This is a genomic window from Pseudomonas sp. 65/3-MNA-CIBAN-0223, assembly GCF_040310425.1.
Lineage (GTDB): Bacteria > Pseudomonadota > Gammaproteobacteria > Pseudomonadales > Pseudomonadaceae > Aquipseudomonas > Aquipseudomonas gregormendelii.
Map to the genome: position 1 here is coordinate 56,315 of NZ_JBEOPV010000019.1, position 57,047 is coordinate 113,361.

The 57,047-nt window shown below is 59.2% G+C and carries 54 protein-coding genes (2 of these 54 running past the window's edge); 40 read left to right on the top strand and 14 right to left on the bottom strand.

The features are described 5' to 3' along the window. From dapC to map, 3 genes are all read right to left on the bottom strand, one after another. Positions 1-149, bottom strand: the 5' end (the start) of a protein-coding gene (dapC, locus tag AAEZ09_RS21360; RefSeq protein ID WP_350600691.1) for a succinyldiaminopimelate transaminase. 1,051 nt of this gene lie to the left of the window's left edge; only the first 149 of its 1,200 coding nucleotides appear in the window; its start codon is at positions 147-149; its stop codon lies off the left edge, out of view. A 117-nt stretch (positions 150-266) separates the two neighbouring features. Continuing rightward, positions 267-2,969 (bottom strand): [protein-PII] uridylyltransferase, encoded by a 2,703-nt coding sequence (locus AAEZ09_RS21365; protein ID WP_350600692.1) that lies wholly within the window; start codon positions 2,967-2,969, stop codon positions 267-269. A gap of 44 nt (positions 2,970-3,013) precedes the next feature. Continuing rightward, positions 3,014-3,796, bottom strand: coding sequence for a type I methionyl aminopeptidase (gene map, locus AAEZ09_RS21370; RefSeq protein WP_045060129.1), 783 nt, complete (start codon positions 3,794-3,796; stop codon positions 3,014-3,016). A 374-nt stretch (positions 3,797-4,170) separates the two neighbouring features. On the opposite strand from map, the gene rpsB reads away from it, so the two are divergent. The 23 genes from rpsB (at position 4,171) to ispD (ending at position 30,277) form a co-directional block, all read left to right on the top strand. Beyond that, entirely contained in the window at positions 4,171-4,908 is a 738-nt protein-coding gene (gene rpsB / locus AAEZ09_RS21375) for a 30S ribosomal protein S2 (protein WP_003219330.1), read from the top strand. Between the two features lie 191 nt (positions 4,909-5,099). Beyond that, the gene (tsf, locus tag AAEZ09_RS21380; RefSeq protein ID WP_028622556.1) at positions 5,100-5,963 is read left to right on the top strand and encodes a translation elongation factor Ts; all 864 of its coding nucleotides are present in this window, start codon (positions 5,100-5,102) and stop codon (positions 5,961-5,963) included. A gap of 210 nt (positions 5,964-6,173) precedes the next feature. Further along, positions 6,174-6,917: a UMP kinase gene (gene pyrH / locus AAEZ09_RS21385; protein ID WP_003172271.1), complete on the top strand. Its 744-nt coding sequence runs from the start codon at positions 6,174-6,176 to the stop codon at positions 6,915-6,917. Then, entirely contained in the window at positions 6,914-7,471 is a 558-nt protein-coding gene (gene frr / locus AAEZ09_RS21390; protein WP_045060130.1) for a ribosome recycling factor, read from the top strand. The genes pyrH and frr overlap by 4 nt, the downstream gene beginning before the upstream one ends. A 13-nt stretch (positions 7,472-7,484) precedes the next feature. Continuing rightward, on the top strand, positions 7,485-8,240 hold the full coding sequence (gene uppS, locus AAEZ09_RS21395) for a polyprenyl diphosphate synthase (RefSeq protein ID WP_045060131.1): 756 nt from the start codon (positions 7,485-7,487) through the stop codon (positions 8,238-8,240). Continuing rightward, positions 8,240-9,046: a phosphatidate cytidylyltransferase gene (locus AAEZ09_RS21400; RefSeq protein ID WP_045060132.1), complete on the top strand. Its 807-nt coding sequence runs from the start codon at positions 8,240-8,242 to the stop codon at positions 9,044-9,046. The genes uppS and AAEZ09_RS21400 overlap by 1 nt, the downstream gene beginning before the upstream one ends. Beyond that, complete coding sequence (gene ispC / locus AAEZ09_RS21405; protein WP_045060153.1) at positions 9,043-10,233, top strand: 1-deoxy-D-xylulose-5-phosphate reductoisomerase; 1,191 nt, start codon at positions 9,043-9,045, stop codon at positions 10,231-10,233. The genes AAEZ09_RS21400 and ispC overlap by 4 nt, the downstream gene beginning before the upstream one ends. 56 nt (positions 10,234-10,289) lie before the next feature. Beyond that, complete coding sequence (gene rseP / locus AAEZ09_RS21410) at positions 10,290-11,642, top strand: sigma E protease regulator RseP (protein WP_122837694.1); 1,353 nt, start codon at positions 10,290-10,292, stop codon at positions 11,640-11,642. 74 nt (positions 11,643-11,716) lie between these two features. Continuing rightward, positions 11,717-14,092, top strand: coding sequence for an outer membrane protein assembly factor BamA (gene bamA, locus AAEZ09_RS21415; RefSeq protein ID WP_045060134.1), 2,376 nt, complete (start codon positions 11,717-11,719; stop codon positions 14,090-14,092). A gap of 45 nt (positions 14,093-14,137) precedes the next feature. Beyond that, positions 14,138-14,641, top strand: coding sequence for an OmpH/Skp family outer membrane protein (locus AAEZ09_RS21420; protein ID WP_010462812.1), 504 nt, complete (start codon positions 14,138-14,140; stop codon positions 14,639-14,641). Positions 14,642-14,644: 3 nt separating this feature from the next. Next, the gene (lpxD, locus tag AAEZ09_RS21425) at positions 14,645-15,700 is read left to right on the top strand and encodes a UDP-3-O-(3-hydroxymyristoyl)glucosamine N-acyltransferase (RefSeq protein ID WP_122837696.1); all 1,056 of its coding nucleotides are present in this window, start codon (positions 14,645-14,647) and stop codon (positions 15,698-15,700) included. A 109-nt stretch (positions 15,701-15,809) separates the two neighbouring features. Further along, positions 15,810-16,250, top strand: coding sequence for a 3-hydroxyacyl-ACP dehydratase FabZ (gene fabZ / locus AAEZ09_RS21430; protein ID WP_007907157.1), 441 nt, complete (start codon positions 15,810-15,812; stop codon positions 16,248-16,250). Continuing rightward, on the top strand, positions 16,247-17,023 hold the full coding sequence (gene lpxA, locus AAEZ09_RS21435) for an acyl-ACP--UDP-N-acetylglucosamine O-acyltransferase (protein WP_045060136.1): 777 nt from the start codon (positions 16,247-16,249) through the stop codon (positions 17,021-17,023). The genes fabZ and lpxA overlap by 4 nt, the downstream gene beginning before the upstream one ends. Before the next feature lie 2 nt (positions 17,024-17,025). Next, positions 17,026-18,156 (top strand): lipid-A-disaccharide synthase, encoded by a 1,131-nt coding sequence (lpxB, locus tag AAEZ09_RS21440; protein WP_350600696.1) that lies wholly within the window; start codon positions 17,026-17,028, stop codon positions 18,154-18,156. Between the two features lie 11 nt (positions 18,157-18,167). Then, on the top strand, positions 18,168-18,794 hold the full coding sequence (rnhB, locus tag AAEZ09_RS21445) for a ribonuclease HII (RefSeq protein WP_045060138.1): 627 nt from the start codon (positions 18,168-18,170) through the stop codon (positions 18,792-18,794). A 76-nt stretch (positions 18,795-18,870) separates the two neighbouring features. Beyond that, entirely contained in the window at positions 18,871-22,392 is a 3,522-nt protein-coding gene (dnaE, locus tag AAEZ09_RS21450; RefSeq protein WP_045060139.1) for a DNA polymerase III subunit alpha, read from the top strand. A gap of 150 nt (positions 22,393-22,542) precedes the next feature. Continuing rightward, the gene (locus tag AAEZ09_RS21455) at positions 22,543-23,490 is read left to right on the top strand and encodes an acetyl-CoA carboxylase carboxyltransferase subunit alpha (RefSeq protein ID WP_045060140.1); all 948 of its coding nucleotides are present in this window, start codon (positions 22,543-22,545) and stop codon (positions 23,488-23,490) included. A gap of 100 nt (positions 23,491-23,590) precedes the next feature. Continuing rightward, positions 23,591-24,919, top strand: a complete 1,329-nt coding sequence (gene tilS, locus AAEZ09_RS21460) for a tRNA lysidine(34) synthetase TilS (protein WP_350600697.1) — start codon at positions 23,591-23,593, stop codon at positions 24,917-24,919. A 274-nt stretch (positions 24,920-25,193) separates the two neighbouring features. Further along, positions 25,194-26,825, top strand: a complete 1,632-nt coding sequence (gene pyrG / locus AAEZ09_RS21465) for a CTP synthase (RefSeq protein WP_028622541.1) — start codon at positions 25,194-25,196, stop codon at positions 26,823-26,825. Between the two features lie 5 nt (positions 26,826-26,830). Next, positions 26,831-27,676 carry a 3-deoxy-8-phosphooctulonate synthase gene (gene kdsA / locus AAEZ09_RS21470; protein ID WP_016985082.1) on the top strand — a complete coding sequence of 282 codons (846 nt, stop codon included), beginning with the start codon at positions 26,831-26,833 and terminating at the stop codon, positions 27,674-27,676. A gap of 156 nt (positions 27,677-27,832) precedes the next feature. Next, positions 27,833-29,122 (top strand): phosphopyruvate hydratase, encoded by a 1,290-nt coding sequence (eno, locus tag AAEZ09_RS21475; protein WP_045060142.1) that lies wholly within the window; start codon positions 27,833-27,835, stop codon positions 29,120-29,122. Positions 29,123-29,291: 169 nt separating this feature from the next. Continuing rightward, positions 29,292-29,570 (top strand): cell division protein FtsB, encoded by a 279-nt coding sequence (ftsB, locus tag AAEZ09_RS21480; RefSeq protein WP_008028992.1) that lies wholly within the window; start codon positions 29,292-29,294, stop codon positions 29,568-29,570. Then, positions 29,567-30,277, top strand: coding sequence for a 2-C-methyl-D-erythritol 4-phosphate cytidylyltransferase (ispD, locus tag AAEZ09_RS21485; protein WP_045060143.1), 711 nt, complete (start codon positions 29,567-29,569; stop codon positions 30,275-30,277). Before ftsB ends, ispD begins: the two co-directional genes overlap by 4 nt. 11 nt (positions 30,278-30,288) lie before the next feature. On the opposite strand, the gene AAEZ09_RS21490 is transcribed toward ispD, so the two are convergent. Next, on the bottom strand, positions 30,289-31,185 hold the full coding sequence (locus AAEZ09_RS21490; RefSeq protein ID WP_045060144.1) for a LysR family transcriptional regulator: 897 nt from the start codon (positions 31,183-31,185) through the stop codon (positions 30,289-30,291). Positions 31,186-31,294: 109 nt separating this feature from the next. Between AAEZ09_RS21490 and AAEZ09_RS21495 the strand changes: the two genes are divergently transcribed. The 8 genes from AAEZ09_RS21495 to rpoS all read left to right on the top strand — a co-directional run bounded on the left by AAEZ09_RS21495 (position 31,295) and on the right by rpoS (position 38,428). After that, positions 31,295-32,407, top strand: a complete 1,113-nt coding sequence (locus tag AAEZ09_RS21495) for an S-(hydroxymethyl)glutathione dehydrogenase/class III alcohol dehydrogenase (protein WP_045060145.1) — start codon at positions 31,295-31,297, stop codon at positions 32,405-32,407. An 8-nt stretch (positions 32,408-32,415) separates the two neighbouring features. Continuing rightward, entirely contained in the window at positions 32,416-33,261 is an 846-nt protein-coding gene (gene fghA / locus AAEZ09_RS21500) for an S-formylglutathione hydrolase (protein ID WP_350600700.1), read from the top strand. A gap of 54 nt (positions 33,262-33,315) precedes the next feature. Continuing rightward, the gene (ispF, locus tag AAEZ09_RS21505; RefSeq protein WP_045060147.1) at positions 33,316-33,789 is read left to right on the top strand and encodes a 2-C-methyl-D-erythritol 2,4-cyclodiphosphate synthase; all 474 of its coding nucleotides are present in this window, start codon (positions 33,316-33,318) and stop codon (positions 33,787-33,789) included. Further along, on the top strand, positions 33,786-34,844 hold the full coding sequence (gene truD, locus AAEZ09_RS21510; protein WP_350600701.1) for a tRNA pseudouridine(13) synthase TruD: 1,059 nt from the start codon (positions 33,786-33,788) through the stop codon (positions 34,842-34,844). The genes ispF and truD overlap by 4 nt, the downstream gene beginning before the upstream one ends. Continuing rightward, positions 34,832-35,581, top strand: a complete 750-nt coding sequence (surE, locus tag AAEZ09_RS21515) for a 5'/3'-nucleotidase SurE (protein ID WP_045060149.1) — start codon at positions 34,832-34,834, stop codon at positions 35,579-35,581. The genes truD and surE overlap by 13 nt, the downstream gene beginning before the upstream one ends. A 41-nt stretch (positions 35,582-35,622) precedes the next feature. After that, positions 35,623-36,258 carry a protein-L-isoaspartate(D-aspartate) O-methyltransferase gene (locus AAEZ09_RS21520; protein ID WP_177328563.1) on the top strand — a complete coding sequence of 212 codons (636 nt, stop codon included), beginning with the start codon at positions 35,623-35,625 and terminating at the stop codon, positions 36,256-36,258. Between the two features lie 199 nt (positions 36,259-36,457). Beyond that, positions 36,458-37,315 (top strand): peptidoglycan DD-metalloendopeptidase family protein, encoded by an 858-nt coding sequence (locus tag AAEZ09_RS21525; RefSeq protein ID WP_350600703.1) that lies wholly within the window; start codon positions 36,458-36,460, stop codon positions 37,313-37,315. A 105-nt stretch (positions 37,316-37,420) separates the two neighbouring features. Then, positions 37,421-38,428 (top strand): RNA polymerase sigma factor RpoS, encoded by a 1,008-nt coding sequence (gene rpoS, locus AAEZ09_RS21530; protein ID WP_045060152.1) that lies wholly within the window; start codon positions 37,421-37,423, stop codon positions 38,426-38,428. A gap of 489 nt (positions 38,429-38,917) precedes the next feature. Here the strand turns inward: rpoS and fdxA are convergent, their stop codons facing one another. Beyond that, positions 38,918-39,241 (bottom strand): ferredoxin FdxA, encoded by a 324-nt coding sequence (gene fdxA / locus AAEZ09_RS21535; protein ID WP_045057548.1) that lies wholly within the window; start codon positions 39,239-39,241, stop codon positions 38,918-38,920. Between the two features lie 141 nt (positions 39,242-39,382). After that, a complete protein-coding gene (gene mutS / locus AAEZ09_RS21540; protein WP_045057549.1) occupies positions 39,383-41,962 on the bottom strand; it encodes a DNA mismatch repair protein MutS in 2,580 nt (859 codons plus the stop codon). A 240-nt stretch (positions 41,963-42,202) separates the two neighbouring features. Here mutS and AAEZ09_RS21545 point away from each other — a divergent pair, with 240 nt between their 5' ends. The 3 genes from AAEZ09_RS21545 to recX all read left to right on the top strand — a co-directional run bounded on the left by AAEZ09_RS21545 (position 42,203) and on the right by recX (position 44,315). After that, positions 42,203-42,703: a CinA family protein gene (locus AAEZ09_RS21545; protein WP_045057558.1), complete on the top strand. Its 501-nt coding sequence runs from the start codon at positions 42,203-42,205 to the stop codon at positions 42,701-42,703. 83 nt (positions 42,704-42,786) lie between these two features. Further along, on the top strand, positions 42,787-43,839 hold the full coding sequence (recA, locus tag AAEZ09_RS21550) for a recombinase RecA (RefSeq protein ID WP_045057550.1): 1,053 nt from the start codon (positions 42,787-42,789) through the stop codon (positions 43,837-43,839). An 8-nt stretch (positions 43,840-43,847) separates the two neighbouring features. Next, complete coding sequence (recX, locus tag AAEZ09_RS21555) at positions 43,848-44,315, top strand: recombination regulator RecX (RefSeq protein ID WP_045057551.1); 468 nt, start codon at positions 43,848-43,850, stop codon at positions 44,313-44,315. Between the two features lie 43 nt (positions 44,316-44,358). Here the strand turns inward: recX and AAEZ09_RS21560 are convergent, their stop codons facing one another. Further along, on the bottom strand, positions 44,359-45,477 hold the full coding sequence (locus AAEZ09_RS21560) for an LOG family protein (RefSeq protein ID WP_205893176.1): 1,119 nt from the start codon (positions 45,475-45,477) through the stop codon (positions 44,359-44,361). Between the two features lie 370 nt (positions 45,478-45,847). On the opposite strand from AAEZ09_RS21560, the gene AAEZ09_RS21565 reads away from it, so the two are divergent. Next, complete coding sequence (locus AAEZ09_RS21565; protein ID WP_350600705.1) at positions 45,848-46,042, top strand: hypothetical protein; 195 nt, start codon at positions 45,848-45,850, stop codon at positions 46,040-46,042. On the opposite strand, the gene AAEZ09_RS21570 is transcribed toward AAEZ09_RS21565, so the two are convergent. Further along, complete coding sequence (locus AAEZ09_RS21570) at positions 46,043-46,465, bottom strand: quorum-sensing-regulated virulence factor family protein (protein WP_045057554.1); 423 nt, start codon at positions 46,463-46,465, stop codon at positions 46,043-46,045. Between the two features lie 160 nt (positions 46,466-46,625). Between AAEZ09_RS21570 and AAEZ09_RS21575 the strand changes: the two genes are divergently transcribed. The 3 genes from AAEZ09_RS21575 to AAEZ09_RS21585 all read left to right on the top strand — a co-directional run bounded on the left by AAEZ09_RS21575 (position 46,626) and on the right by AAEZ09_RS21585 (position 48,670). Further along, positions 46,626-47,384, top strand: coding sequence for a tRNA-uridine aminocarboxypropyltransferase (locus tag AAEZ09_RS21575; RefSeq protein WP_236695818.1), 759 nt, complete (start codon positions 46,626-46,628; stop codon positions 47,382-47,384). 197 nt (positions 47,385-47,581) lie between these two features. Next, a complete protein-coding gene (gene erdR / locus AAEZ09_RS21580) occupies positions 47,582-48,232 on the top strand; it encodes a response regulator transcription factor ErdR (RefSeq protein WP_045057556.1) in 651 nt (216 codons plus the stop codon). 75 nt (positions 48,233-48,307) lie between these two features. Beyond that, positions 48,308-48,670, top strand: a complete 363-nt coding sequence (locus tag AAEZ09_RS21585) for a diacylglycerol kinase (protein WP_034149863.1) — start codon at positions 48,308-48,310, stop codon at positions 48,668-48,670. On the opposite strand, the gene AAEZ09_RS21590 is transcribed toward AAEZ09_RS21585, so the two are convergent. Continuing rightward, positions 48,667-49,593 (bottom strand): LysR family transcriptional regulator, encoded by a 927-nt coding sequence (locus AAEZ09_RS21590; protein ID WP_045057557.1) that lies wholly within the window; start codon positions 49,591-49,593, stop codon positions 48,667-48,669. The two genes, AAEZ09_RS21585 and AAEZ09_RS21590, sit on opposite strands and share 4 nt — an antisense overlap. A 122-nt stretch (positions 49,594-49,715) precedes the next feature. Here AAEZ09_RS21590 and fpr point away from each other — a divergent pair, with 122 nt between their 5' ends. Then, entirely contained in the window at positions 49,716-50,495 is a 780-nt protein-coding gene (fpr, locus tag AAEZ09_RS21595; protein ID WP_003443014.1) for a ferredoxin-NADP reductase, read from the top strand. A 159-nt stretch (positions 50,496-50,654) separates the two neighbouring features. Here the strand turns inward: fpr and tsaA are convergent, their stop codons facing one another. The 5 genes from tsaA to rimO all read right to left on the bottom strand — a co-directional run bounded on the left by tsaA (position 50,655) and on the right by rimO (position 54,866). Further along, positions 50,655-51,356, bottom strand: coding sequence for a tRNA (N6-threonylcarbamoyladenosine(37)-N6)-methyltransferase TrmO (tsaA, locus tag AAEZ09_RS21600; protein WP_350600707.1), 702 nt, complete (start codon positions 51,354-51,356; stop codon positions 50,655-50,657). Between the two features lie 146 nt (positions 51,357-51,502). Next, entirely contained in the window at positions 51,503-51,973 is a 471-nt protein-coding gene (locus tag AAEZ09_RS21605; RefSeq protein ID WP_122837713.1) for a YehS family protein, read from the bottom strand. 74 nt (positions 51,974-52,047) lie between these two features. Next, positions 52,048-52,758 (bottom strand): rRNA pseudouridine synthase, encoded by a 711-nt coding sequence (locus AAEZ09_RS21610; protein ID WP_350600709.1) that lies wholly within the window; start codon positions 52,756-52,758, stop codon positions 52,048-52,050. A 187-nt stretch (positions 52,759-52,945) separates the two neighbouring features. Then, entirely contained in the window at positions 52,946-53,419 is a 474-nt protein-coding gene (locus AAEZ09_RS21615) for a GNAT family N-acetyltransferase (RefSeq protein ID WP_350600710.1), read from the bottom strand. Between the two features lie 109 nt (positions 53,420-53,528). Continuing rightward, on the bottom strand, positions 53,529-54,866 hold the full coding sequence (gene rimO, locus AAEZ09_RS21620) for a 30S ribosomal protein S12 methylthiotransferase RimO (RefSeq protein ID WP_350600711.1): 1,338 nt from the start codon (positions 54,864-54,866) through the stop codon (positions 53,529-53,531). A gap of 287 nt (positions 54,867-55,153) precedes the next feature. Here rimO and AAEZ09_RS21625 point away from each other — a divergent pair, with 287 nt between their 5' ends. Then, positions 55,154-57,047, top strand: partial view of a potassium transporter Kup gene (locus AAEZ09_RS21625; protein WP_350600713.1) — the 5' portion only. The gene runs 8 nt beyond the window's last position; 1,894 of the gene's 1,902 nt are visible here — the first part of the coding sequence; its start codon is at positions 55,154-55,156; its stop codon lies beyond the right edge, outside the window.

The window sequence follows — 57,047 nt, forward strand, 5'->3', positions numbered from 1 at the left end:
GCTTGAGCAACAAAGGCGGGCGAGCGGTGCTTGGGCTCGCCGATGGACAGGGCGATAGCGCGCTTGTCCGGGTTTGGCGTGACGCTGCCGAGCAGGGCGCGGAGCTTCTCGAACGGGTAGGGCTGCAACTGGGTCAGGGCGTTGTTCATGGGGGCCTCATTCAATGTAGGAGTGAGCCTGCTCGCGATAGCGTTGTGTCAGTCATTGGCGATGTTGAATGGACGGACGCCATCGCGAGCAGGCTCGCTCCCACAGGGGGGGATAATTCAGATAGTGAGTCGCGACAGCTTTATTTCGGATTCCTGGTTGACGGTCAATTGCTCGACGATCGCATCCTGCAAGCGGCTGCACAGCAACGGGTCGGACAAAGGCTGATTGTTCGCATCGGTGATGAAGAACACGTCTTCCACGCGCTCGCCCAGGGTGGCGATTTTCGCGTTCTGCAATGACAGGTCGAACTCGAGGAAGATGGTCCCGATGCGTGCCAGCAGGCCCGGGCGGTCCGGGGCGCTGAGTTCCAGCACGGTCACCGGGCGCTGGGCGTCGTTGTGGATCGTCACCTGGGGCGCGAACGCGAAATGCTTGAGCTGGCGCGGTACCCGGCGCTGAATGATGGTCGGGTAGTCGTCCGGGTTGCGCAGCGCCTCGGTCAGGCCTTCGCGGATCTGCTTGACCCGGGTCGGGTTGTCGCCAATCGAGTCGCCATCTGTATCGAGCACGATGTAGGTGTCGAGGGTGAACTGGCTGCTCGAGGTGATGACCCTTGCGTCGTGGATGTTCAGGTTGAGCTGGTCCATTGCCGCCACGGTCACGGCAAAAAAGTCGTGCTGGTCGGGGGCATAGATGAAGATCTGGGTACCGCCCTCGAATTCGCGCTGTGTGGTTTCCTTGATCAGCACCAGTGGCCCGCCGTCAGCCTGCTGCTGGAGGATCGCGTCGCTGTGCCAGGCCACGTCGCCAGCGGTGTGGCGCAGGAAGTAGTCATCCCCCAGTTGCGCCCATAGCTGCTCGACGTCGTCCGGATCGGTCCCGCCGCGCACCAGGATGTCCAGGGCAGCACTTTGGGTCTGGCGAATCTGCTCCTCGCGGTCCACCGGGTTTTCCAGGCCGCGGCGCAGGGCCCGCTTGGTCTCGGTGTAGAGCTGGCGCAGCAGGCTGGCGCGCCAGGAGTTCCACAGCGTCGGGTTGGTGGCGTTGATGTCCGCCACGGTCAGCACGTATAGATAGTCGAGATGGGTTTCGTCTCCGATGATCTGCGCGAAGTCATGGATCACTTGCGGGTCCGACAGGTCCTTGCGCTGGGCAGTGGTCGACATCACCAGGTGATTCTGCACCAGCCAGACGATCAGGCGGCTGTCCCACACCGGCAACTGGTGGCGCTGGCAGAACGCCTCGGCATCGACTGCGCCGATTTCCGAGTGGTCGCCGTGCCGGCCTTTGCCGATATCGTGATACAGGCCGGCCAGGTAGATCAATTCAGGTTTGGGCAGCTTGGCCATGAGCTTGCTGGCCAGCGGGAATTTCTCCGACACCTGGGTGTACTGCAGCTTACGCAAGTGCTTGATCAGATTCAGGGTGTGGGCGTCGACCGTATAGATGTGGAACAGGTCGTGCTGCATTTGCCCGACGATAAAGCCGAACTCAGGCAGGTAGCGCCCGAGGATGCCGTAGCGGTTCATTCGGCGCAGGTTGCGATGAATGCCGATCTTGCACTTGAACAGCTCGATGAACAGGCTGGTGTTGCGAATGTCGTTGCGAAACTCATCGTCGATCAGGTGACGGTGCTCGCGCAGCAGGCGAATGGTATCGGCGCGCACGCCCTTGATTTCCGGCTGCTGGGCCATCAAAACAAAGATTTCCAGCATGGCGAACGGGGTGCGGCGGAACACGTTATCGTTGCGCGCCTCGATGTAGCCGTCGTGCAACTGGAACCGCGAGTTGATCGGCTGTGGCGGCGCTTCGTCTTCCGGGGCGAGGATGACTTCCTCGAAATGCTGGATGATCAGGTCGCTGAGCTGGGCGATGCTCATGACCACCCGGTAGTACTGCTGCATGAAGTTTTCGATGGCTTGCTTGGCATCATCGCCTTCAAAACCCAGCAGCCCGGCAATCGTGCGCTGGTGATCGAACAGCAGGCGGTCTTCGGAGCGACCGGCGAGCATGTGCAGGGCGTAGCGCACCTTCCACAGGAACTCCTGGGACGAGGCCAGCAGGGCATTTTCGCTTTCAACCAGGAAGCCTTCGCCTGCCAGCGCCCGCAGGTTCAAGGTGCCGTACTCGCGCCGGGCCACCCACAGAATCGTCTGGATGTCCCGCAGGCCGCCGGGCGAGCCTTTGACGTTGGGTTCCAGGTTGTATTCGGTGTCGTTGTACTTGTGGTGGCGGGCCTTCTGTTCAGCGCGCTTGGCCAGGAAGAAGTCTTTGCTGGGCCACATGTGCGCGGTGCTGGTGACGTCGAGCATGCGCTGGCGAAGACGCTCGGGGCCACTGATGGTGCGGCTTTCCATCAGGTTGGTGACAACCGTCAGATCGGCGCGGGCTTCAATGGCGCATTCGTCCACCGAGCGAACGCTTTGGCCGACTTCCAGGCCAATGTCCCACAACAGCGTAAGAAAGCGCTCGATGGAATCGCGGAAAACTTCGTGATCGGCGCTGTCCAGCAGGACCAGCAGGTCGATGTCGGAATAAGGGTGCAGCTCGCCGCGACCGTAGCCGCCGACCGCCACCAGTGCGATGTCGGCGTCTTCGCTCCAGTCGAATTGTTCCCAGGCCTTTTGCAGGATGTTATCGACGAACCAGGCGCGATCCTCGATCAGGCGCCGAATGTCGCGGCCGCTGCGAAAGCGCCCGTCGAGCACTTCGCGGGCCTGGCGAATGGCCTTCTTGAAGGCGGCAATGGGGCTCGCCTTCAGGGCCAGTTCAGCCTGGAACTGGCCGCGGTCGAAGAGTTCTGGATCCACCTGCGGCATCGATTGGCTTTCCTTTCTATGGACGGGGAGCTGCGCGGGTTGAATCAGGCCGAAACGCGAGGGATGGTGTCATCGGCGCGCAGGGTGAAAATCTCGTAGCCAGTCTCGGTCACGACCAGGGTGTGTTCCCATTGCGCGGAGAGCTTGCGGTCCTTGGTAATGGCAGTCCAGCCGTCGCCCAGCACCTTGGTGTCGGCCTTGCCCTGGTTGATCATCGGCTCAATGGTGAAGGTCATGCCCGCCTTGAGCTCCATGCCGGTGCCGGCACGACCGTAGTGCAGGATCTGCGGCTCTTCGTGAAACACTTTGCCGATGCCGTGGCCGCAGAACTCGCGAACCACCGAAAAACCGTTCTTTTCAGCGTGCTTCTGGATCACTTCGCCAATGTCGCCCAGGCGGCAGCCCGGTTTGACGATTTCGATAGCCTTGTACATGCATTCCTGGGTGACCTGGGACAAACGCTCGGCCCAGACCGGTACGGTGCCGACGTGGAACATGCGGCTGGTGTCGCCGTGATAGCCGTCCTTGATCACGGTCACGTCGATGTTCAACGTGTCGCCATTCTTCAATGGTTTCTCGTTGGGAATGCCATGGCAGACCACATGGTTGATCGAGGTGCAGATTGACTTCGGGTAGCCTTTATAATTCAGCGGCGCAGGAATGGCCTGTTGCACATTGACGATGTAGTCATGGCAAATGCGGTCCAGTTCTTCGGTGGTGACACCCGGTTTGACATGTTCGGCGATCATTTCCAGCACATCGGCGGCCAGTTTGCCGGCGACACGCATTTTTGCGATGTCCTCTGGTGTCTTGAGGTTGACGGTCATACAGGCTCTCTCTGCGCTCGATGGCGCTTCACTAAGTCAAGATGGGCGGTGCGCAAACGATCTTCGCCGCCCTGAAAAACGCGATTCTACCAGACGATCAGTGCAAATCTGAGGCTCTGTGCATTGCTTCCTCATATAGATGGGCGCATTCCAGGGGGATTCCAAGGGCGCGGATAAAGGCGTGCGTCAGGAATTGAGAATCCGGGTTCCGTTTTTGCGAGTCTTATGGTATAAAATGCGCCGCTTTCCGGGGATACCCCGAAAGGCTTAAATCCACACACGTGTCGACACGATGACCTGGGTGCCTTCAGCTGATGCTGCTGGTTGGTCATTGGGATACGTGGAGGCCAAACCCGACTTATTAAGGAACTATCATGTCCCAAGTCAACATGCGCGATATGCTGAAGGCCGGTGTGCACTTCGGTCACCAGACCCGTTACTGGAACCCGAAAATGGGTAAGTACATTTTCGGCGCGCGTAACAAGATTCATATTATCAACCTTGAAAAAACCCTGCCAATGTTCAACGAAGCTCTGACTTTCGTAGAGCGCCTGGCCCAGGGCAAAAACAAGATTCTGTTCGTCGGCACCAAGCGTTCCGCTGGCAAGATCGTTGCTGAAGAAGCAGCACGTTGCGGTTCGCCGTACGTCGATCACCGCTGGTTGGGCGGCATGCTGACCAACTTCAAAACCATCCGTGCTTCCATCAAGCGTCTGCGTGACCTTGAAGTGCAAGCCGAAGACGGTACTTTCGCCAAGCTGACCAAGAAAGAAGCGCTGATGCGCACTCGCGATCTTGAGAAGCTCGATCGTTCCCTGGGTGGTATCAAGGACATGGGCGGTCTGCCAGACGCTCTGTTCGTTATCGACGTTGATCACGAGCGCATCGCGATCACCGAAGCCAACAAGCTGGGTATCCCGGTTATCGGCGTAGTCGATACCAACAGCAGCCCGGAAGGCGTTGACTACATCATCCCAGGCAACGATGACGCAATCCGCGCTATCCAGCTGTACATGGGTTCGATGGCTGACGCTGTAATCCGTGGCCGCAACCACGTTGCTGGTGGCACCGAGCAGTTCGTTGAAGAAGCTCCGGTAGCTGCAGCTGAGTAATTGACGCCTTGGCGTTGACTCAGTAAGCAAAAAGGGGGCTTGGCCCCCTTTTTGCCACCTCGAAAACCATTTGTGTGCAGCGCAGTTGCAGCCTTGTAATGTGCAGCCGCTATCAAATAAGGCTTCGGGAAGAATTGAACGCCCGTTTGCTCGGGTGGAATGGTTGAAAACCTATCCAAGAGGATTTTGAAATGGCAGAGATTACTGCAGCGTTGGTCAAAGAACTGCGCGAGCGCACCGGCGAAGGCATGATGGATTGCAAAAAGGCCTTGACCAAGGCCGGCGGTGACATCGAAAAAGCCATTGATGACATGCGTGCTTCGGGCGCCATCAAGGCTGCCAAGAAAGCAGGCAACGTAGCTGCTGAAGGCGCTATCGCTCTGAAAGAAGACGGTAAGTCGGCCGTTCTGCTGGAAGTGAACTCGCAGACCGACTTCCTGGCTTTGCAGGACGACTTCAAGGCATTTGTCGCATCCAGCGTTGAAAAAGCGTTCGCTGACAAACTGACTGACGTTGCTCCGCTGATCGAAGCTCAAGAAGCTGATCGCCTGGTACTGGTCGGCAAGGTTGGCGAAAACGTCAACATCCGTCGCCTGGCTCGTGTTGAAGGTGATGTTGTTGGTGGCTACCTGCACGGCAACAAAATCGGTGTTGCGGTTGTTCTGAAAGGCGGCGACGTTGAGCTGGCTAAAGACATCGCGATGCACGTAGCTGCGACCAACCCTGAATTCCTGCTGCCATCGGAAGTTTCGGCTGAAGCGGTAGAGCGTGAGAAGGGCGTGTTCCTGACCCTGAACGCTGACAAGATCGCCGGCAAGCCGGAGAACATTGTTGAAAACATGGTCAAAGGCCGTATCAGCAAGTTCCTGGCTGAAGCGAGCCTGGTTGAGCAGGCGTTCGTCAAGAACCCTGAAATCAAGGTTGGCGAACTGGCCAAAAAAGCCGGTGCTGAAATCGTTTCCTTCACCTACTTCAAGGTAGGCGAAGGCATCGAGAAGCCGGTCGACAACTTCGCTGAAGAAGTTGCTGCCCAGCTGGCCGCCGCCAAGCAATAAGACAGTTTTCAACTGTCGCCCTGAAGAGGCTGCCCGCTCACGCGCGCAGCCTCTTTTCAGATGGGGGGCCAAATTTTTAATTGGTTTCCCTTTGGAACTGGCTTACAAAGCCATGTTCCGATGGCGCTGAAGCAGCGCCAAGCTAGAGTGAACGCCAGCTGTAAACAGCTCGCAAAGATTTTTTAAAATACGCCGCAGGAGAGATTCGCAATGGCTCAGCAGGGCAGTGGTTATCAGGCTCGCTATAAACGCATTCTACTCAAGCTTAGCGGCGAGGCCCTGATGGGCTCGGAAGAGTTCGGGATCGATCCGAAAGTTCTGGATCGCATGGCACTGGAAGTCGGCCAGCTGGTTGGCATCGGTGTGCAGGTCGGTCTGGTGATCGGCGGTGGCAACCTGTTCCGCGGTGCAGCGCTGAGCGCAGCCGGCATGGATCGGGTAACTGGCGACCACATGGGCATGCTGGCCACTGTGATGAACGCCTTGGCCATGCGCGACGCGCTGGAACGTGCCAATATCTCGGCCATCGTGATGTCGGCTATTTCCATGGTAGGTGTGACTGATCATTATGATCGTCGCAAGGCTATGCGCCACCTGAACGCCAAGGAAGTGGTGATTTTCGCGGCCGGTACCGGCAATCCGTTCTTTACCACGGATTCGGCGGCATGCTTGCGTGCTATCGAAATCGATGCCGATGTCGTGCTCAAGGCGACCAAGGTCGATGGCGTCTACACTGCCGACCCATTCAAAGACCCGCATGCCGAGAAGTTCGATCATCTGACTTACGATGAAGTGCTGGATCGCAAGCTGGGTGTAATGGATCTGACGGCCATTTGCCTGTGCCGCGACCACAAGATGCCATTGCGCGTCTTTAACATGAACAAGCCCGGCGCCCTGCTGAATATCGTGCATGGCGGCGCTGAAGGGACCCTGATCGAGGAAGGCCAACAATGATCAACGAAATCAAGAAAGACGCTCAAGCGCGCATGCAGAAATCCCTGGAGTCTCTGTCCCACGCGTTTGGACAGATTCGTACCGGCAAGGCTCACCCGAGCATTCTGGGCAGCGTGATGGTGCCTTACTACGGTACCGACACCCCGTTGAGCGGCGTCGCCAACGTGACCGTCAAAGACTCCCGTACCCTGCAGGTCGTGGCGTTCGAGCGCAACATGCTCGCCGCAGTCGACAAGGCTATCCAGAGCGCCGGTTTGAACCTCAATCCGACCAACCTGGGCGAGCTGCTGCTGATCTCCATGCCGGCACTGACCGAGGAAACCCGCAAGGGCTTCACCAAGCAGGCTCGCAGTGCTGCGGAAGACGCTCGTGTTGCCGTGCGCAACATTCGTCGCGATGCGCTTGGCGACCTGAAGAAGCTGGTGAAGGACAAGGAAATCAGCGAAGACGAAGAACGTCGTGCCGCTGCCGATATCCAGAAGCTCACCGACAAGGCTGAGGCGGATATCGACGCTGCGACCAAGCAGAAAGAAGCGGACCTGATGGCCGTATAAGGGTCGCGTTTTCATGGAAAAGACTAAGCAGACTGCGCCCTTCGCGGTGCCGCGCCATGTCGCGATTATCATGGATGGTAACAACCGCTGGGCGAAAAAGCGCTTTTTGCCCGGTGTCGCCGGTCATAAGGCCGGCGTCGATGCGGTGCGTGCCGTGATCGAGGTGTGTGCCGAGGCCGGGGTCGAGGTATTGACCCTGTTCGCGTTCTCCAGCGAAAACTGGCAGCGCCCGGCCGATGAGGTCAGTGCCTTGATGGAGTTGTTCTTCAAGGCGCTGCGTCGCGAGGCCAAGCGCCTGAACGACAACAACATCAGTTTGCGCATCATTGGCGACCGTTCGCGCTTCCATCCCGAACTCCAGGCCGCCATGCGCGAGGCTGAAGCCATGACGGTGGGCGCCAATCGCCTGGTCTTGCAGATCGCCGCCAATTACGGTGGTCAGTGGGACATCGCTCAAGCCGCGCAACGCCTGGCTCGTGAAGTCCAGGCCGGGCATCTGCGTCCGGAGGACATCACGCCGGAGCTGCTGCAGACCTGTCTGTCGACGGGTGACCTGCCGCTGCCGGACCTGTGCATCCGCACCGGTGGCGAGCACCGCATCAGCAACTTCCTGCTGTGGCAGCTGGCTTACGCCGAGTTGTACTTCTCCGACCTGTTCTGGCCGGACTTCAAACACGACGCCATGCGCAAAGCGCTGGCCGATTTCGCTTCGCGCCAGCGCCGCTTCGGTAAAACGAGCGAGCAGGTCGAAGCTGGAGCCCGGGCTTAATGCTTAAACAACGAATCATCACTGCACTGATCCTGCTGCCGATCGCCCTTTGCGGTTTTTTCCTGCTGGAAGGCTCCGGCTTTGCGCTGTTCATTGGCCTGGTCGTAACCCTGGGCGCATGGGAGTGGGCTCGCCTGGCGGGCTTTACCGCCCAGCCAGTTCGTGTCGGCTACGCGCTGGCCGTCGCGGTTATGCTGTTTTTCATGCATATATTGCCCGGGCTCGCGCCTTGGGTCCTGGGCGCTGCGGTGCTGTGGTGGGGCGTTGCAACCTATTTGGTGCTGACGTACCCGCGTTCGAGCGGTCATTGGTCGAGCGCCGCCTGCAAGCTGGTGATCGGCCTGCTGGTTCTCCTTCCGGCCTGGCAAGGCCTGATCCTGATCAAGCAGGAGCCTCTAGGCAACTGGCTGATCATGGCGGTGATGGTGCTGGTGTGGGGCGCGGATATCGGGGCTTATTTCTCCGGTCGAGCCTTTGGCAAGCGCAAGTTGGCGCCGCAGGTCAGTCCTGGCAAGAGCTGGGAAGGGGTCTACGGCGGCCTGGCGCTGGCGCTGGTCATTACGTTTTTCGTCGGGCTGGTTCGCGACTGGACGGTTGCAGAACTGCTCAAGGGCTTGATCGGTGCGGCGGTGATCGTATTCATCTCGGTGGTGGGCGACCTCACTGAGAGCATGTTCAAGCGCCAGTCCGGGATCAAGGACAGCAGTAACCTGCTGCCAGGTCACGGTGGGGTGCTGGATCGGATCGACAGCCTGACCGCGGCCATCCCGGTGTTTGCGGTGCTGTTGTGGATGGCGGCACCGTGAGTCGCCCACAGCAGATTACCGTGCTGGGGGCTACGGGCTCGATTGGCCTGAGCACCCTTGACGTCATTGCCCGGCACCCGGATCGCTTCCAGGTGTTTGCCCTCAGCGGGTTCACTCGTCTGAGCGAGCTGCTGGCCTTGTGTGTGCGCCATGCGCCAAGGTTTGCCGTGGTGCCTGAAGTCAACGCCGGTCGACGCCTGCAGGAAGAGTTGCGCGCGGCCGGCCTGTCGACGCAGGTATTGGTGGGCGAAGAGGGCTTGTGCCAGGTCGCAGCCGATCCGCAAGTGGATGCGGTGATGGCGGCCATCGTCGGAGCGGCAGGCTTGCGCCCGACCCTGGCGGCGGTCGAGGCCGGCAAAAAGATCCTGCTGGCTAACAAGGAAGCGCTGGTAATGTCCGGCGCCTTGTTCATGCAGGCGGTGCGCAAGAGCGGCTCGGTACTGTTGCCAATCGACAGTGAGCACAATGCGATCTTCCAGTGCATGCCGCGGGATTTCGCCCAGGGCCTGGGTTCGGTCGGGGTTCGTCGTATTTTGCTCACGGCCTCCGGTGGTCCGTTCCGCCAGACGCCGCTGGCTGAGCTTCAACACGTGACGCCAGAGCAGGCCTGCGCTCATCCTAACTGGTCCATGGGGCGCAAGATTTCGGTCGATTCGGCCAGCATGATGAACAAGGGGCTTGAGCTGATCGAAGCCTGCTGGCTGTTCGACGCCAAGCCGTCCCAGGTCGAGGTGGTGATCCACTCGCAAAGTGTCATACATTCCCTGGTCGATTACATAGACGGTTCGGTGTTGGCGCAGTTGGGCAATCCCGATATGCGTACGCCGATCGCCAACGCCCTGGCCTGGCCGGAGCGCATTGACTCGGGTGTGGCGCCGCTGGACCTGTTCGCGATCGCTCGCCTGGACTTCCAGGCGCCTGATGAGGAGCGTTTCCCCTGCCTGCGCCTGGCGCGTCAGGCGGCCGAGGCCGGCAACAGTGCACCGGCCATGCTCAATGCAGCAAATGAGGTGGCGGTAGCCGCGTTTCTCGACGGAAGGATTCGTTATCTGGAAATCGCGAGTATTATCGAACAAGTGTTGAATCTTGAGCCGGTGGTTGCGGTGGAGGATCTCGATGCCGTATTTACGGCAGACGCCAAGGCTCGTGAACTGGCCGGGCAATGGCTGAGTCGCCACGGGCGCTGACACGTGTTGCAATGCGCAAGCCCATGCAGCACTGGATAGGATTGCGGAGAGAATAGATGAGCGCGCTTTACATGATTGTCGGCACCCTGATTGCGTTGGGCGTGCTGGTCACCTTCCACGAGTTCGGCCATTTCTGGGTCGCGCGTCGCTGTGGGGTTAAAGTGCTGCGTTTCTCCGTAGGCTTCGGCATGCCGTTGCTGCGTTGGCACGACAAGCAGGGTACCGAGTTCGTGGTCGCCGCCATTCCGTTGGGCGGCTACGTGAAGATGCTGGACGAGCGCGAAGGCGAAGTGCCGGTCGATCAGCTAGATCAGTCTTTCAATCGCAAGTCCGTACGCCAGCGTATCGCCATCGTGTCCGCGGGCCCGATCGCCAACTTCCTGCTGGCGATGTTTTTCTTCTGGGTGCTCGCCATGCTGGGCAGCGACCAGGTGCGCCCGGTCATCGGTGGTGTCGAACCCGCCAGCATCGCGGCCAAGGCCGGGCTGACGGCGGGCCAGGAAATTGTTGCAATAGATGGCGAGCCGACATCCGGCTGGGCCGCGGTTAACCTGCAGCTGGTTCGCAGGTTGGGCGAAAGCGGAGCGTTGCAGCTGGTTGTACGGGATCCGGGTTCCACCAGCGATACCCCGCGCGAGCTGGTGCTGGATAAGTGGCTCAAAGGCGCAGATGAGCCCGATCCGATTCGTTCGCTGGGCATTCGACCGTGGCGCCCGGCTCTGCCGCCGGTGTTGGCCGAACTCGACCCGAAGGGCCCGGCACAGGCTGCCGGCCTGAAGACGGGTGACCGTTTGCTGGCCCTCGATGGCAAGGCCCTCGACGACTGGCAACAAGTGGTGGATACGGTTCGCCTGCGCCCTGACAGCAAGATCGTGTTGCGGGTCGAGCGTGATGGGGCTCCAATCGACGTTCCAGTGACCCTGGCAGCTCGCGGCGAGAGCAAGGCGCCCAGCGGATACCTGGGGGCCGGGGTAAAAGCAGTCGATTGGCCACCAGAGATGATTCGCGAGATCAGTTACGGTCCGGTCGCGGCAATCGGGGAAGGGGCTCGACGTACCTGGACCATGAGCATTCTGACCCTCGATTCGCTCAAGAAAATGTTGTTCGGCGAGCTCTCGGTAAAAAACTTGAGTGGACCGATAACCATTGCTAAAGTGGCGGGCGCTTCTGCCCAGTCGGGTGTCGCTGATTTCCTGAATTTCCTTGCTTATCTGAGTATTAGCCTGGGCGTTCTGAATTTGTTGCCCATTCCAGTACTGGATGGGGGGCATTTGTTGTTTTATCTGATCGAGTGGGTGCGTGGTCGCCCCTTGTCGGATCGGGTGCAGGGTTGGGGGATACAGATCGGTATCAGTTTGGTGGTCGGGGTGATGTTACTTGCCCTGGTCAATGATTTGGGCCGTCTGTAACACTTCGCTGAATTGCGAATCTGCCGCATTTTGCGGCAGTTTGTTTATTGCCAGTTGGAATAAGAAAGGACTTCATGAAACGTCTGCTGCTAACTGCGGTTCTCACCGTATTGATGATCGCCGAAGTTCACGCCGAGTCCTTCACTATCTCTGATATTCGCGTCAATGGCCTCCAGCGGGTCTCCGCGGGTAGTGTCTTTGGTGCCTTGCCGTTGAACGTCGGCGAGCAGGCTGACGATCGTCGCCTGGTGGAATCCACTCGTGCGTTGTTCAAAACCGGTTTCTTTCAAGATATCCAGCTGGGCCGCGATGGCAACGTCCTGGTCATCACGGTAGTCGAGCGTCCGTCGGTCGCCAGTATCGAAATCGAAGGTAACAAGGCGATTTCCACTGAAGACCTGATGAAGGGCCTTAAACAGTCCGGTCTGGCCGAAGGTGAAATCTTCCAGCGCGCCACCCTTGAGGGTGTTCGTAACGAACTGCAGCGCCAGTACGTCGCTCAGGGTCGCTACTCCGCAACCGTCGACACCGAAGTGGTGTCGCAGCCGCGCAACCGCGTCGCGCTGAAGGTCAATATCAACGAGGGCACGGTTGCTGCTATCCAGCACATCAACGTGGTGGGTAACACCGTCTTCCCTGACGAAGACCTGATCGACCTGTTCGAACTCAAGACCACCAACTGGTTGTCGTTCTTCAAGAACGATGACAAGTACGCCCGTGAAAAGCTGTCCGGTGACCTGGAGCGTCTGCGTTCCTACTACCTGGACCGTGGCTACATCAACATGGACATCGCTTCGACCCAGGTGTCGATCACCCCGGACAAGAAGCACGTCTACATCACCGTCAACGTCAACGAAGGCGAGAAATACACCGTTCGTGACGTCAAGCTGAGCGGCGATCTGAAAGTCCCTGAAGACCAGGTCAAATCCCTGCTGCTGGTGCAGAAAGGCCAGGTGTTCTCGCGCAAGCTGATGACCACTACGTCGGAACTGATCACTCGCCGCCTGGGTAACGAAGGCTACACATTCGCCAACGTCAACGGTGTGCCTCAGCCGCACGATGACGACCACACGGTCGACATCACCTTCGCCGTGGACCCGGGCAAGCGCGCCTACGTCAACCGCATCAACTTCCGTGGCAACACCAAGTCCGAAGACGAAGTGCTGCGTCGTGAAATGCGCCAGATGGAAGGTGGCTGGGCTTCGACCTACCTGATCGACCAGTCCAAGACCCGTCTTGAACGCCTGGGCTTCTTCAAGGAAGTCAACGTTGAAACGCCAGCAGTACCGGGCGTCGACGATCAGGTGGACGTGAACTACAGCGTGGAAGAGCAGGCCTCCGGTTCCATCACCGCCAGTGTCGGTTTCGCCCAGAGTGCCGGTTTGATCCTCGGCGGCTCGATCACCCAGAACAACTTCCTGGGTACCGGTAACAAGGTCAGCATCGGTCTGACCCGCAGTGAATACCAGAGCCGCTATAACTTCGGTTATGTCGACCCGTACTGGACTGCTGATGGCGTGAGCCTGGGTTACAACGCTTTCTACCGCACCACCGACTACGACAATCTCGAAACTGATATCGCCAGCTATGCGGTAGACAGCTTGGGTGCCGGCGTGAGCGTGGGTTACCCGATCAGCGAGACGTCGCGCCTGACCTTCGGCCTGACCGCACAGCAGGACACGATCAAGACCGGTGTCTACACCGTTGATGAAATTTTCGACTTCGTGGACAAGGAGGGTGACAAGTACCTGAACTTCAAGGCGTCGGCCGGCTGGTCCGAATCGACCCTGAACAAGGGCGTGCTGGCTACCCGTGGTCGTTCCCAGAGCCTGACCCTGGAAACCACTACGCCGGGCAGCGACCTGTCGTTCTTCAAGCTCGACTACCGTGGCCAGTTGTTCCAGCCGCTGAGCGAGAACTACACCATGCGCCTGCACACTGAATTGGGTTATGGCGACGGTTACGGTTCGACCGATGGCTTGCCATTCTATGAAAACTACTATGCTGGTGGTTTCAACTCGGTTCGTGGCTTCAAGGACAGCACCCTGGGTCCTCGCAGTACGCCAAGTCGTGGCACCAACCCGGGTACCGCAGAAGATCCGGACCAGGATCCACTGCCGTTCGGTGGTAACGTCCTGATCCAGGGCGGCGTGGAACTGCTGTTCCCACTGCCGTTCGTCAAGGATCAACGCTCCCTGCGGACTTCGGTCTTCTGGGACGTGGGTAACGTGTTCGACTCGCAGTGCAAGGACACTACCAATGCTGACGGCTCGGAGTCCCGTACCAAGTGCAACGACATCAGCCTGAGCAACATGGCCAGTTCCGTCGGTGTCGGTGTGACCTGGGTCACCGCACTGGGTCCGTTGAGCTTCGCTTTGGCCATGCCAGTGAAGAAACCGGATGATGCTGAGACTCAAGTGTTCCAATTCTCCCTCGGCCAGACGTTCTAAGCGTCTGACCCAAGATAACGACAATGGATTTTGTAGGAGTGCATCGTGCGTAAGTTGACTCAATTGGTTCTCCTGGCAACCGTACTGGTCGCAGGTCCGGCTTTTGCCGACATGAAAATCGCGGTCTTGAACTATCAGATGGCCTTGCTCGAATCCGACGCGGCCAAGAAGTACGCCGTGGATGCCGAGAAGAAGTTCGGTCCTCAGCTGTCCAAGCTCAAGACCCTGGAAAGCAGTGCCAAGGGCATTCAGGACCGCCTGATGGCCGGTGGTGACAAGATGCAGCAGGGCGAGCGTGAGCGCCTGGAGCTTGAGTTCAAGCAAAAGGCCCGTGATTTCCAGTTCCAGTCCAAGGAGCTGAACGAAGCCAAAGCCGTTGCTGACCGTGAAATGCTGAAGCAGCTCAAGCCAAAACTGGACAGCGCTGTGGAAGAAGTCATCAAGAAAGGTGCTTTTGACCTGGTCTTCGAGCGTGGCGCAGTGATCGATGTCAAACCTCAGTACGACATCACTCGCCAGGTTATCGAGCGCATGAATCAGCTGAAGTAATCCATGACAGCGACTATGAAGCTCGGCCAATTGGCCGAGTTCCTCGGCGCCACCCTGCGTGGCGACCCGGAGAAAGAAATTACTGGGCTAGCCACTTTGCAAGAGGCTGGCCCAGCTCAGTTGAGCTTTCTGGCAAACCCTCAGTATCGCAAGTACCTGGCTGATTGCCGGGCTGCAGCGTTGTTGCTCAAAGCCGCAGACGCGGACGGGTTTGCCGGTAACGTACTGGTGGTGCCGGATCCGTACCTGGCCTACGCGCGGATTTCCCATCTGTTCGATCCCAAGCCGAAGGCGCCTGCCGGCATTCATCCGACCGCCGTCATCGCTGCCGATGCTGTGGTTGACCCGGCAGCGAGCATCGGTGCATTCGCGGTGATCGAAAGTGCGGCGCGTATTGCCGCCGGCGTGACAGTTGGCGCACATTGCTTCATCGGGGCGCGCAGCGAAATCGGCGAAGGTGGCTGGTTGGCACCGCGAGTGACGCTGTACCACGACGTTCGCATTGGCAAACGGGTCGTGATTCAGTCGGGCGCAGTGCTGGGCGGCGAAGGTTTTGGTTTCGCCAACGAGAAAGGCGTTTGGCAGAAGATCGCCCAGATCGGCGGTGTGCTGGTCGGTGATGACGTCGAGATCGGCGTCAATACCGCGATCGACCGTGGTGCGCTCGCCGATACCGTACTTGGCAATGGCGTGAAGCTCGACAACCAGATTCAGATCGCCCACAACGTCCAGATTGGCGATCACACCGCCATGGCGGCGTGCGTGGGGATCTCCGGCAGCACCAAGATCGGCAAGCATTGCATGCTCGCCGGTGGCGTGGGGCTGGTGGGGCATATCGAAATTTGCGACAACGTTTTCATCACCGGGATGACCATGGTGACCCATTCGATTACCGAAAAGGGTGCCTATTCTTCCGGTACGGCGATGCAGCCGGCAGCCGAGTGGCGCAAAAGCGCGGCACGCATCCGTCAGCTCGATGACATCGCGCGGCGTTTGCGTCAGCTGGAAAAGCGTGCAGGGGAAGTGACCCCTGACGGTAATGCTTCATCAGATGGCTGATACCATTTCCATATCAAGTGTGCACAGCCGCTAGACTGCCTCCTTGATTTGCTAGAGGGGTGCGCTTTTAGTCGCGCGCTCCCAATCTTTACATAGGCTTCCCCCCGAAATGATGGACATCAACGAGATTCGCGAATACCTGCCTCACCGTTACCCGTTCCTGCTGGTGGACCGGGTCGTGGATCTGGATGTGGAAGGCAAGCGCATTCGCGCCTACAAGAATGTCAGCATCAACGAACCGTTCTTCAACGGTCACTTCCCGGCGCACCCAATCATGCCGGGCGTACTGATCATTGAAGCAATGGCTCAGGCTGCCGGGATCCTTGGTTTCAAAATGCTCGACGTGAAACCAGCCGACGGCACCCTCTACTACTTCGTCGGTTCGGACAAACTGCGCTTCCGCCAGCCAGTGCTGCCGGGCGATCAGTTGATCCTTGAAGCCAAGTTCCTGAGCTGCAAGCGTCAGATCTGGAAGTTCGAGTGCCAGGCTTCGGTGGACGGCAAGCCAGTGTGCTCCGCTGAAATCATCTGCGCGGAACGCAAACTATGAGTTTGATTGACCCTCGCGCAATCATCGATCCGACGGCCGTACTGGCCGACGACGTCGAGGTCGGCCCTTGGTCGATCGTCGGCGCTGGTGTGGAAATCGGCGAGGGGACAGTGATCGGGCCGCATGTGATTCTCAAGGGCCCGACCCGCATTGGTAAACACAATCGCATCTACCAGTTTTCCTCAGTAGGCGAAGACACGCCGGACCTGAAATACAAGGGCGAAGAAACTCGCCTGGTGATCGGCGACCACAACGTCATTCGCGAAGGCGTGACGATTCACCGTGGGACTGTTCAGGACCGTTCGGAAACGACCCTGGGTGATCACAACCTGATCATGGCCTATGCCCATATCGGCCACGACAGTGTCATCGGCAACCACTGCATCCTGGTCAACAACACCGCGCTGGCGGGGCATGTGCATGTGGAGGACTGGGCGATCCTGTCCGGCTTCACCCTGGTGCATCAGTATTGCCATATCGGCGCCCACAGCTTTTCCGGCATGGGCACCGCCATTGGCAAGGACGTCCCGGCGTACGTCACGGTGTTCGGCAACCCGGCCGAAGCCCGCAGCATGAACTTCGAAGGCATGCGCCGCCGCGGTTTCAGTGAAGAAGCCATTCATGCCCTGCGTCGCGCCTACAAGGTCGTGTACCGCCAGGGCCTGACGGTCGAGCAGGCACTGACCGAACTGGGCGAGGCCTCGGCGCAGTTCCCGGAAGTCGCAGTGTTCCGTGACTCGATCCAGTCTTCGACCCGCGGCATAACCCGTTAATCATGGCTAACTTGCGTATCGCGCTGGTAGCGGGTGAGGCTTCCGGTGACATTCTGGGCGCGGGTCTCATGCGCGCGCTCAAGGTTCAGCACCCGGCGGTAGAGTTCATTGGCGTCGGCGGGCCGTTGATGGAGGCCGAGGGTCTCGTTTCCTACTTCCCCATGGAACGCCTGTCGGTCATGGGCCTGGTGGAAGTGCTGGGCCGTCTGCGTGAGCTGCTGGCCCGGCGCAAGAAGCTGGTCGGCGATCTCATCGCCGAAAAACCGGATGTGTTCATCGGCATCGATGCCCCGGATTTCAACCTCAATATCGAACTCAAGCTGCGTCAGGCCGGGATCAAGACCGTGCACTACGTCAGCCCTTCGGTCTGGGCCTGGCGCCAGAAGCGCGTGCTAAAGATTCGCGAAGGCTGTGACCTGATGCTCACGCTGTTCCCGTTCGAAGCCAAATTCTATGAAGAGAAGGGCGTGCCGGTGCGTTTTGTCGGGCACTCCCTGGCCGACGCGATTCCGCTTGAGGCCGATCGCCCCGCCGCGCGGGCCGAGCTCGGCCTGCCGGACGGCCCTCTGGTTGCGCTGATGCCGGGCAGTCGTGGCGGTGAAGTCGGGCGTCTTGGCGAGCTGTTCCTCGATACTGCCCAGCGCCTGCGCGCCATGCGTCCGGGTGTGCGATTTGTCATGCCGTGCGCCAGCCCGCAGCGTCGGGCCCAGCTGGAAGCGATGCTGGCCGGGCGGGATCTGCCCCTGACGCTGCTCGATGGTCAATCCCATCTTGCACTTGCCGCCTGCAACGCGGTGTTGATCGCGTCCGGAACGGCTACGCTTGAAGCGTTGTTGTACAAACGGCCCATGGTGGTGGCCTATCGCCTGGCACCGCTGACGTTCTGGATTCTCAAGCGCATGGTCAAAAGCCCCTATGTGTCTTTGCCTAACCTGCTGGCCCAGCGCCTGCTGGTGCCGGAATTGCTTCAGGATGATGCGACGGTCGAAGCCCTGGCCCAGACCTTGTCCCCCCTGATCGAAGGCGGGGAAGAACAAACCCGCGGCTTCGACGAAATTCACCGGACCTTGCGTCTGGACGCCTCCAACCAGGCGGCAGATGCCGTGCTGAAACTGATTGGCCAAGTACAATGAGCAAGACAAGCATGCAGATGGGACTGGATTTCACCTTGGTCGCAGAAGTCGAAGAACTGGTTGCCGGCGTCGATGAAGTCGGTCGCGGTCCGCTCTGCGGGGCCGTGGTGACGGCTGCGGTAATCCTCGATCCGAACCGTCCGATCCTCGGCCTTAACGACTCGAAGAAGCTCACCGAGGCCCGTCGCGAAAAACTCTACGATGAAATCTGCGAAAAGGCTCTGAGCTGGTGCATCGCCCGGGCCGAAGTCGAGGAAATCGACGAGCTGAACATTCTTCACGCCACCATGCTGGCAATGCAGCGCGCCATCGAGGGCCTGCACATCCAGCCCAAGCTGGCGATGATCGATGGCAATCGCTGCCCGAAATTGTCCATGCGCGCCGAAGCCGTGGTGCAGGGCGACGGCAAGGTGCCGGCCATTGCGGCTGCCTCGATTCTGGCCAAGGTCAGCCGTGACCGTGAAATGGCTGCTTTCGAATTGATCTACCCGGGCTACGGCATCGGCGGCCACAAAGGCTACCCGACTCCCGTTCATCTGGAAGCCCTGGCCCGCCTGGGACCGACGCCGATTCACCGGCGCTCGTTTGCCCCGGTACGCTTGGCGTATGAGGCTCGGGAGAGCCTGATCGAGAGTTAGTCGCAAGGCTGATGTTTTCGCCAAGGCCCGGTACAATCCGGGCCTTGTTGTTTTCGAGCTCACAGACAGGATCACTATGCCGGCTTCATTCGTTCATCTACGCCTGCACACTGAATACTCCCTGGTCGACGGTCTGGTGCGGATCAAACCGCTGGTCAAGACCCTGGTCGGCATGAACATGCCTGCCGTGGCGGTCACCGACCAGAACAACATGTGCTCTCTGGTCAAATTCTATAAAGCAGCCATGGGCGCAGGCATCAAGCCGATCTGCGGCGCCGACCTGTGGCTGTCCAACAAGGACCCGGACAATGCCTTGAGCAGGATCAGCCTGCTGGCGATGAACGCCGTGGGTTATCGCAACCTGACTGAACTGATCTCCCGGGGCTTCATCGACGGCCAGCGCAATGGTTCGATCATCATCGAGCGCGAGTGGGTGGCCGAGGCCAGCGAAGGCCTGATCATGTTGTCGGCGGCCAAGGAAGGCGAAATCGGCCTGGCCATGCTCAGTGGCAATCCGGCGGAAGCGGAAACCCTGGCACGGGAATGGATGGCGGTGTTCCCGGACCGCTTCTATCTGGAAATCCAGCGCACCAACCGTCCCAACGACGAAGAGCAACTGCACGGCGCCGTCGCCCTGGCCGAGAAAATCGGTGCACCGCTGGTGGCGACCAACGATGTGCGGTTCATCAAGCAGGAAGATTTTGCCGCCCACGAAACCCGGGTCTGTATCGGTGAGGGCCGGGCCCTCGACGATCCCCGGCGCTCGAAAAACTACAGCGACCAGCAGTACCTCAAAAGTGCCGAGGAAATGGCCGAGCTGTTCAGCGACATCCCCGAAGCGCTGGAAAACACCGTCGAGATCGCCCGGCGTTGCAACATCGAAGTGAAGCTGGGCAAGCACTTCCTGCCCAACTTCCCGATTCCCGATGGCATGACCATCGACGAATATTTCCGCAAGGTGTCCTTTGACGGCCTGGAAGACCGCCTCACCGTCCTGCTGCCCAGGGATACCACCGAGGACTACGAAGCCAAGCGCCAGGTGTATGTCGACCGGTTGAATTTCGAACTGGATATCATCATCCAGATGGGTTTCCCCGGTTACTTCCTGATCGTGATGGACTTCATCCAGTGGGCCAAGAGCAACGGTGTGCCGGTAGGCCCCGGCCGGGGCTCGGGTGCCGGCTCGCTGGTGGCCTATGTGCAGAAGATCACCGACCTTGATCCTCTGGAATACGACCTGCTGTTCGAACGTTTCCTCAACCCGGAACGGGTATCCATGCCCGACTTCGACGTCGACTTCTGCATGGACGGTCGTGACCGGGTCATCGAGTACGTGGCTGAGAAGTACGGACGTAACGCGGTAAGCCAGATCATCACCTTCGGTTCCATGGCCGCCAAGGCTGTGGTCCGTGACGTGGCGCGGGTGCAGGGCAAGTCCTACGGCCTGGCGGATCGTCTGTCGAAGATGATCCCGTTCGAAGTCGGCATGACCCTGGAAAAAGCCTACGAACAGGAAGAAATCCTGCGCGACTTCATCAAGGTCGATGAAGAAGCCGCAGAAATCTGGGAGATGGCGCGCAAGCTTGAAGGCGTGGTGCGTAACGTCGGCAAGCACGCCGGTGGTGTGGTTATCGCCCCGACCAAGCTCACTGACTTCTCGCCCATTTATTGCGACGAAGCCGGCGATGGCCTGGTAACCCAGTTCGACAAGGACGACGTCGAGGCCGCTGGCCTGGTGAAGTTCGACTTCCTGGGGCTACGGACCCTGACGGTCATCGACTGGGCGCTGAAAACCATCAACCGCGACCGTGCCAAGGTCGATGAAGCGCCCCTGGACATCGCCTTCATTCCGCTGGATGACAAACCGACCTACCAGTTGCTGCAAAAAGCCGAAACCACAGCGGTGTTCCAGCTTGAGTCGCGCGGCATGAAGGAGCTGATCAAGAAGCTCAAGCCCGACTGCCTCGAAGACTTGATCGCACTGGTGGCCCTGTTCCGTCCGGGGCCGTTGCAGTCAGGCATGGTTGACGACTTTATCAACCGCAAGCACGGTCGCGCGGAACTGGCGTACCCGCACTCGGACTACCAGTACGAGGGCCTCAAGCCGGTACTGGCACCGACTTACGGCATCATCCTGTATCAGGAACAGGTGATGCAGATTGCCCAGGTCATGGCTGGTTACACTTTGGGCGGGGCGGACATGCTCCGGCGCGCCATGGGCAAGAAAAAACCCGAGGAAATGGCCAAGCAGCGCGGCGGTTTCATCGAAGGTTGCGCGACCAACAATATCGATGCCGACCTGGCGGGTAACATCTTCGACCTGGTGGAGAAGTTCGCCGGTTACGGCTTCAACAAGTCTCACTCCGCAGCCTATGGCCTGGTGTCATACCAGACCGCATGGCTGAAGACACATTACCCGGCGCCGTTCATGGCTGCGGTACTGTCGGCGGACATGCACAACACCGACAAGGTCGTGACCTTGATCGAAGAAATTCGCACCATGAAGCTGCGTCTCGACGCGCCGGATGTGAATACTTCGGAGTTCAAGTTCACGGTGAACGAAGAAGGCCGGATTATTTACGGCCTTGGTGCGATCAAGGGCGTGGGTGAGGGGCCGGTGGAAGCCATCACCGAGGCACGCCAGGATGGGCCGTTCAAGGACCTGTTCGATTTCTGCGCCCGGGTCGATCTCAAACGCATCAACAAACGTACCCTGGACGGTTTGATCCGCAGCGGTGCGCTGGATCGCCTAGGGCCGTATTTCCACGACGAGCCCAAAGCCTATCAAGCGAGCATCGACCAGAATCGTGCCGTGTTGCTCAATGCGATGGAAGGGGCTATCAAGGCGGCGGAACAGACCGCGCGCACCCACGACAGTGGCCACGCCGACCTGTTTGGTGGCCTGTTCGTCGAAGAGGATGCGGATGTTTACGCCAACCATCGCAAGGCCAAGGAACTGACCCTCAAGGAACGCCTCAAGGGCGAGAAAGATACCTTGGGCCTGTACCTCACCGGCCACCCGATCGACGAATACGAAGGCGAGATCCGCCGTTTTGCCCGCCAGCGCATCATTGACCTGAAGCCGGCACGCGATACCCAGACCGTGGCCGGCATGATCATCGCGCTGCGGGTGATGAAGAACAAAAAGGGCGACAAGATGGGGTTCATTACCCTGGACGACCGCTCCGGCCGCATTGAAGCCTCATTGTTTGCCGAGGCGTTCCATTCCGCGCAATCGTTGTTGCAGACCGACGCGATGGTGGTTGTCGAAGGCGAGGTCAGCAACGATGATTTTTCCGGCGGCCTGCGCCTGCGGGTCAAGCGGGTGATGAGCATGGAAGATGCGCGCACCAACCTGGCCGAAAGCCTGCGCCTGAAGTTGCAGACCAAGGACTTGAAGGGCGATCAGCTACGCTGGCTGGGTGAATTGTTCAAGCGCCATCGCGGCGCGTGTCCTATTACCATGGAATACACGAGCCCCGATGCCAAGGCCTTGCTGCAGTTTGGCGAGACCTGGCGAATCGACCCGGCGGATGCGTTGATTCAAGCCTTGCGTGACCAGTTCGGGCGAGACAACGTCTTCCTCCAATACCGTTGACGGCCAGGTGCCGCTCTTGCAGAAGAGAGCAGCCCTGATCTCGACCCAATTTTTAATCTCGACCTGAACGCGCCTGTCCCTTATGGTAGGGCGCGAATAGACAACCGGCCGGCCCAAGCTCACTTGGACGTCGACCCAAGACGGACGCCTATGAACCCGAATTTTCTAGATTTCGAACAGCCGATCGCCGACCTTCAAGCCAAGATCGAAGAGTTGCGCTTGGTCGGTAATGACAATTCGCTGAATATCGGCGATGAGATCTCCCGCCTTCAGGACAAGAGCAGCACCTTGACCGAGGACATCTTCGGCAAGCTGACCAGCTGGCAGATTGCACGTCTGGCGCGTCATCCGAAACGTCCATACACCCTCGATTACATCGAGCACATCTTCACCGAGTTCGATGAACTGCACGGCGACCGTCACTTTTCCGACGACGCGGCCATCGTGGGCGGCATTGCCCGTCTGGACGACCAGCCGGTGATGATCATCGGTCACCAGAAAGGCCGTGAAGTGCGCGAGAAGGTTCGCCGCAACTTCGGCATGCCGCGCCCTGAGGGCTACCGCAAGGCGTGCCGCCTGATGGAAATGGCTGAACGCTTCAAGATGCCAATCCTGACGTTCATCGATACGCCGGGCGCTTACCCGGGCATCGATGCTGAAGAGCGCAACCAGAGCGAAGCGATTGCCTGGAACCTGCGAGTCATGGCACGCCTGAAAACCCCAATCATCGCCACCGTGATCGGTGAAGGTGGTTCCGGTGGTGCACTGGCGATCGGTGTTTGCGATCAGTTGAACATGCTGCAGTACTCGACTTATGCAGTGATTTCGCCGGAAGGCTGCGCGTCGATCCTGTGGAAAACTGCCGAAAAGGCACCGGATGCTGCTGAAGCCATGGGCATCACCGCCGAGCGCCTCAAAGGCTTGGGTATCGTCGACAAGGTAATCGGCGAGCCTCTGGGCGGCGCTCACCGCGACCCGGCCACAGCGGCCGCGTCCATCCGTGCAGAGCTGAGCTCGCAACTGGCGATGCTGAAGAAGTTCGATAGCGAAGCGCTGCTGGCTCGTCGTTACGAGCGTCTGATGAGCTACGGTCTCTAAATCACGCAATACCCCTGTAGGAGCTGCCGAAGGCTGCGATCTTTTGAAAGCAACATCAAAAGATCGCAGCCTTCGGCAGCTCCTACAGGATTTGAACGATATGAGTCAGCCCATGACTGATCTGCCTGCAAGGTTGCTCCTGCACCTTACGCCCTGGCGCAATGCCGCTCGTTGGCACATCGCCTTCTCCGGCGGCCTCGACTCCACCGTCCTGCTGCACCTGCTCGCCCATCTTGCAAAAAATCACTCCCTGCCGGCGCTGAGCGCCATCCATGTCCATCACGGCCTCCAGGCTGCGGCTGACGCGTGGCCGCAGCATTGCCGGTCAGTCTGCAACGAGCTGGGTGTGCCCCTACAGGTCGTTCGGGTGCAGGTGGAACCCGGCGCCAGCCTTGAGCGCGCCGCCCGGGAAGCTCGCTATGGGGCGTTCGTGGTGGCGACTGGGGCCGACGAGTTACTGCTGACTGCCCAGCACCGCGACGATCAGGCCGAAACCCTGTTGTTTCGGTTGATCCGCGGGGCCGGGGTGCGCGGCCTGGCGGGAATGCCTTCACAGCGAACCCTGGGGCGCGGCCATCTGTTGCGTCCGTTGCTCGATGTCACTCGCAGCGAGCTTGAGTTCTACGCGGCGGAGCATCAGTTGCGCTGGATCGATGACCCTTCGAACCAGGACCGGCAGTTCTCGCGCAACTACCTGCGTCATCAGGTTTTGCCGGTCATGATCGAGCGCTGGCCGCAAGCAGTGACCACCATGGCCCGCAGCGCGGCACACCTGCGGGAAGCGCAGGACTTGCTTGATGAGCTGGCGCACATGGATCTGGCCAGCGCCCGCACGGTCAGTGATTTCGACTGGTTGGGCGTGCCCTCGCTGGAGTTGGCAGCGCTTGCGGGACTTTCCGCCGCGCGCCAGCGCAATGCGCTGAGTGGCTGGCTTGCGGCACTCACCCAGCTGCCCGACAGCGACCATTGGTCGGGTTGGGAGAACCTGCGCGATGCCGCCCCCGATGCCCGGCCGATCTGGCGCCTGGCCCAGGGCGAATTACATCGCACGGGCGGGCGGATCTGGTGGTTGGCCGGCAGCTGGCTACGTCCGGCAACCGACGCCGTGGCCTGGAATGATCCCTCCCAGCCACTGGTGCTGCCGGATAACGGCGTGCTTAATTTCAACGGTCGGATTCCCGATGGTCCGTTGCAAATCCGCTATCGTCAGGGGGGTGAGGTCATGGCTGTGGCCGACCGAGGTCATCGCGATCTCAAGCGCCTGCTCAACGAAAGGCATGTCCCGGGGTTTGTGCGTGGCAGATTGCCGCTGCTCTACCGAGGCGAGCAATTGCTTGGGGTGGCCAACTTGCGGGACTTGAGTGGCTGCGCGCGGGACGGCTGGCATTTGCATTGGGCTCCACTAAGCGAAGATCAAGGTTTGAGCTGAAAGGGGCTTTCCGGTAGACTACGCTCCCTTCTTGATACAACTTCTGTGGATTCGCCTGAATCGCAGGAGTTGCCGATTACCAAGCAGTCTTTGCTGGGCGATTCCAAAAAATGTGTAGCGAGCAACCTACCGGTGTTTCATCTACCGGTCTGTCCCAACGCGGCGGTTTTTTTGAAAGGTGCACTGTGATTAATGCAGGTGATCGGGGGCTTCGGCCTTCCTTCGCTTTCCCCGGCGGCTCGGACCGCTTTAACGCAGACTTCTAGGGTTTTTCATGACGCGCTACATATTCGTCACGGGCGGTGTTGTTTCTTCATTGGGGAAAGGCATTGCATCGGCTTCATTGGCGGCGATCCTGGAGGCGCGGGGACTTAAGGTCACCATGCTGAAGCTGGACCCGTACATCAACGTCGACCCGGGCACCATGAGCCCGTTCCAGCACGGTGAAGTGTTCGTCACCCACGACGGCGCCGAGACCGACCTGGACCTGGGCCACTACGAGCGGTTCATCCGCACGACCATGACCCAGAACAACAACTTCACCACCGGCCGTGTCTACGAGCACGTGCTGCGCAAAGAGCGTCGTGGTGACTACCTGGGTGCAACCATCCAGGTGATCCCGCACATCACCGACGAAATCAAGCGCCGCATCATCAAGGGCGCCGGCGATGCCGACGTGGCCATGGTCGAGATCGGTGGCACCGTGGGTGACATCGAGTCGCAACCGTTCCTCGAAGCCATCCGTCAATTGCGTTTCGAAGTCGGCGCCAAGCGCGCGATGCTGATGCACCTGACGCTGGTGCCGTACATCGCCACTGCTGGCGAGACCAAGACCAAGCCAACCCAGCATTCGGTCAAGGAGCTGCGCTCCATCGGCCTGCAGCCAGACGTGCTGGTATGCCGCTCCGATCACCCGATCGACATCTCGTCGCGTCGCAAGATCGCCCAGTTCACCAACGTTGAAGAACGTGCGGTGATCGCGCTGGAAGACGCCGACACCATCTACAAGATTCCGGGCATCCTGCATTCGCAAGGCCTGGATGATTTTGTCGTCGAGCGTTTCGGCCTGCAATGTGGCGGTGCCGACCTGTCCGAGTGGGAAGCCGTGGTCGACGCCAAGCTCAACCCTGAGCATGAAGTCACCATCGCCATGGTCGGCAAGTACATGGAACTGCTGGACGCCTACAAGTCGCTGATCGAAGCGATGAGTCACGCCGGCATCAGCAACCGCACCAAGGTCAACCTGCGCTACATCGATTCCGAAGACATCGAGAACCAGGGGACTGCGCTGCTGGAAGGCGTCGATGCGATCCTCGTACCTGGCGGCTTCGGCCTGCGGGGCGTGGAAGGCAAGATTACTGCCGTTCAATTCGCTCGCGAAAACAAGGTTCCGTACCTGGGTATCTGCCTGGGCATGCAAGTGGCCGTGATCGAGTTCGCTCGTAACGTGCTGGGCTGGAAAGATGCCAACTCCACCGAGTTCGATCGTGCCAGCGGCCACCCGGTCGTGGGTCTGATCACCGAGTGGGAAGATGCCACCGGCGCCGTCGAAACCCGTACCGAAACCTCCGACCTGGGCGGCACCATGCGTCTTGGTGCGCAGGATTGCCTGCTTGAGCCGGGTTCCCTGGTGCATGATTGCTATGCCAAGGACGTGATCGTAGAGCGTCACCGTCATCGCTACGAAGTGAACAACAACCTGCTGCCGCAAATCATGGAAGCCGGTCTGAAAATCTCCGGTCGCTCCGGTGATGGCGCGTTGGTCGAAGTGGTCGAAGCTCCGGATCATCCATGGTTCGTCGCCTGCCAGTTCCACCCTGAGTTCACCTCGACGCCGCGCGACGGTCACCCGTTGTTCAGCGGTTTTGTCAAAGCTGCTTTGGCTCAACACCAGAAGAAGGCGTAAACCTGATGGCGCAGAAGATCATCCGCGTAGGCGATATCGAGATTGCCAACGACAAGCCAATGGTGCTGTTCGGTGGCATGAACGTGCTGGAAAGCCGCGACATGGCGATGCAGGTCTGCGAAGAATACGTAAAGGTCACCGAGAAACTCGGTATCCCTTACGTGTTCAAGGCCAGCTTCGACAAGGCCAACCGGTCTTCTGTGACCTCTTACCGTGGTCCGGGCCTGGAAGAGGGCATGCGCATCTTCCAGGACATCAAGCAAGCCTTTGGCGTGCCGATCATCACCGACGTCCATGAGCCTGATCAGGCTGCGGTCGTCGCTGAAGTCTGCGACATCATTCAGCTGCCGGCCTTCCTGTCGCGCCAGACCGATCTGGTCGTCGCGATGGCCAAGACCAATGCAGTGATCAACATCAAGAAAGCCCAGTTTCTCGCGCCTCAGGAAATGAAGCATATCCTGAACAAGTGCGTGGAAGCAGGTAACGATCAACTGATCCTCTGCGAGCGTGGTTCGAGCTTCGGCTACAACAACCTCGTGGTCGACATGCTCGGCTTCGGCATCATGAAGCAGTTCGAATACCCGGTATTTTTCGACGTGACCCACGCGTTGCAAATGCCCGGTGGTCGTGCCGATTCCGCCGGCGGCCGCCGTGCACAGGTTCTGGATTTGGCCAAGGCGGGCATGAGCCAGTCGCTGGCGGGTCTGTTCCTCGAAGCTCACCCGGACCCGGACAACGCCAAGTGCGACGGCCCTTGCGCCTTGCGCCTGGACAAACTGGAGCCATTCCTGGCCCAGCTCAAAGCTTTGGACGAACTGGTGAAGAGTTTTCCGACGGTAGAAACCGCGTAATCCTCATTTCTCCGGTAAAGTACCGCACGATTTGTTGCTCAGGCCCTCGGGCCTGAGCCTTATCGTCCGCAAGTCTGCCCGCTGTACACCACTTGCCGACGGTAAAAGATTTCCTCTAGCTGCGTCGTTTTCGTCAACTTTGGAGTGTTTACAACAATGGCAAAAATCGTCGACATCAAAGGTCGTGAAGTTCTCGACTCCCGTGGCAATCCCACCGTGGAAGCGGATGTGCTTCTCGATAACGGCATCATCGGTAGCGCGTGCGCGCCGTCCGGTGCTTCCACTGGCTCGCGCGAAGCGCTCGAGCTGCGTGATGGCGACAAAAGCCGTTACCTGGGCAAAGGCGTTCTGAAAGCCGTCGCCAACATCAACGGTCCGATCCGCGACCTGTTGAAAGGTACAGACCCAAGCGACCAGAAAGCGCTGGATCACGCGATGATCAAGCTTGATGGCACTGAAAACAAAGGCTCCCTGGGCGCCAACGCGATCCTCGCTGTTTCCCTGGCAGCCGCCAAGGCCGCCGCACAGGACCAGGACCTGCCGCTGTACGCTCACATCGCCAACCTGAACGGTACCCCGGGTGTTTACTCCATGCCGGTTCCGATGATGAACATCATCAACGGCGGCGAGCACGCGGATAACAACGTCGACATCCAGGAATTCATGGTTCAGCCGGTCGGCGCCAAGTCTTTCTCGGAAGGCCTGCGCATGGGCACCGAGATCTTCCATCACCTCAAAGCTGTCCTGAAGGCCCGTGGCCTGAGCACTGCAGTGGGTGACGAAGGTGGTTTCGCACCGAACCTGGCTTCCAACGAAGACGCTTTGAAAGTGATCTCCGAGGCCGTGGCCAACGCCGGTTACACGTTGGGCACCGACGTGACCCTGGCTCTGGACTGCGCCGCCAGCGAGTTCTACGAAGATGGCAAGTACAACCTGTCCGGCGAAGGCCAGGTGTTCACCGCCGAAGGTTTTGCCGACTACCTCAAGGGCCTGACCGAGCGTTACCCGATCATCTCGATCGAAGACGGCCTGGACGAGTCCGACTGGGCTGGCTGGAAAATCCTCACCGACAAAATCGGCGAGAAGACCCAGCTGGTAGGTGACGACCTGTTCGTGACCAACACCAAGATCCTGAAAGAAGGCATCGATAAGAAGATTGCCAACTCTATCCTGATCAAGTTCAACCAGATCGGCACCCTGACCGAAACCCTGGAAGCCATCCAGATGGCCAAGGCCGCTGGTTACACTGCCGTGATCTCGCACCGCTCCGGCGAAACCGAAGATTCGACCATTGCCGACCTGGCCGTGGGCACTGCAGCGGGCCAGATCAAGACCGGCTCCCTGTGCCGTTCGGATCGGGTATCCAAGTACAACCAACTGCTGCGTATCGAAGAGCAGTTGAACGGCAAGGCCAAGTACAACGGTCGCAGCGAATTCCGCGGTTGATCATCTACTGATGTAAAGTCAGCGGATTGTGGTGAAAAAATCGCAACGGCGATGGATTTGCCACTAATCTGATGCCTTATCAGCACAAGCCTGGGTCTTCCAGGCTTCGTGCTATCAGATGCTTCAAGTTTTGGCATGGCTGCCTTTTTCACTGGAAACCCGATATTCGATGCGCAGTCCCAATTGGTTGTTTCTCGTCTTGCTCCTGTTGCTGGCTGGCCTGCAGTACCGCCTTTGGGTGGGTAATGGCAGCCTGGCGCAAGTGGCCGAGCTGACTCAGCAGATCGCCGATCAGCACGCTGAGAACGAAGGCTTGCTGGAACGCAATCGGGTCATGGACGCAGAAGTCAGTGAGTTGAAAAAAGGCATGGAGACCGTTGAAGAGCGGGCTCGCCATGAGTTGGGCATGGTCAAGGACGGTGAAACCCTTTACCAGTTGGCTCAATGAATTCCTCGGTACCGGCCTTCTGGGCCGTGATTCCTGCCGCGGGCGTCGGTGCCCGTATGGCCGCGGACCGTCCCAAGCAATATTTGCAACTGGGCGGGCGCACTATTCTTGAACACAGCCTTGGCTGTTTCCTTGACCATCCTGGCCTTAAGGGGTTGGTGGTCAGTCTTGCTGTTGATGATCCCTTTTGGCCCAACCTTGAATGCGCGAGCGATGCGCGCATTCAGCGAGTCGAGGGCGGTGCCGAACGCTCTGGCTCAGTGTTGAATGCCTTGTTGCATTTGCATGCGCTGGGTGCGAACGAGGAAGATTGGGTGCTGGTCCACGATGCTGCGCGGCCCAACCTGAGCCGCGACGACCTCGACAAGCTGCTAGGCGAACTGGCGGATGATCCGGTAGGTGGTCTGCTGGCGGTCCCGGCGCGCGATACGTTGAAACGGGTCGACAAGCAGGGGCGTGTGGTTGAAACCGTAGATCGCAGTGTGATCTGGCAGGCGTATACGCCGCAGATGTTTCGCCTGGGTGCACTGCATCGTGCGCTGGCTGACAGCCTGGTGGCCGATGCGGTTATCACTGACGAAGCGTCGGCGATGGAGTGGGCGGGGTTAGCGCCGCGTCTGATTGAAGGTCGCTCCGACAACCTAAAGGTTACGCGCCCCGAAGATTTGGAATGGTTGCGTCAGCGTTGGGCTCACCGGCGCTTTTGATCTTCAAGCCCTCAAACCCGATACTCCGGCCGCTTGGCCAAGCCCTCCTTCAGATAGTCCACCAGCTTGCGCACCTTCGGCGACAGATGACGCTGCTGCGGATAAAGCGCCCACACCGCCGTGTTCGGCGGCTGGTGCGCATCCAGCAGGGAAATCAGCTCGCCGTTTTTCAAATGCTCCAGCACGTAATAATCCGGCAGCTGACACAACCCGACCCCCTGTAACGCCGCGTCCAGCACCGCTTGCCCACTGTTGCAGCGCCAGTTGCCCTGCACCCGCTGGGCAAACTCCCGTCCGTTCTGCTCCAGTTGCCACAGGTCGGAACTGCCGATCAGGCAATTATGCCGGCTCAATTCAGACAGGCTGTGTGGGCGACCGTAGCGTTCCACGTAGGAAGGGGAGGCGCACAGGTACATGCGCCGTGGCGCCAGGCGTGCCGCGACCAGCCGCGAATCCTGTAGACGGCCAAGACGAATGGCCAGGTCGAGGCCTTCATGCACCAAATCGAGTTGGCGGTTGCTCAGTTCGATATCAATGCGCAGTTGCGGGTAGAGCGCCATGAATCGTGTCACCAGTGGCACGATAAACCGTTCGCCGTAGGCCACCGCGCACGTCATGCGCAGCATGCCCTTGGGTTCGCTGGTCAGGTCGCCGACTGCACGCAGCGCTTCTTCGCGCCCATCCTGCAGGCGCTGGCAATGTTGCAGGAATGTCTGCCCGGCTTCAGTCAACGTTACCCGCCGGGTGCTGCGGTATAGCAGGCGGGTCTGCAGACGCTCTTCGAGGCGGACGATTTGTCGGCTGACGTGCGACGAAGAAACGCCAAGGCGTTCCGCAGCCGCTGTGAACTGACTGCATTCCGCTACGGCCACAAACTCGTCAATGCCTTCCCAGCGATTTTCGGACATGTGTGATTATCCCTGTGCAGCAATAATGTTTTGCTTTTGTCCTGATTATTCACCGTAAGTCGATGTATTACACTCCTTGTCTCGTTTATTCACTGGAGTATCTATCCCCATGATCAAGTCACGCGCCGCCGTTGCCTTCGAGGCCAGGAAACCTCTTGAGATCGTTGAAGTCGACGTCGCCATGCCCAAGGCCGGTGAAGTCCTGCTGCGCGTAGTGGCCTCCGGGGTTTGTCATACCGATGCCTACACGCTGTCCGGTGCAGACCCGGAAGGCATCTTTCCATCGATCCTGGGACACGAAGGTGGCGCAGTAGTTGAAGCCATCGGCGAAGGCGTGACGTCGGTCGCTGTCGGCGATCATGTGATTCCGCTGTATACCCCGGAATGCCGCCAGTGCAAGTTCTGCCTGTCGGGCAAGACCAACCTGTGCCAGGCCATTCGCGCCACCCAGGGCAAAGGCCTGATGCCTGACGGCACCACGCGCTTTTCCTACAAGGGGCAGGAAATTTTCCACTACATGGGGACTTCGACTTTTTCCGAGTACACCGTGCTGCCGGAAATCTCCGTCGCCAAGATCGCCAAGGAAGCACCTCTGGAGAAAGTCTGCCTGCTGGGTTGCGGGGTCACCACCGGCATTGGTGCCGTGCTCAACACCGCCAAGGTAAAACCAGGTGATACCGTGGCTATCTTCGGCCTCGGCGGGATCGGTCTGTCTGCGATCATCGGTGCGGTCAAAGCCAAGGCCGGCCGGATCATTGCCATCGATATCAACCCGGCCAAGTTTGAAATCGCCAAGCAGCTGGGCGCCACCGACTGCGTCAATCCGAAAGACTTTGACCGTCCGATCCAGGAAGTCATCGTCGACATGACCGATGGAGGCGTCGACTTTTCCTTCGAATGCATCGGCAACGTGCAACTGATGCGCGCCGCGCTTGAGTGCTGCCACAAGGGCTGGGGCGAGTCGGTGATCATCGGCGTCGCCGGTGCAGGCCAGGAAATCGCCACCCGTCCATTCCAGCTGGTGACCGGTCGAGTCTGGCGCGGGTCGGCGTTCGGTGGGGTGCGTGGTCGTACCGAGTTGCCAAGCTACGTCGAAATGGCTGAAACCGGTGAAATCCCGCTGGATACTTTCATCACCCACACCATGGGCCTGGAAGATATCAACAAGGCTTTCGACCTGATGCACGAAGGCAAGAGCATCCGTAGCGTCATCCATTTCTGAGGTGGCTCATGAGCCTGGAAAATATCTCCTGCCAGAAAAGCTTCGGCGGCTGGCACAAACGCTACCGGCATCGTTCCGATGAGCTCGGATGCGACATGGTGTTCGCCGTGTACCTGCCGCCGCAAGCGGAGCAGGGCGGCAAGCTGCCCGTGCTGTACTGGCTGTCCGGCCTGACCTGCACCGATGAGAACTTCATGCAAAAGGCCGGTGCCATGCGCATGGCCGCGGAACTGGGGTTGATCATCGTCGCCCCGGACACCAGCCCTCGCGGTCCCGATGTGCCGGCCGATCCGGACGGCGCCTGGGATTTTGGCCTGGGTGCGGGTTTTTATCTGAATGCTACCCAGGCACCCTGGTCACGGCATTACCGGATGCATGACTATGTGGTGAAGGAACTGCCGGCGTTGGTCGAGGCGCATTTCCCGGCGTCGGACAAACGCGGTATCAGCGGTCACTCCATGGGCGGTCACGGTGCGCTGGTTTGCGCGTTGCGCAACCCGGGCCGCTATCAATCGGTGTCGGCGTTTTCACCGATCAACAATCCGATGGATTGTGCATGGGGCCAAAAAGCCTTCTCCCGTTACCTGGGAGAGGATCGGTCAAAGTGGCGCGAGTGGGATGCCTGTGCACTGATTGCCGAGGCTGACGAAAAGCTGCCACTGCTGGTTGACCAAGGTGATCGCGACGACTTCCTCGCCACCCAGCTCAAGCCTGAAGCCCTGCAGCAGGCGGCCAAACTGGCCGGTCATCCGCTGACGTTGCGTTTGCAACCGGGCTACGATCACAGCTATTTCTTCATCGCCAGTTTCATTGATGACCACTTGCAGCATCACGGGCGTGCTCTAAACGCCTAATATCCTGCAAAGCAGGTAGAATCACGCCCTGACAAAATTCGGGGCGTTTTTTTTATGCGTATTGGCCACGGCTATGATGTGCACCGTTTCGCTGAAGGCGATTTCATTACTCTGGGCGGCGTGCGTATTGCACACGGCTTCGGGCTGCTCGCTCACTCCGACGGTGACGTCCTGCTGCACGCCTTGAGCGATGCCTTGCTTGGCGCTGCTGCGCTGGGCGATATCGGCAAGCACTTTCCCGACACTGACCCTACATTCAAGGGCGCGGACAGCCGTGTGCTGTTGCGTCACGTCGTCGGCCTGATCCACGCCAAGGGGTGGAAAGTCGGCAACGTCGACAACACCATCGTTGCCCAGGCACCGAAAATGGCCCCGCATATCGAATCGATGCGCGCGCTTATTGCCGCCGATCTTCAAGTTGAGCCGGACCAGGTGAACGTAAAAGCCACCACTACCGAAAAGCTGGGCTTTGTCGGACGCGAAGAGGGTATCGCCGTGCATTCCGTTGCCTTGTTGTTGCGCGCATGAACGAACTGCAACTGCTTGGCCCGCGGGCCTATGGTGAGGCGCTTGGCACTGCGGTACTCAAAGCCACTGCCGAAGATTTTCAGGTCGATGAAGTGCTCGACATCCCCCTCAGTGGCGAGGGTGAACATTTATGGATCTGGGTCGAGAAGCGCGGCCTGAACACCGAGGAAGCGGCACGGCGAATCGCCAAGGCTGCGGGCGTTTCGTTACGCACCGTCAGTTACGCGGGGCTCAAGGACCGTCAGGCGCTGACTCGCCAATGGTTCAGCGTGCAATTGCCGGGCAAGGCCGATCCCGACTTGTCGGCAGCCGAAAACGACACGTTGAAAATCCTCAAGACCGGTCGCCACAAACGCAAGCTGCAACGCGGTGCTCATTCGGCCAATGGCTTCACCTTGCGCCTGACCCAGTTCGCTGGCGACAAGGCGGCGATCGAACAGCGGCTGCAGTTGATCGGCAAACAAGGTGTCCCCAATTATTTTGGTACCCAGCGTTTCGGCTTCGACGGCGGCAACGTGGTCGATGCCCGTGCCTGGGCTGCGCGCAAGGCTTTGCCGGAGCAGCGCAACGTGCGCTCGCGCCTGCTCTCAAGCGCCCGCAGTTTCCTGTTCAACCAGGTATTGGCGGCGCGAGTGGCCGACGGCACCTGGCAGCGTGCCCAGGTCGGCGACCTGCTGGCTTTCACTGACAGCCGCAGCTTCTTTCCGGCTGGCGAAGCTGAATGCAGCGACCCGCGCCTGGCGATTCTTGACCTGCATCCCACAGGTCCGCAGTGGGGTGAAGGTGACTCACCGGCCGCTGGGGTTGTCCATGAACTGGAGCAGGCAATCGCCTCTCGCGAAGCAGGCTTGCGCGATTGGCTGGTTAACGCCGGAATGAGCCACGAACGTCGCATCCTGCGACTGCCCATTGGTGGGTTGACGTGGCATTATCCCGAGCCTGACATTCTGCAACTGGAATTCGTCCTGCCGGCTGGATGCTTCGCCACTGTATTGGTGCGCGAACTTGTCGATCTGGTGCCGGTGGGGCAGACGGACAGCCCATGCGTATTCTGATTTCTAACGACGATGGGGTAACTGCGCCCGGACTCGCCGCGCTTTATGCTGCGCTGGCCGATTACACCGAGTGCGTGGTTATCGCCCCCGACCAGGACAAAAGCGGCGCCAGCAGCTCGCTGACGCTCGACCGTCCGTTGCACCCGCAAACCCTGGCCAATGGTTTTATCAGCCTCAACGGCACGCCTACCGATTGCGTGCACCTGGGCCTCAACGGCCTGCTGGAGCGCCAGCCGGACATGGTGGTTTCGGGGATCAACCTGGGCGCCAATCTTGGGGACGACGTGCTGTATTCCGGAACGGTTGCTGCGGCTCTCGAAGGACGTTTCCTGGAGCGTCCTTCCTTCGCGTTCTCCCTGGTCTCACGGCAGACGGAGAACCTTGCCACAGCGGCTTACTTTGCGCGCAAACTGGTAGAAGCCCACGCTGACCTCGACCTGCCCCCGCGCACGGTGCTGAACGTGAACATTCCGAATTTGCCCCTGGATCACATTCGCGGCATTCAGCTGACCCGCCTCGGCCATCGCGCCCGGGCTGCGGCACCGCTGAAAGTGGTCGACCCGCGTGGCAAGTCCGGTTACTGGATTGCAGCTGCCGGGGACGCCGAAGACGGTGGCCCTGGTACGGATTTCCACGCAGTGGTGCAAGGCTATGTGTCGATCACTCCACTGCAACTGGACCGAACCTTCAATGACGCCTTCAGAAATCTTGATGGCTGGCTGGAGGGCCTGCGCTAATGGCTCGTGAGCACGACGACATTCTGCGGCGCGGCATCGGCATGACTTCCCAGCGTACCCGCGAGCGCCTGATCCAGCGTCTGTATGACGAGGGCCTCTCCAACGCCAAGGTGCTGGAGGTGATTCGCCGTACACCGCGTCATCTGTTTGTCGATGAAGCACTGGCACACCGCGCTTATGAAGACACGGCGTTGCCGATCGGCCATAACCAGACCATCTCCCAGCCTTACATGGTCGCGCGCATGAGCGAGCTTCTGCTGGAAGCGGGGCCGCTGGACAAAGTCCTCGAGATTGGCACGGGTTCGGGTTATCAGACGGCGGTGCTGGCGCAGCTGGTCGAGCGAGTGTTCTCGGTGGAACGCATCAAGGTCCTGCAGGACCGGGCCAAGGAGCGCCTGGTCGAATTGAACCTGCGCAACGTGGTGTTTCGCTGGGGGGACGGCTGGGAAGGCTGGCCGGCGCTGGCGCCCTACAACGGAATAATCGTCACGGCGGTCGCGACAGATGTACCCCAGGCGTTGCTCGACCAGTTGGCGCCGGGTGGACGCCTGGTGATCCCGGTCGGCTCGGGGGAGGTCCAGCAATTGATGCTGATCGTCCGTGAAGAACAGGGTTTTTCCAGGCATGTACTGGGTGCTGTCCGGTTCGTGCCGTTGTTGAACGGGCCGCTGGCCTGAGCATTTGTTTAAACGCGCTGAATTCTATTCGATTGCTCATGTCTTACAGCGGCAACATCGGGTTAAACAGATTCATCGTCAGTGAGCAAACGTGTGCGGTAGTTCACTAAGGTAAAGCCGGCACGGCCCGTTATACTTGCGTCATTTCCTGCCGATACTTGGCAATTCAAATTTTCAGCCACCACAAAGGGAGCGGCGGGTGAGTCTCAAAGTCATTGCGCAGCGAATCGGTATCACGAGCTTTCAGCGCCTGGTGACTGGCCTTGTCTTGAGCACCTTGCTGGTCGGATGCTCCAGCAACAAATCGAGCGACGTACGCGTCGTCGATCGCAACAACGCCGTGGCTCAACGGCCGGCAGTAACGACGGGCCAGTACGTCGTGCGACCCAAGGACACCCTGTTCTCCATCGCCTTCCGCTACGGCTGGGACTACAAGGCCCTGGCTGCGCGCAACAACATTCCGGCGCCATACACCATCCATCCGGGTCAGACGATTCGCTTCGATGGGCGCACCGGTTCAACGGCTTCAACAGTTTCCAGTTCTTCGAATTCAACGCCTTCATCGTCGAGTAAAACGACGGTTTTCAAGCGTCCGGTAAATGGCTCTGGGCCAACGACTGCAGTGGTTGTACCGTCCGTCGCGAACAAGCCGGCAGCCGCTCCACTGCCTCCGGCAGGCCCAGCCCCGACCGGCTGGGGATGGCCATCTAATGGCATTCTTATTGGAAAATTCTCTTCAAACGGGAGTTTGAATAAAGGAATTGATATCGCCGGAGATTTGGGACAGCCTGTTTTAGCTGCGTCTGATGGGACGGTGGTATACGCCGGGAGTGGCTTAAGGGGCTACGGCGAATTAGTCATCATCAAACACAGCGATACCTACGTCAGTGCCTACGGACATAACCGCAGGCTGTTGGTTCGGGAGGGGCAGCAGGTCAAGGTCGGACAGACAATTGCCGAAATGGGGTCAACGGGTACAGACCGGGTGAAATTGCATTTTGAGATTCGCCGCCAAGGTAAACCTGTAGATCCGCTGCAGTTCCTGCCACGTCGTTGATTTGTTACCAGCCTGTTCCGTCACGTAGAGGGAACAGGCTCCAGCGTTGCCAAGGATAAAGGCGTCGCTTGAGCTTGAGGTCGAACTCACCAAAGGACTATAACAATGGCTCTCAGTAAAGAAGTGCCGGAGTTTGACATCGACGATGAGGTTCTCCTGATGGAGACCGACGTCGTTGCGGATGCGATGTCGAATGATGAAGGGGCGGCTACACCTTCCGTTCGGACAAAATCCAAACACTCCACGTCGTTGAAGCAACACAAGTACATTGACTACACGCGTGCACTCGATGCCACGCAGCTGTACCTCAATGAAATCGGCTTTTCCCCTCTGTTATCCCCCGAAGAAGAAGTTCATTTTGCGCGATTGTCGCAAAGTGGGGATCCGGCTGGGCGCAAGCGCATGATTGAGAGCAACTTGCGGCTGGTGGTGAAAATCGCCCGACGCTACGTCAATCGTGGCTTGTCACTGCTGGACCTGATCGAAGAGGGCAACCTCGGACTCATTCGGGCGGTAGAGAAGTTCGACCCTGAACGCGGCTTCCGCTTTTCGACCTACGCCACCTGGTGGATTCGTCAGACCATCGAACGCGCGATAATGAACCAGACCAGGACCATCCGGTTGCCGATTCATGTGGTCAAGGAGCTGAATGTTTACTTGCGGGCAGCCCGGGAACTGACGCAAAAACTTGATCATGAACCTTCACCCGAAGAAATCGCCAACCTGCTGGAAAAACCGGTGGGCGAGGTCAAGCGCATGCTGGGCTTGAACGAGCGGGTTTCTTCGGTCGACGTCTCGCTGGGTCCGGATTCGGATAAAACCCTGCTGGACACGCTTACCGATGACCGTCCAACCGATCCCTGTGAACTGCTGCAGGACGACGACCTTTCCCAGAGCATTGATCAGTGGCTGTCCGAGCTGACCGACAAGCAACGCGAGGTGGTGATTCGCCGCTTCGGCCTGCGCGGTCACGAGAGCAGCACGCTGGAAGATGTGGGCCTGGAAATTGGCCTTACCCGTGAACGGGTCAGGCAGATACAGGTTGAAGGTCTCAAGCGTCTTCGGGAAATCCTGGAGAAGAACGGCTTGTCGAGCGAGTCGCTGTTTCAATAAGCGCAATGCAGGCAGGCAGCGAAAAGCCCCGACTGGTTCGGGGTTTTTTGTTGGCTGGGATTTGAATCGGCGGGAGGCTCGGTTTTGCAGTCAGCTGGCGTAAGTCTTTGCTTACTCTGTTGTAAGTGTTCGTTATTTTTACAGGTAGACAGTTGGCTGTGTTCAACCAATATCTTAATTAAGTCTTTGATTTTAAGAAAATAATTTTTATATGCCAAGCTGGCTGTTGATCCGATTTCGCATTTTAGAGGCGTTGCCCATGGCTGGGAAAAGTCTAGTATCGGGGTTGTGTCGACGGATAGACACGCCCCTCAGGATGAGGGGAAGGACATCGCAGGATGCGATTCATCAGGATGATGAAAAGGAAAACAGGGACTAGGGAAAAAATGTGGGCGGGTCAAACCGCCCCTTTTTTTGCCTGTAGAAAAGCAAGATCTTTTGATCTTAAAAAAAAGGCCCGTAACGGGCCTTTTCGCGAACGCGATCAGATCAACGCTCGAGGTGTTCGAGCTTGCCTGTCTTGCCATCCCATGCCGCAGAATCCGGCAGTGGATCCTTGCGTTCGGTGATGTTTGGCCAGACTTCGGCCAGCTCCATGTTCAGCTGGATGAAGTTTTCCATGCCGGCCGGGACTTCATCTTCGGAGAAGATGGCCACAGCAGGGCATTCTGGTTCGCACAGCGCGCAGTCGATGCACTCATCCGGGTGAATCACCAGGAAATTCGGGCCTTCGTAAAAGCAGTCCACCGGACAGACTTCTACGCAGTCGGTGTACTTGCACTTGATGCAGTTGTCGGTGACGACGAAGGTCATTTCTAATTTTCTCCTCAGGCGGCGGCAGCGGAGCCCCTTCACGTTGGGGTCGCCAGGTTTGGGAGCGATAGTCTGCAGGCCTGGCTGTAGCCTGCAGCATCCCAAACCGCGCGAGATTCTAACAGCTTGCAAGCAAGTGCGTTAGATCCGTGTCTTCAGTGCATAGAGCATTTCGAGCGCCTTGCGTGGCGTGAGGTCATCCAGGTCGAGTTTAGCCAGTTCATCCAGCACCGGGTGAGGGAGGCTGGCGAACATGTCGCTCTGCTGCGGCGCGCGGTTTTTACCTTTGACCGGCTTGGGCGCCTCGTGCGGCAAGGCGGTGGCTTCCAGTCGGCCAAGGTGCTCGCGGGCACGCAGAATCACCTCGCCAGGTACGCCGGCCAACTGTGCCACGGCCAGGCCATAACTCTGGCTCGCAGGCCCCGGCAGGACGTGGTGCAGGAACACGATGCGTTCGTTATGTTCGGTGGCGTTGAGGTGCACGTTGGCGACCAGGGGCTGGGCCTCGGGCAATACCGTCAGTTCGAAGTAGTGCGTAGCGAACAGGGTGTAGGCGCGCAGGAACGCCAGGCGCTCCGCCGCTGCCCACGCCAGGGACAACCCATCGAACGTACTGGTGCCGCGTCCGACTTCGTCCATCAGTACCAGGCTGCGCTCGGTGGCGTTGTGCAGGATATTCGCCGTTTCGCTCATTTCAACCATGAAGGTCGAGCGCCCGCCAGCCAGGTCATCGCTGGAGCCGATCCGCGTGAAGATGCGGTCGACCAGCGACAGCTCACAACTGGCTGCCGGAACAAAACTGCCGATATGCGCCAGCAGCACGATCAAGGCGGTCTGGCGCATGTAGGTGGATTTACCGCCCATGTTCGGACCGGTGATCACCAGCATGCGGGTGTTGTCGTCCAGGCTCAGGTCGTTGGCCACGAACGGGGTGGTCAGCACTTGCTCGACCACTGGGTGGCGACCCTGGCTGATGCGCATGCACGGCTCTTCGACGAAGCGCGGGCAGTTCAGGTCCAGGTTCAGAGCACGTTCGGCGAGGTTGCTCAGCACGTCCAGTTCGGCCAACGCCGCAGCAGTGTCCTGCAGTGGCGGCAGCTTTGATATCAGGTCTTCGAGCAATGCTTCGTACAGCATCTTCTCGCGGGCCAGCGCCCGGCTCTTGGCCGACAACGCCTTGTCCTCGAAAGCCTTGAGTTCCGGTGTGATGAAGCGTTCGGCACCCTTGAGGGTCTGGCGCCGAATGTAATCCGCTGGCGCCGACTCAGCCTGCTTGCTCGGCAGTTCGATGAAATACCCATGAATGCGGTTGTAACCCACTTTCAAGTGCGACAAGCCGGTACGGGCTTTTTCCCGCGCTTCCAGATCGATCAGGAATTGCCCGGCGTTCTCGCTCAGGGATTGCAGGTCATCAAGTTCGCTGTCATAGCCGGTTTTCAACACGCCGCCGTCACGGATAACCGCCGGCGGGTTGTCGATGATGGCTTTTTCCAGCAACGCGGCCAGTTCCGGGTAGGTGCTGGTGGTCGCGGCCAGTTGAATGATGTGTGGCGCTTCCAGTTCAGCCATCGCCACCTGCAGTTGCGGCAGCGCACCGAGCGCGTCACGCAGGCGGGCGAGGTCGCGGGGGCGGGCGTTGCGCAGGCCGATCCGCGCGAGAATCCGCTCGATGTCGCCAATCTCCTTGAGCTGCGGTTGCAGCTGTTCGAATCGATAGGCATCAAGCAGGCAGGTGATGGACGTCTGGCGTGCCAACAGCACCTTGAGATCGCGAAGCGGACGGTTTAGCCAGCGCGTCAGCAGACGGCTACCCATGGCGGTCTGGCAGCGGTCAACCACCGATTGCAGGGTATTGTCGCGGCCACCGGCAAGGTTGGTGTCCAGTTCCAGGTTGCGCCGGCTTGCACCATCCAGCACTACCGTGTCGTCGAGGCGCTCGTGTCGCAGGCTGCGCAAGTGCGGCAGGGCGGTGCGCTGGGTTTCCTTGGCGTAGCTCAACAGGCAGCCGGCAGCGCCGATCGCCAGGGTCAGGTTTTCGCAACCGAACCCTTTCAGGTCCTGGGTGGAGAACTGCTGGCACAGGCTTTTAAACGCCGAATCACGCTCGAAATCCCACGGCGCGCGACGACGAACCCCGCGGCGCTTCTCTGCGGGCAGGTCCTTTGGCCAGTCATCCGGGATCATCAGCTCCACCGGATTGACGCGTTCCAGTTCCGCCAGCAGGTTTTCCCAGCCCTTTATTTCCAGCACGGTGAAGTTGCCGCTGGTGATATCCAGCACGGCCAGGCCAAACAGGCGCTCGTCTCCCAGCACCGCGGCAATCAGGTTGTCGCGGCGCTCATCCAGCAGCGCTTCGTCGCTCACCGTACCCGGCGTGATGATCCGCACCACCTGGCGATCCACTGGCCCTTTGCTGGTGGCCGGGTCGCCGACCTGCTCACAGATCACCACCGACTCGCCAAGCTTTACCAGTTTCGCCAGGTAACCTTCCGCCGCGTGGTAAGGAATCCCGCACATGGGGATCGCTTGCCCTGCAGACTGCCCGCGCGCGGTCAGGGTGATGTCCAGCAATTTGGCGGCTTTCTTCGCATCTTCATAGAAGATCTCGTAGAAGTCGCCCATGCGGTAGAACATCAGCTGGTCGGGGTGCTGGTTTTTCAGGCGCCAGTACTGCTGCATCATTGGCGTGTGGGAGGACAGATCGGAGAGCGCTTTATTCATCGGATATCAGGCAAATTCGTTGAAATGTGTAGGGCAAAGGAGGGACGTCGGCCCGGCTTTTCCGCGATGGGCGCAAGATTACCATGGGCAGTCCGCCCGCCGCAGGAGTGAAAGCCCTGCGATGCACTTCCATCCCCGCGCGCACCGCGCATTTCCTCACATTTTTGATGGGGGGCGCGCCTTGCAAGCGTAATCGGCTCGTGTACGGTAGTGCTTATCCCGCCCGACAAGGAGATGACCGTGAAAGAAATCACCCAGCTCGCCGCTGAACTTGGCAGACGCCTGCAGGTTCTCAATGCTCATGTCACGACCGCAGAGTCGTGCACCGGCGGCGGGATCGCCGAGGCAATTACCCGGATTCCCGGTAGTTCGGCATGGTTCGAAGCCGGTTACGTGACTTACTCCAACCGGCAGAAAACCGAGCAGCTGAATGTGCCTGTCGAGCTGTTCTCCACCGTAGGCGCGGTCAGTCGCGAGGTGGTCGAGGCCATGGTCAGGGGCGCCCAGGATAAAAGCCGGGCGACTTTTGCCGTGGCGGTCAGCGGTGTTGCCGGGCCGGATGGCGGATCTGCGAGCAAGCCGGTCGGTACGGTCTGGCTGGCCTGGGGCGTCGGGGAGCAGCTGTTCAGCGAGGTCCAGCACTTCCCGGGCAATCGCGACGAGGTCCGCCGACAAACGGTGAAGGCCGCGCTAGAGGGGCTGCTACGGCATGCCGCTTCAGAAATCTCAAATCAGGGGTAGGCGATCCTGAAGCGCTGTGGAATAATACTGTCTACTTATACAGGTGTTGGCCGTCAGGCCTTATTGATTACGTGAGGACTTTAATGGACGACAACAAGAAGAAAGCCTTGGCTGCGGCCCTGGGTCAGATCGAACGTCAATTCGGCAAGGGTGCCGTAATGCGTATGGGCGATCAAGACCGCCAGGCGATCCCGGCTATCTCTACTGGCTCTCTGGGTCTGGACATCGCGCTCGGCATTGGCGGTCTGCCTAAAGGCCGTATCGTTGAAATCTACGGTCCTGAATCCTCCGGTAAAACCACACTGACGCTGTCGGTCATCGCCCAGGCGCAAAAAGCCGGTGCCACCTGCGCATTCGTCGACGCCGAGCACGCACTCGACCCGGAGTACGCTGGCAAGTTGGGCGTCAATGTCGACGACCTGCTGGTTTCCCAGCCGGACACGGGCGAACAAGCCCTGGAAATCACCGACATGCTGGTGCGTTCCAACGCAGTTGACGTGATCATCGTTGACTCCGTGGCTGCATTGGTTCCAAAGGCCGAGATCGAAGGCGAAATGGGTGACATGCACGTTGGCCTGCAAGCCCGTCTGATGTCCCAGGCCCTGCGTAAAATCACCGGTAACATCAAGAACGCCAACTGCCTGGTTATCTTCATTAACCAGATCCGGATGAAAATCGGCGTCATGTTCGGCAGCCCGGAAACCACCACCGGTGGTAACGCGCTGAAGTTCTACGCTTCGGTTCGCCTGGACATCCGTCGTACTGGCGCGGTGAAAGAAGGTGATGAAGTCGTTGGTAGCGAAACCCGCGTCAAGGTTGTGAAGAACAAGGTGGCTTCGCCGTTCCGTCAGGCTGAATTCCAGATCCTTTACGGCAAGGGCATCTATCTCAATGGCGAGATGATCGACTTGGGCGTACTGCATGGTTTTGTCGAGAAGTCCGGTGCCTGGTATGCCTATGAAGGCACCAAGATCGGTCAGGGCAAGGCCAACTCGGCCAAGTTCCTGGCAGACAACCCGGAAATCGCGGCGAAACTTGAGAAGCAGCTGCGCGACAAACTGCTGAGTCCGGCACCAGACGTCAAAGCGTTGGCAGATCGGGTGAAAGCAGATGACCTGGTTGATGTAGATGTTTGATTGATCCGATGACCGCCGTACTCGATACACTCGTCGCAGTGCGGCGAACCGCAATGGACCTGCTCGCGCGACGCGAGCATGGTCGAGTCGAGCTGACGCGTAAGCTGCGTCAGCGCGGCGCTCTCCCTGAAATGATCGACACTGCACTCGACCGTCTGACGGAAGAGGGTTTGTTGTCCGAATCCCGTTACCTTGAAAGCTTCGTGTCCTATCGTGCCCGCTCGGGTTACGGCCCGCTGCGTATCCGTGAAGAACTGAGCCAGCGTGGCCTGCAGCGCGCCGATATCGAGCTCGCTCTGCGCGAGAGCGGGATCAGTTGGCACGATCAGCTGGAAGAAACCTGGCGGCGCAAGTTTGCCGGGCATCTACCCATCGATGCCAGGGAGCGCGCCAAGCAGGGGCGTTTCCTGAGTTATCGCGGCTATTCGATGGAAATGATCAGTCGGCTGTTCAGCGGTCGAGGGATGGACGATTAAATGAAAAAGGCCCGCCAGTGATAGCGGGCCTTTTTTATTCGCATCACGTCACCTTTGAAGGTTCCCGCGTGCGCTGTTGAGCCTGGGGTTTGGGTTGTGCCCAGTTTTCCGGCAGGTTGATGTAATCCACCAGTTCGCGCAGACGTCCGTGATCCCGCGCATTGAAGGTGAACGCCAGTCGTGCCAGGTGGCTGAACTGTTCGTCGTCGTGTTCTTCGCCGCTGTAGGCGTGTTGATGGAAATGGTCGCTCAGGCACAGATCGGCGAACGCTTCCTGCATATGGTCGAGTGCCTGGTCGCTCAACCTGTGGTTCATGCGAATGATGAACTGGTGCTTGAGCCAGCGACTGGAGTGGAAGTTGCTGTAGAACTGATTGATCTGTTCCACCGCTTCTTCGGCGCTGTAGACCAGGCTGACGAGCTTCATGTCGGTGGGCAGTATGTAGCGATTTTCTGCGAGCTGATGGTGAATGAAGTCCAGCGCGCCCTGCCAGAAAGTACCGCCTGGCGCATCCAGCAGTATCACCGGCACCAGAGGGCTCTTGCCGGTCTGGATCAATGTCAGTACTTCCAGGGCTTCATCCAGGGTGCCGAAACCTCCGGGGCAGAGCACCAGCGCATTGGCCTCCTTGACGAAGAACAGCTTGCGCGTGAAGAAGAAGTGAAATGACAGCAGGTTGGTCGTGCCCCGGACGGTCGGGTTGGCGTGCTGCTCGAAGGGCAGTGTGATATTGAAGCCAAGGCTGTGTTCAAGGCCGGCGCCTTCGTGGGCTGCCGCCATTATCCCGCCACCGGCGCCCGTGATCACCATCAGGTCTGAACGCGCCAGCGCAGCGCCCAGCTCGCGAGCCATTGCGTACAGAGGGTTTTCCACAGGTGTGCGGGCAGAACCGTAAACCGTGACTTTGCGTCGTCCCTTGAACTGTTCCAGTACGCGAAAGGCGTGTTCCAGTTCGCGCAGGGCCTGCAGGGTGATCTTGGCATTCCAGCGGTTGTGGTCTTCCTGCGCCATGCGCAGCACGGTGAGGATCATGTCTCGGTAGATCGGGGAGTTCGGGCTGGCAGGTGAAACCAGGTTGAGGAGTTCTTCGACCTTGCTGGTGAGGTCGTGGCCGCTTTCTGCAAAATGACGGCTAAGGAGGTCATTCGGTTGGTAAGGCATTCAACTTCTCCTTGCGTGCGGGCTCTGGTTTTTTTCGGTGAATGAAAAAAACGTTCGCAACTTCAAAAATCCATGACGGGCGGCTCCTTCCCGGCCCAAAGATGTAGTGGTGATTACTCTAAATCTAGTCCTTGGCGAGGATTCGCGCTGACTTGATCATTGCGCCGCAAAGTCTTTCATGGCAATCGCTTATTAACGATTCGAGAAGTGATTTCACCACTCGTCTGAACCTGATCCGAGAGTTCAGCGCTCTGATTTACTTACTAACAGGCGTGACGCGACCGTTTTGCGCAGGGGCAAGACGCACGGTACAGGTAACTCAAAGGATTTATCGCGCAGTTGGGGCGAAAGGGCAGGGAGGCGGGAAGCTATGACCAAGGTCATTCTGGAAATCGATACGCAGCTGTATCGATTGCTCAAGGTATCAGCCGAGACCAACCATTTGAGTCTCGAGGAAGAGTGCTGCCGGCGTCTCGCAGGTGGCGAGCGTCGTTCGCGTTACTTGCAGGCCCTTATAGCGGAATTGCGCGCCGAGGACGAACAGCGACGCGCTAATTGCCGGTGATCACTTTTTCTTCTGATTGACTTTCGGGCAATCCGATTCCTGGAAACGCTCGCTGGCGACCGGACGGTTGGTCTTAACCTCGGTGAATTCGTAACGCATGATCGCGCCTTTGGCCATCAGCTTGCGAAAGCCCGGGTTGTTGCAGACGGTGGAGCCCAGCTGGAAATAAACAGCCTTCGGGTCGGCGCGCATCTTGTCGGCGTGAGTGCTCTGCACGCTCAGGTGGTTGATCAGCTCTTTGCCTTCAACGGTGTAACCCTGATCGAGAATGTCTTCATTGATTGCCCGCGGAGTGCCGACGCTGCTTTGAGCGGCAACGTTTTGCAGCATTTTGCTCAGTTCCATGTCTTTCAAGGAAGCGGCCTGGGCGTTGAAGGACGACGCCAGCAAAATGGCAGCGGTAGGAACGATAAAGCGCAGCATGAAACTCTCCTGGTTCAGTGACTGGTGGTTCGACCCGTCACATGACTGTGCGTTCAGTGGCGGCGAATTATAGGGGACGAGGCCTGGACGGTACAGGCTTGCGCGGACTGCTCTGATAAACTGACACTACTTTATGCCCAGCCGAGTGTTGTTCGTGTCGATAATCCCTTCTGCCCCTCTCTTTGCGGCGAATGCCGTTGCCCTTTTGCGCGATCAGCGTGAGGAAGAGGGCATCAAGCCGATACAGGCCCGGGGCTGGAGGGCCACTCGCTGCCGTGCCTGTCGCGTGATCGAAAGCCACTGCCTGTGTGCCTGGCGCCCGCAGGTCGATGCGCGCTCCGGCGTGTGCCTAATCATGACCAACAAGGAAGTCTTCAAGCCCAGCAACACCGGGTGGCTGATTGCCGACGTGGTGCGCGACAACCATGCATTCATCTGGTCACGTACTGAAACCGACCCGAAGTTGCTGGCGTTGCTGCGCGACCCGCAATGGCAACCGTATCTGGTGTTTCCGGGCGAGTATGTCGAGCCTGAGCGGGTAACGAACACCGTCGAGGTCGATAGCGCCAAGCGCCCACTGTTCATTCTATTGGACGCGACCTGGACCGAGGCGCGGAAGATCTTCCGTAAAAGCCCGTACTTTGATGCGCTCCCGATCCTCAGCCTGCTGCCCGAGAAACTGTCACGCTATCGCCTGCGCCGGTCGACGCGTAGCGAACATTTGTGTACGGCCGAAGTGGCGGCGCTGTGTCTGGATCTGGCCGGCGATGTGGCGGCCGCATCGGCACTGGACGCTTATTTCGACGTGTTCAGCCAGCACTACCTCGATGCCAAGCACCAGCTGGACATGAATGTTTCTACCCCCGCACATGCCGAGCTGATGCCCTTCGTGCAGAACGGTTCTGCTGCCTTGGGCTGATTGTCGCCCATACTGTAAAGATCTGTACTGGCCATGTTCCTTGACCACCCCGGTTTCGCTGGGCATGCTTGGCGCCGATTGGGGCGCGGCCAAGGTTTGAGACGCCGTTTTAGCTTGTGATTGGCGTTGAACGTGCCCTGTTGGTGCAGCTCCGTGGCTGTACCTCGAGTTGTTTGAAAAACAGGATCATTTGAAAAATGGCCACATACGAAATCCTGATTGCCGATGACCACCCACTGTTCCGTAGCGCATTGCATCAGGCGTTGACCCTGGGCCTGGGCCCCGAAGTCCGGCTGGTGGAGGTGGCGAGTATTGCCGAACTGGAGACCCGCCTGGACGAAAAGTCCGACTGGGACCTGGTTCTGCTCGACTTGAACATGCCAGGCGCTTACGGATTTTCCGGCCTGGTGCTGTTGCGCGGGCAATACCCGCAGATTCCGGTGGTGATGGTGTCGGCCCAGGAAGAGGCCTCGATCATGGTCAAGTCTCGCGAGTTCGGGGCCAGTGGCTTCATTCCCAAGTCCAGCGACCTGAGCGTCATTCAAAAGGCCGTCAGGGCGGTATTGGACGGCGATGTGTTCTGGCCCCCGCAGGCCTTTGAGGCGGTCAGTGTCTCCGCCGAAGCCAAGGCGGCAAGCGAAGGCCTGGCCAGCCTCACGCCCCAGCAGTTCCGGGTGTTGACCATGGTGTGTGAAGGTTTGCTGAACAAACAGATCGCTTATGAACTGAGCGTCTCGGAAGCCACCATCAAGGCACATGTCACCGCCATCTTTCGCAAGCTGAATGTGCGCACTCGCACCCAGGCGGCGTTGCTCTTGCAACAACTTGAGTCAATTTCGAGCCATTAAACCCGGCTCGTTCACGCTTTTTTGACTTTCACTGGTCTAGCTTTCCCACTCCTTTTTGGTGCAGTTGCTAACTCTATGTCTCCTTTCAAAGGCCAGACCGGCCTCAAACGCATCCTCAACGCTTCGGGTTATTCACTGGATGGGCTGCGCGCGGCCTTCACCGGTGAGGCGGCATTCCGCCAGTTGGTGCTGCTTAACGTCATTCTGATACCGCTGTCGTTCTTTTTGAATGTCAGCCGGGTGGAACAGGCGTTGTTGATCGCCGTTTGCCTGCTGGCGCTGATCGTCGAACTGCTCAATTCCGCCGTGGAAGCGGCCATTGACCGCATCTCGCTTGAATTGCACCCGCTGTCCAAGAATGCCAAGGACATGGGCAGCGCCGCGCAGTTCGTGGCACTGACCATGATCGCGCTGGTCTGGGCAGTCATCCTGCTTTAAGCAATGGTGGGCAGGACGATCTCGTCGCTGCGCTGGACCCCGGCGGTGAAGGCGCGGCACAGGTCGAGGAACTCGCGCATCGCCGAGGTCTGGTATTTCTGTTTGTGCCAGATGAAATAGAACTGTCGCGCCAGGTCCAGATCCGGGGTTTCCACCGCTACCAGGCTGCCGCGCCGGAATGCATCACGCAGTGCCAGCCTCGAGATGCAGCCAATTCCCAGGCCTGACTCGACCGCGCGCTTGATCGCTTCGGTGTGTTCCAGTTCCAGGCGGATATTCAGCGCACTGCGATGATGTCGCATGGCCTGGTCAAACGTCAGGCGCGTGCCGGAGCCCTGTTCCCGAAGGATCCAGGCTTCTTGCGACAGCTCGTCCATGCTCGCCGTACCGCGTATGGCCAAAGGATGCTGGGGCGCGCAGAACACCACCAATTCATCCTCGACCCAGCTCTGCACTTCGATGTCCGGGTGGCTGCAGTCGCCTTCGATTAGACCCAGATCAATTTCATAGTGCGCGACCTGTTGCACGATGTTGGCAGTGTTCTGCACATGCAGCTTCACCTGGCTTTCAGGATGACGCTGCATGAAGCTGCCAATCAGCAGGGTGGCCAGGTAATTGCCGATGGTCAGGGTGGCGCCGACTGCCAGGGAGCCGAAACCGGACTTGCCGTTGAGCAGGTCTTCGATTTCCTTGGCCTGGTCGAGCAGGGCCACAGCCTGGGGCAGCAGCTGTTTGCCGAGGGCATTGAGGCTCAGCCGTTTACCCGCGCGGTCGAACAGCTGGCAGCTGGACTGGCGCTCCAGTTCGGTGATCGAAGTGCTTGCCGCCGATTGTGAGAGGTTGAGCAGTCCCGCAGCACGGGATACGCTTTCCTGCTGGGCGACAGCGACGAAGACTTGCAGTTGACGGAGAGTAAATCGCATATCTATATAACCGATAACCCTTATCTTAATAATCCATTTAACAGATATTGTCGCTGCCATTAGAATGCGATGCAATTGCGCACATCACCGGCGCAGGCAAAATCTCCAGGAGTCCCCCGTACATGAGCAACATGAACCACGAGCGTGTCCTCAGTGTTCATCACTGGAACGACACTCTGTTCAGCTTCAAGTGCACCCGCGACCCGGGTCTGCGCTTCGAGAACGGTCAGTTCGTGATGATCGGCCTGCAACAGCCCAACGGCCGGCCGCTCATGCGCGCTTACTCGATCGCCAGCCCGAACTGGGAAGAGCATCTCGAGTTCTTCAGCATCAAGGTGCCTGATGGCCCGCTGACTTCCCAGTTGCAGCACCTGAAGGAAGGCGACGAGATCATCATCAGCAAGAAGCCTACCGGCACGCTGGTACTCGATGATTTGAAACCGGGCAAGCACCTGTACCTGCTCAGCACCGGTACCGGTCTGGCGCCATTCATGAGCGTCATCCAGGATCCGGAAACCTACGAGCGTTTCGAGAAAGTGATCCTGTGCCACGGCGTACGTTACGTCAATGAAGTCGCTTACCGCGAATTCATCACCGAGCACTTGCCGCAGAACGAGTTTTTCGGCGAGGCCCTGCGTGACAAGTTGATCTACTACCCGACCGTGACCCGCGAGCCATTCGAAAACGAAGGTCGCCTGACCGACTTGATGCGCAGCGGCAAGCTGTTCAGCGATATCGGCCTGCCGCCGATCAACCCGCAGGACGACCGCGCCATGCTGTGCGGCAGCCCGAGCATGCTCGACGAGACCAGCGAAGTGTTGAACAGCTTCGGCCTGAAGGTTTCGCCGCGGATGCGCGAGCCGGGTGATTACCTGATCGAGCGTGCGTTCGTCGAGAAGTAAGCCATTCGCATCACTAAAATGCCCCCATAGCCTGCTCAGGCAATGGGGGCATTTTTATGTCCGACAATTTCAGGTAGGAGCTGCCGAAGGCTGCGATCTTTTGCTCTTGAAATTCGGGAAAGAAGATCAAGGTCAAAAGATCGCGGCCTTCGGCAGCTCCTACAAGTTGGATGCGGGTATGACTTCGAGCACGCGGATCACGCCCGCCTCGGGGTAATGCCAGCGCACATCCACATCCCAGAACTGCGCGCCATATTCCCTCTGTGGTGCAGGTTTCTGGTACGCCGGGCGCGGATCCTGTGCCAGACACTGTTCGATAAGCTCGACCAGGGGCTCCTCAAGCCGCTGAGCGTGGCCATGGGCCTGCTGCAGCGCCGAATCCACCCACTGCACGGCAATCAGAGGCGGCGCAGCGCTGGCGATGCTGTTGGAGGCCGTGTCGATGATGTCGGCGTAAGGCACGTAAGGTTTTATGTCGAGAATCGGCGTGCCATCGAGCAAATCGATGCCGGATATCCACAGGCGATCGGCTTCGACCTTGTCCAGCTTGACCACTGACTGGCCAATGCCATTGGGTCGATGCGTCGCGCGCGTGGCGAAAACCCCCATGGATTTGTTGCCGCCCAGACGAGGCGGGCGGACTTTCAGCCGTGGCTTGTCTTCCAGCGCCTGGTGGAACAGGAACAGCAGCCACACGTGGCTGACCTGCTCCAGGCCCTGCACGGCCTCACCCTGATCGAATGGCGCCACCAACTCCAATACGCCGCGTGCGGCAGGAGCCAGTTGCGGTTGGCGCGGGATCGCGAACTTCTCCTTGAAGCAGGAGCGCACGAAACCAATAGGGGAAACGCTGTAGGTCATGGGGTGGGGTCGAGGCGGGAATGGGTGGGCATGATAACCCGATCAACCGTTTAACCGGTGGCGCCAGGCAGTTCGTCATCGCCGGCAAGCCTTGCTCCCACAGAGCCTGTGGGAGCGGGCGAGCAAGTTTTGCTCCCGCCTTGCAATTATTGCGGGCGCACGCGCAGGGTCAGGCCCTTGAGGAAGTTGCGCAGCAACTGGTCGCCGCACGGGCGGTAGTTGGTGTGGCCGAACTTGCGGAACAGTGCGCTCAGCTCAGGCTTGGACACCGGGAACTCGGCAGCCTTGAGGATGGCGTGCATGTCGTCTTCTTTCAGTTCGAAGGCCACGCGCAGTTTCTTCAGGATGATGTTGTTGGTGACCGGCGTTTCGATCGGCTGTGGCGGACGGCTTTCGTCTTTACCGCGCTTGAAGATCACCAGGCCATCGAGGAAATGCGCCATGACTTCATCCGGGCAACGAACGAAGCCTTCTTCGTCTTCCTCTTTCTTGTCCAGATAAGTCAGCAGATCTTCCAGGCTCACGTCCATGCCGCCGAGCTTGATGATCTCGATGACTTTCTTGTCGCTGATGTCGAGCATGTAGCGCACGCTGCGCAGTACGTCGTTGTGGATCATGGTGTGCAGTCCTGATATTCAGCAGTGGGCGCCGCTCAAATCGCGGCGCCGAAATGTAGGGCGGCGTGAAAAGCCTAGAACTTCTCTTTGCCGGACAGGTAGCGCCATTGCCCCAATGGCACTTTGCCAATGGACACTCCGCCGATGCGGATGCGACGGATGGCAACGACCTTCAGGCCAACGGCCTGGCAGAACAGGGCGATCACGCCTGGTTGTGGATTTTTCATCGCAAACCGCAGGCGATTCTCGTTCTGCCAGCTGGCCTTCACCGGCGGCAGCTCCTTACCTTTGTAGGTCAGGCCGTGGTTGAGGCGGTTAAGGCCGTGAGCAACTATGTCGCCTTCAACCTCGACCACATACTCTTGCTCGATCTTGGCGGAGTCGGCCGTCAGCTTGCGCAGGATTTTCCAGTCCTGGGTGAACACCAGCAGGCCGCTGGCATTGGCCTGCAGGTCGGTGCTGGCGGTCAGGCGCAGGAAGTGGCCCTTGAGCGGGCGTTTGCTGAAGCGGTGTTCTTCGCTCAGGGTATCGGCGCTGATGGTGCCCATGGCCGTTTCCGCGTCCATGCCCGCCGGGACGTTGAACAGAATGGTCACCGGCTCCGGCGCAGTGGCCTTGGCTTCGGGGTCGAGCTCGACTTTCTGGGTGTCGACCTTGAATTGCGGCTCATCGATGACTTCACCGTCCACGGTGACCCAGCCGCCCTCGATGAACAGCTCAGCCTCCCGACGGGAGCAGCCGACGAGTTCGATGAGGCGTTTGGAGAGACGAATCGGGTCAGTCATGACAGGGCCGTAACAAAAAAGGGGTGGGCATTGTACCTGCTGGGCGCCGGTTAATCGCGGGTCCATTTCAATACGGTTCAATTTCCCTTGGGAGCTGGCTTGCCAGCGATTGCATCACCTCGGTCCATCTGACACATCGCAGCGCCTGCATCGCTGGCAAGCCAGCTCCCACAGGAATTTTATGGCGTCAGGCATGTTGTGAGCGTTGCTGGTCTTGGCGCAAGCGCATATGCAGTAACGGATAAGGCTGCCCCATCCCGTCATGCTCGGTGCGACCGACGACCTCGAAGCCCTGCTTGAAATAAAACCCCAGCGCCTGCGGGTTCTGTTCGTTGACGTCCAGTTCATAGGCGTTCAGGTGTTCCATGGCATAACGCAACAACTGCTTGCCCAGGCCCTGGCCGCGGTGAACCGGGTCGATGAAGAGCATTTCGATCTTGCCCCCAGCGACCCCGGCAAACCCGGTGATGCGCTGCTGGGCGTCCTTGGTGCAGATCAGCATGACTGCATCCAGGTAGCGGGTCAGCACCAGGCTCTTCAGCAGTTCGATGTAGCTTTGCGGCAGAAAGTCATGGGTGGCGCGCACCGAGTCTTCCCAGACCTTTGTGAGTTCTGTGTAGTCACTGAGTTTCGGTGTATGAATGACCGAATGATGGCGCATGGCCTGTTGCCTCTTGCGGAGTAAACGTAACGAATCCTTTCATCACAAACGATAGACGTAAAAAAGCCCCGCATCTCGTCACAAGAGCAGGGCTTTTACATCTTTCGCTTTAGATCTGTTCAGCCCACAGGTCGTATTCGTCGGCGTCGGTCACTTTGCACCAGACCTTGTCGCCCGGCTTCAGGTTGCTGCCGTTGTCGATGAATACGTTGCCGTCGATTTCCGGGGCATCGAAGAAACAGCGACCGACGGCGCCTTGCTCGTCGACTTCATCGACCAGTACTTCGATTTCGCGGCCGACGCGCATTTGCAGGCGAGCCGAGCTGATGGCTTGCTGATGCGCCATGAAGCGGTCCCAACGATCCTGCTTGATGTCGTCGGGCACGATCTCCAGGTCCATGTCGTTGGCCGGAGCGCCGTCGACCGGCGAGTACTGGAAGCAGCCAACGCGATCGAGCTGGGCTTCTGTCAGCCAGTTCAGCAGGTACTGGAAGTCTTCTTCGGTTTCGCCAGGGAAGCCGACGATGAAGGTCGAGCGGATGATCAGGTCCGGGCAGATCTCGCGCCAGTTCTTGATGCGCGCCAGGGTCTTGTCTTCGAAGGCCGGGCGTTTCATCGACTTCAGGACTTTCGGGCTGGCGTGCTGGAACGGGATGTCCAGGTACGGCAGGATTTTCCCGGCGGCCATCAGCGGAATCAGCTCGTCGACGTGCGGGTATGGGTAAACGTAGTGCAGGCGGACCCACACGCCCATGGAGCCGAGGGCTTCGCACAGTTCGGTCATGCGGGTCTTGACCGGGGCGCCGTTCCAGAAACCGGTGCGGTACTTCACGTCGACGCCGTAGGCGCTGGTGTCTTGCGAGATCACCAGCAGCTCCTTGACGCCGGCCTTGACCAGCCGCTGGGCTTCGTCGAGCACATCACCGATGGGACGGCTGACCAGCTTGCCGCGCATCGACGGGATGATGCAGAAGCTGCAGCTGTGATTGCAGCCTTCGGAAATCTTCAGGTAGGCGTAGTGGCGCGGGGTCAGTTTGATCCCTTGTGGCGGCACCAGGTCGATCAGCGGGTTGTGGTCCTGGCGCGGCGGCACGGCGTCGTGCACGGCGTTGACCACTTGTTCGTACTGCTGTGGACCGGTCACCGACAGCACGCTTGGGTGAATACTGCGAATGTTGCCTTCTTCGACGCCCATGCATCCGGTCACGATAACCTTGCCGTTTTCCTTGATGGCTTCGCCAATCACTTCCAGGGATTCGGCCTTGGCCGAGTCAATGAAGCCACAGGTGTTGACCACCACCACGTCGGCGTCCTGATAAGTGGACACCACGTCATAACCTTCCATGCGCAGCTGGGTAAGGATGCGCTCGGAGTCGACCAATGCTTTGGGGCAACCCAGGGATACGAAGCCAACTTTTGGATTGGTCGGCGCAGGAGTGGTGGACATGTCTAACCTCGGTATTTGTGACGACTGCGCCCGGTAGGGCGAGGCGGCTGACGGACGCTTTGTGGCGTCTCTGATCAAAAAGTGCGCAATTCTAGCGATGGGACGCGCGCTTGACCAGCTTTATGCAGGGAAATGCGACGAGTGCTGCGCTATGCTTCGCGCCTTGATGCTTTACCGATTACTTACAGTCAAGAAAACGTCTGTAACGTGAAGTAAAACAGCGCATGCTCAGGGCAGAGCATAGTGCTTCTTATCAGTAGTCCAGGTCTGAGTAGCAGGAGTTTTGGATGGGGCAGGCAAGTAGTCAGGCGGCGGGCGCCGAGCATTCGGCAGCAAAGCCGATCGGCATGCTGGTCGCGGCGGTCGGGGTGGTTTACGGCGATATCGGCACGAGTCCGCTGTACACCCTTAAAGAAGTGTTCTCCGGTGGCTATGGTGTGCCGGTCAACCACGACGGGGTGTTGGGCATCCTGGCGCTGATTTTCTGGTCGCTGATCTGGGTGGTCTCGATCAAATACATGATGTTCGTGCTGCGCGCCGACAACCAGGGCGAGGGCGGGATCATGGCGCTGACGGCCCTGGCCCGGCGCGCCGCAGCCGGGCATGCCAGGTTGCGCAGCCTGTTGGTGGTCTGTGGCCTGATCGGCGCGGCGCTGTTCTACGGCGACAGCATGATCACCCCGGCGATTTCCGTGCTGTCGGCGATCGAAGGCCTTGGGCTGGCTTTCGACGGCATCGACCACTGGGTGGTGCCGCTGTCATTGGTAGTGCTGGTGGGGTTGTTCCTGATTCAGCGGCACGGTACGGCGCGCATCGGCATTCTGTTCGGGCCGATCATGGTCACCTGGTTCCTGGTGCTCGGCGCCCTGGGTGTCCACGGCATCTTGCAGCACCCCGAAGTGCTGCAGGCAATGAACCCGGTGTGGGGCGTGCGCTTCTTTATCGTGCATCCGGGCATGGGCGTGGCGATCCTCGGTGCCGTGGTACTGGCCTTGACCGGTGCCGAAGCCTTGTACGCCGACATGGGGCATTTTGGTCGCAAGCCTATCGCCCGCGCCTGGTTCATCCTGGTGTTGCCGGCTTTGGTGCTGAACTACTTCGGCCAGGGTGCCTTGCTGCTTGGCGATCCTGAAGCCGCTCGCAACCCTTTCTATCTACTGGCGCCAAGCTGGGCGTTGATCCCGTTAGTGGGCTTGTCGACCCTGGCCACCGTAATCGCTTCCCAGGCAGTGATTTCCGGCGCGTTCTCCCTGACCCGCCAGGCGATCCAGCTGGGTTACATCCCGCGCATGCACATCCAGCACACCTCCAGCGCCGAACAGGGCCAGATCTACATCGGCGCTGTGAACTGGTCGTTGATGGTCGGCGTGATCCTGCTGGTGCTTGGCTTTGAGTCCTCTGGTGCGCTGGCCTCGGCGTATGGCGTGGCCGTAACCGGCACCATGTTGATGACGACCATTCTGGTGGCGGCGGTGATTCTGCTGTTGTGGAAATGGCCGCCGGTGCTCGCCGTGCCGCTGTTGTTTGGCTTCCTCCTGGTGGATGGCCTGTACTTCGCGGCCAACGTGCCGAAAATCGTCCAGGGCGGGGCGTTCCCGGTCATTGCCGGTATCGCCCTGTTCGTGCTGATGACCACCTGGAAGCGCGGCAAGCAGTTGCTGGTGGAGCGCTTGGACGAGGGCGGCCTGCCGCTGCCGATCTTTATCAGCAGCATCAGCGTGCAGCCACCGCACCGGGTCCAGGGCACGGCCGTGTTCCTGACGGCCCGCCCGGACGCCGTACCCCATGCGCTATTGCACAACCTGCTGCACAACCAGGTGCTGCATGAGCAAGTGGTGCTGCTGACCGTGGTCTACGAGGATATCCCGCGGGTGCCGCCGAGCAGACGCTTTGAGGTGGAGTCCCACGGTGAGGGGTTCTTCCGGGTCATCCTGCACTTTGGCTTCGTCGACGAGCCGGACGTGCCGCAAGCGCTGAAGCTGTGCCATCTCGATGACCTCGACTTCAGCCCGATGCGTACCACTTACTTCCTCAGCCGCGAGACGGTGATCGCCTCCAAACTCGAAGGCATGGCCCGCTGGCGCGAGGCGCTGTTCGCATTCATGTTGCAGAACGCCAATGGCAATTTGCGGTTTTTCAATCTGCCGTTGAATCGGGTGATTGAGTTGGGGACGCAGGTGG

Coding starts and splice junctions, on each gene's coding strand:
- AAEZ09_RS21365 (WP_350600692.1), bottom strand. CDS start 2,969: ATGCCGCAGGTGGATCCAGAACTCTTCGACCGCGGCCAGTTCCAGGCT.
- map (WP_045060129.1), bottom strand. CDS start 3,796: ATGACCGTCAACCTCAAGACACCAGAGGACATCGCAAAAATGCGTGTC.
- rpsB (WP_003219330.1), top strand. CDS start 4,171: ATGTCCCAAGTCAACATGCGCGATATGCTGAAGGCCGGTGTGCACTTC.
- tsf (WP_028622556.1), top strand. CDS start 5,100: ATGGCAGAGATTACTGCAGCGTTGGTCAAAGAACTGCGCGAGCGCACC.
- pyrH (WP_003172271.1), top strand. CDS start 6,174: ATGGCTCAGCAGGGCAGTGGTTATCAGGCTCGCTATAAACGCATTCTA.
- frr (WP_045060130.1), top strand. CDS start 6,914: ATGATCAACGAAATCAAGAAAGACGCTCAAGCGCGCATGCAGAAATCC.
- uppS (WP_045060131.1), top strand. CDS start 7,485: ATGGAAAAGACTAAGCAGACTGCGCCCTTCGCGGTGCCGCGCCATGTC.
- AAEZ09_RS21400 (WP_045060132.1), top strand. CDS start 8,240: ATGCTTAAACAACGAATCATCACTGCACTGATCCTGCTGCCGATCGCC.
- rseP (WP_122837694.1), top strand. CDS start 10,290: ATGAGCGCGCTTTACATGATTGTCGGCACCCTGATTGCGTTGGGCGTG.
- bamA (WP_045060134.1), top strand. CDS start 11,717: ATGAAACGTCTGCTGCTAACTGCGGTTCTCACCGTATTGATGATCGCC.
- lpxD (WP_122837696.1), top strand. CDS start 14,645: ATGACAGCGACTATGAAGCTCGGCCAATTGGCCGAGTTCCTCGGCGCC.
- fabZ (WP_007907157.1), top strand. CDS start 15,810: ATGATGGACATCAACGAGATTCGCGAATACCTGCCTCACCGTTACCCG.
- lpxA (WP_045060136.1), top strand. CDS start 16,247: ATGAGTTTGATTGACCCTCGCGCAATCATCGATCCGACGGCCGTACTG.
- lpxB (WP_350600696.1), top strand. CDS start 17,026: ATGGCTAACTTGCGTATCGCGCTGGTAGCGGGTGAGGCTTCCGGTGAC.
- rnhB (WP_045060138.1), top strand. CDS start 18,168: ATGCAGATGGGACTGGATTTCACCTTGGTCGCAGAAGTCGAAGAACTG.
- dnaE (WP_045060139.1), top strand. CDS start 18,871: ATGCCGGCTTCATTCGTTCATCTACGCCTGCACACTGAATACTCCCTG.
- AAEZ09_RS21455 (WP_045060140.1), top strand. CDS start 22,543: ATGAACCCGAATTTTCTAGATTTCGAACAGCCGATCGCCGACCTTCAA.
- tilS (WP_350600697.1), top strand. CDS start 23,591: ATGAGTCAGCCCATGACTGATCTGCCTGCAAGGTTGCTCCTGCACCTT.
- pyrG (WP_028622541.1), top strand. CDS start 25,194: ATGACGCGCTACATATTCGTCACGGGCGGTGTTGTTTCTTCATTGGGG.
- kdsA (WP_016985082.1), top strand. CDS start 26,831: ATGGCGCAGAAGATCATCCGCGTAGGCGATATCGAGATTGCCAACGAC.
- eno (WP_045060142.1), top strand. CDS start 27,833: ATGGCAAAAATCGTCGACATCAAAGGTCGTGAAGTTCTCGACTCCCGT.
- ftsB (WP_008028992.1), top strand. CDS start 29,292: ATGCGCAGTCCCAATTGGTTGTTTCTCGTCTTGCTCCTGTTGCTGGCT.
- ispD (WP_045060143.1), top strand. CDS start 29,567: ATGAATTCCTCGGTACCGGCCTTCTGGGCCGTGATTCCTGCCGCGGGC.
- AAEZ09_RS21490 (WP_045060144.1), bottom strand. CDS start 31,185: ATGTCCGAAAATCGCTGGGAAGGCATTGACGAGTTTGTGGCCGTAGCG.
- AAEZ09_RS21495 (WP_045060145.1), top strand. CDS start 31,295: ATGATCAAGTCACGCGCCGCCGTTGCCTTCGAGGCCAGGAAACCTCTT.
- fghA (WP_350600700.1), top strand. CDS start 32,416: ATGAGCCTGGAAAATATCTCCTGCCAGAAAAGCTTCGGCGGCTGGCAC.
- ispF (WP_045060147.1), top strand. CDS start 33,316: ATGCGTATTGGCCACGGCTATGATGTGCACCGTTTCGCTGAAGGCGAT.
- truD (WP_350600701.1), top strand. CDS start 33,786: ATGAACGAACTGCAACTGCTTGGCCCGCGGGCCTATGGTGAGGCGCTT.
- surE (WP_045060149.1), top strand. CDS start 34,832: ATGCGTATTCTGATTTCTAACGACGATGGGGTAACTGCGCCCGGACTC.
- AAEZ09_RS21520 (WP_177328563.1), top strand. CDS start 35,623: ATGACTTCCCAGCGTACCCGCGAGCGCCTGATCCAGCGTCTGTATGAC.
- rpoS (WP_045060152.1), top strand. CDS start 37,421: ATGGCTCTCAGTAAAGAAGTGCCGGAGTTTGACATCGACGATGAGGTT.
- fdxA (WP_045057548.1), bottom strand. CDS start 39,241: ATGACCTTCGTCGTCACCGACAACTGCATCAAGTGCAAGTACACCGAC.
- mutS (WP_045057549.1), bottom strand. CDS start 41,962: ATGAATAAAGCGCTCTCCGATCTGTCCTCCCACACGCCAATGATGCAG.
- recA (WP_045057550.1), top strand. CDS start 42,787: ATGGACGACAACAAGAAGAAAGCCTTGGCTGCGGCCCTGGGTCAGATC.
- recX (WP_045057551.1), top strand. CDS start 43,848: ATGACCGCCGTACTCGATACACTCGTCGCAGTGCGGCGAACCGCAATG.
- AAEZ09_RS21560 (WP_205893176.1), bottom strand. CDS start 45,477: ATGCCTTACCAACCGAATGACCTCCTTAGCCGTCATTTTGCAGAAAGC.
- AAEZ09_RS21565 (WP_350600705.1), top strand. CDS start 45,848: ATGACCAAGGTCATTCTGGAAATCGATACGCAGCTGTATCGATTGCTC.
- AAEZ09_RS21570 (WP_045057554.1), bottom strand. CDS start 46,465: ATGCTGCGCTTTATCGTTCCTACCGCTGCCATTTTGCTGGCGTCGTCC.
- erdR (WP_045057556.1), top strand. CDS start 47,582: ATGGCCACATACGAAATCCTGATTGCCGATGACCACCCACTGTTCCGT.
- AAEZ09_RS21585 (WP_034149863.1), top strand. CDS start 48,308: ATGTCTCCTTTCAAAGGCCAGACCGGCCTCAAACGCATCCTCAACGCT.
- AAEZ09_RS21590 (WP_045057557.1), bottom strand. CDS start 49,593: ATGCGATTTACTCTCCGTCAACTGCAAGTCTTCGTCGCTGTCGCCCAG.
- fpr (WP_003443014.1), top strand. CDS start 49,716: ATGAGCAACATGAACCACGAGCGTGTCCTCAGTGTTCATCACTGGAAC.
- tsaA (WP_350600707.1), bottom strand. CDS start 51,356: ATGACCTACAGCGTTTCCCCTATTGGTTTCGTGCGCTCCTGCTTCAAG.
- AAEZ09_RS21605 (WP_122837713.1), bottom strand. CDS start 51,973: ATGATCCACAACGACGTACTGCGCAGCGTGCGCTACATGCTCGACATC.
- AAEZ09_RS21610 (WP_350600709.1), bottom strand. CDS start 52,758: ATGACTGACCCGATTCGTCTCTCCAAACGCCTCATCGAACTCGTCGGC.
- AAEZ09_RS21615 (WP_350600710.1), bottom strand. CDS start 53,419: ATGCGCCATCATTCGGTCATTCATACACCGAAACTCAGTGACTACACA.
- rimO (WP_350600711.1), bottom strand. CDS start 54,866: ATGTCCACCACTCCTGCGCCGACCAATCCAAAAGTTGGCTTCGTATCC.